The organism is Paracoccus sp. UBA5162 (genome assembly GCF_002413585.1).
GTDB lineage: Bacteria > Pseudomonadota > Alphaproteobacteria > Rhodobacterales > Rhodobacteraceae > Paracoccus.
Window position 1 is genome coordinate 61,486 of sequence record NZ_DHXG01000056.1, and the last position, 49,214, is coordinate 110,699.

General features: G+C 65.3%; 50 protein-coding genes. 33 read left to right on the plus strand and 17 right to left on the minus strand.

From position 1 onward, the window contains the following. The coding region (locus B4A72_RS08435; RefSeq protein ID WP_292978330.1) for a vWA domain-containing protein at positions 1 to 911 on the minus strand (911 nt) is incomplete at its 3' end. Next, entirely contained in the window at positions 911 to 1,075 is a 165-nt protein-coding gene (locus B4A72_RS08440; protein ID WP_292955409.1) for a hypothetical protein, read from the minus strand. The genes B4A72_RS08435 and B4A72_RS08440, both read right to left, overlap by 1 nt. A gap of 206 nt (positions 1,076 to 1,281) precedes the next feature. Between B4A72_RS08440 and B4A72_RS08445 the strand changes: the two genes are divergently transcribed. From B4A72_RS08445 to cysE, 20 genes are all read left to right on the plus strand, one after another. Further along, positions 1,282 to 1,719, plus strand: a complete 438-nt coding sequence (locus B4A72_RS08445) for a hypothetical protein (protein WP_292955406.1) — start codon at positions 1,282 to 1,284, stop codon at positions 1,717 to 1,719. A gap of 288 nt (positions 1,720 to 2,007) precedes the next feature. Further along, positions 2,008 to 2,427: a permease gene (locus B4A72_RS08450; protein WP_292955403.1), complete on the plus strand. Its 420-nt coding sequence runs from the start codon at positions 2,008 to 2,010 to the stop codon at positions 2,425 to 2,427. Then, positions 2,378 to 3,724, plus strand: coding sequence for a DNA-packaging protein (locus B4A72_RS08455; protein ID WP_292955615.1), 1,347 nt, complete (start codon positions 2,378 to 2,380; stop codon positions 3,722 to 3,724). The genes B4A72_RS08450 and B4A72_RS08455 overlap by 50 nt, the downstream gene beginning before the upstream one ends. A gap of 114 nt (positions 3,725 to 3,838) precedes the next feature. Continuing rightward, entirely contained in the window at positions 3,839 to 5,023 is a 1,185-nt protein-coding gene (locus tag B4A72_RS08460) for a phage portal protein (RefSeq protein ID WP_292955400.1), read from the plus strand. A gap of 4 nt (positions 5,024 to 5,027) precedes the next feature. Further along, positions 5,028 to 5,258: a GTA head formation protein, RCAP_rcc01685 family gene (locus tag B4A72_RS08465; RefSeq protein WP_292955397.1), complete on the plus strand. Its 231-nt coding sequence runs from the start codon at positions 5,028 to 5,030 to the stop codon at positions 5,256 to 5,258. A 3-nt stretch (positions 5,259 to 5,261) separates the two neighbouring features. Further along, entirely contained in the window at positions 5,262 to 5,792 is a 531-nt protein-coding gene (locus tag B4A72_RS08470) for an HK97 family phage prohead protease (protein ID WP_292955394.1), read from the plus strand. A 128-nt stretch (positions 5,793 to 5,920) separates the two neighbouring features. Continuing rightward, positions 5,921 to 7,084, plus strand: a complete 1,164-nt coding sequence (locus B4A72_RS08475) for a phage major capsid protein (RefSeq protein WP_292955391.1) — start codon at positions 5,921 to 5,923, stop codon at positions 7,082 to 7,084. Positions 7,085 to 7,277: 193 nt separating this feature from the next. Beyond that, the gene (locus B4A72_RS08480; RefSeq protein WP_292955388.1) at positions 7,278 to 7,892 is read left to right on the plus strand and encodes a head-tail connector protein; all 615 of its coding nucleotides are present in this window, start codon (positions 7,278 to 7,280) and stop codon (positions 7,890 to 7,892) included. Further along, entirely contained in the window at positions 7,892 to 8,230 is a 339-nt protein-coding gene (locus B4A72_RS08485) for a head-tail adaptor protein (protein ID WP_292955385.1), read from the plus strand. Before B4A72_RS08480 ends, B4A72_RS08485 begins: the two co-directional genes overlap by 1 nt. Further along, the gene (locus B4A72_RS08490; RefSeq protein ID WP_292955382.1) at positions 8,227 to 8,646 is read left to right on the plus strand and encodes a DUF3168 domain-containing protein; all 420 of its coding nucleotides are present in this window, start codon (positions 8,227 to 8,229) and stop codon (positions 8,644 to 8,646) included. The genes B4A72_RS08485 and B4A72_RS08490 overlap by 4 nt, the downstream gene beginning before the upstream one ends. An 11-nt stretch (positions 8,647 to 8,657) precedes the next feature. Then, the gene (locus B4A72_RS08495) at positions 8,658 to 9,071 is read left to right on the plus strand and encodes a phage major tail protein, TP901-1 family (protein WP_292955379.1); all 414 of its coding nucleotides are present in this window, start codon (positions 8,658 to 8,660) and stop codon (positions 9,069 to 9,071) included. Beyond that, positions 9,071 to 9,385 (plus strand): gene transfer agent family protein, encoded by a 315-nt coding sequence (locus tag B4A72_RS08500; RefSeq protein WP_292955376.1) that lies wholly within the window; start codon positions 9,071 to 9,073, stop codon positions 9,383 to 9,385. Before B4A72_RS08495 ends, B4A72_RS08500 begins: the two co-directional genes overlap by 1 nt. Beyond that, positions 9,382 to 9,603, plus strand: a complete 222-nt coding sequence (locus B4A72_RS08505) for a rcc01693 family protein (RefSeq protein ID WP_292955373.1) — start codon at positions 9,382 to 9,384, stop codon at positions 9,601 to 9,603. The genes B4A72_RS08500 and B4A72_RS08505 overlap by 4 nt, the downstream gene beginning before the upstream one ends. A 14-nt stretch (positions 9,604 to 9,617) precedes the next feature. Continuing rightward, entirely contained in the window at positions 9,618 to 10,274 is a 657-nt protein-coding gene (locus B4A72_RS08510) for a phage tail tape measure protein (RefSeq protein WP_292955370.1), read from the plus strand. Positions 10,275 to 10,287: 13 nt separating this feature from the next. Next, complete coding sequence (locus tag B4A72_RS08515; protein WP_292955367.1) at positions 10,288 to 10,920, plus strand: DUF2460 domain-containing protein; 633 nt, start codon at positions 10,288 to 10,290, stop codon at positions 10,918 to 10,920. Then, the gene (locus B4A72_RS08520; RefSeq protein ID WP_292955364.1) at positions 10,917 to 11,747 is read left to right on the plus strand and encodes a DUF2163 domain-containing protein; all 831 of its coding nucleotides are present in this window, start codon (positions 10,917 to 10,919) and stop codon (positions 11,745 to 11,747) included. The genes B4A72_RS08515 and B4A72_RS08520 overlap by 4 nt, the downstream gene beginning before the upstream one ends. Further along, a complete protein-coding gene (locus tag B4A72_RS08525; protein WP_292955361.1) occupies positions 11,744 to 12,172 on the plus strand; it encodes a peptidase in 429 nt (142 codons plus the stop codon). The genes B4A72_RS08520 and B4A72_RS08525 overlap by 4 nt, the downstream gene beginning before the upstream one ends. A 22-nt stretch (positions 12,173 to 12,194) precedes the next feature. After that, a complete protein-coding gene (locus B4A72_RS08530; protein WP_292978332.1) occupies positions 12,195 to 16,082 on the plus strand; it encodes a baseplate multidomain protein megatron in 3,888 nt (1,295 codons plus the stop codon). Further along, the gene (locus B4A72_RS08535) at positions 16,069 to 16,782 is read left to right on the plus strand and encodes a DUF2793 domain-containing protein (RefSeq protein WP_292955355.1); all 714 of its coding nucleotides are present in this window, start codon (positions 16,069 to 16,071) and stop codon (positions 16,780 to 16,782) included. The genes B4A72_RS08530 and B4A72_RS08535 overlap by 14 nt, the downstream gene beginning before the upstream one ends. A gap of 80 nt (positions 16,783 to 16,862) precedes the next feature. Next, positions 16,863 to 17,690 (plus strand): serine O-acetyltransferase, encoded by an 828-nt coding sequence (gene cysE, locus B4A72_RS08540; RefSeq protein ID WP_292955352.1) that lies wholly within the window; start codon positions 16,863 to 16,865, stop codon positions 17,688 to 17,690. Here the strand turns inward: cysE and B4A72_RS08545 are convergent. Together B4A72_RS08545 and B4A72_RS08550 are read right to left on the minus strand one after the other, a co-directional pair. Continuing rightward, a complete protein-coding gene (locus tag B4A72_RS08545) occupies positions 17,687 to 18,733 on the minus strand; it encodes a quinone-dependent dihydroorotate dehydrogenase (RefSeq protein WP_292955349.1) in 1,047 nt (348 codons plus the stop codon). The genes cysE and B4A72_RS08545 overlap by 4 nt on opposite strands. Beyond that, positions 18,730 to 19,065: a DUF952 domain-containing protein gene (locus tag B4A72_RS08550; protein ID WP_292978334.1), complete on the minus strand. Its 336-nt coding sequence runs from the start codon at positions 19,063 to 19,065 to the stop codon at positions 18,730 to 18,732. The genes B4A72_RS08545 and B4A72_RS08550 overlap by 4 nt, the downstream gene beginning before the upstream one ends. 162 nt (positions 19,066 to 19,227) lie before the next feature. Here B4A72_RS08550 and B4A72_RS08555 point away from each other — a divergent pair, with 162 nt between their 5' ends. From B4A72_RS08555 to B4A72_RS08570, 4 genes are all read left to right on the plus strand, one after another. Further along, a complete protein-coding gene (locus tag B4A72_RS08555) occupies positions 19,228 to 20,835 on the plus strand; it encodes a bifunctional metallophosphatase/5'-nucleotidase (RefSeq protein WP_292955343.1) in 1,608 nt (535 codons plus the stop codon). Positions 20,836 to 21,066: 231 nt separating this feature from the next. After that, the gene (locus B4A72_RS08560) at positions 21,067 to 21,621 is read left to right on the plus strand and encodes a thioredoxin family protein (protein WP_292955340.1); all 555 of its coding nucleotides are present in this window, start codon (positions 21,067 to 21,069) and stop codon (positions 21,619 to 21,621) included. Beyond that, positions 21,594 to 22,298, plus strand: coding sequence for a phosphoglycolate phosphatase (gph, locus tag B4A72_RS08565; protein WP_292955337.1), 705 nt, complete (start codon positions 21,594 to 21,596; stop codon positions 22,296 to 22,298). Before B4A72_RS08560 ends, gph begins: the two co-directional genes overlap by 28 nt. A 75-nt stretch (positions 22,299 to 22,373) precedes the next feature. After that, on the plus strand, positions 22,374 to 22,802 hold the full coding sequence (locus B4A72_RS08570; protein WP_292955334.1) for a TIGR01244 family sulfur transferase: 429 nt from the start codon (positions 22,374 to 22,376) through the stop codon (positions 22,800 to 22,802). Positions 22,803 to 22,816: 14 nt separating this feature from the next. Here B4A72_RS08570 and B4A72_RS08575 read toward each other — a convergent pair whose 3' ends face one another. The 6 genes from B4A72_RS08575 to B4A72_RS08600 all read right to left on the minus strand — a co-directional run bounded on the left by B4A72_RS08575 (position 22,817) and on the right by B4A72_RS08600 (position 30,220). After that, positions 22,817 to 23,161, minus strand: coding sequence for an arsenate reductase family protein (locus B4A72_RS08575; protein WP_292955331.1), 345 nt, complete (start codon positions 23,159 to 23,161; stop codon positions 22,817 to 22,819). 131 nt (positions 23,162 to 23,292) lie between these two features. Continuing rightward, a complete protein-coding gene (locus tag B4A72_RS08580; RefSeq protein WP_292978336.1) occupies positions 23,293 to 24,600 on the minus strand; it encodes a DUF3422 family protein in 1,308 nt (435 codons plus the stop codon). A gap of 11 nt (positions 24,601 to 24,611) precedes the next feature. Continuing rightward, on the minus strand, positions 24,612 to 26,054 hold the full coding sequence (locus B4A72_RS08585) for an NCS1 family nucleobase:cation symporter-1 (RefSeq protein ID WP_292955325.1): 1,443 nt from the start codon (positions 26,052 to 26,054) through the stop codon (positions 24,612 to 24,614). 211 nt (positions 26,055 to 26,265) lie between these two features. Next, the gene (locus tag B4A72_RS08590; RefSeq protein ID WP_292955322.1) at positions 26,266 to 27,708 is read right to left on the minus strand and encodes an NAD(P)(+) transhydrogenase (Re/Si-specific) subunit beta; all 1,443 of its coding nucleotides are present in this window, start codon (positions 27,706 to 27,708) and stop codon (positions 26,266 to 26,268) included. Positions 27,709 to 27,720: 12 nt separating this feature from the next. Further along, positions 27,721 to 29,295 carry a Re/Si-specific NAD(P)(+) transhydrogenase subunit alpha gene (locus B4A72_RS08595; protein WP_292978338.1) on the minus strand — a complete coding sequence of 525 codons (1,575 nt, stop codon included), beginning with the start codon at positions 29,293 to 29,295 and terminating at the stop codon, positions 27,721 to 27,723. Between the two features lie 211 nt (positions 29,296 to 29,506). Next, a complete protein-coding gene (locus B4A72_RS08600; RefSeq protein ID WP_292955316.1) occupies positions 29,507 to 30,220 on the minus strand; it encodes a hypothetical protein in 714 nt (237 codons plus the stop codon). 185 nt (positions 30,221 to 30,405) lie between these two features. Between B4A72_RS08600 and pepN the strand changes: the two genes are divergently transcribed. Both pepN and B4A72_RS08610 read left to right on the plus strand, forming a co-directional pair. Continuing rightward, positions 30,406 to 32,991 (plus strand): aminopeptidase N, encoded by a 2,586-nt coding sequence (gene pepN / locus B4A72_RS08605; RefSeq protein WP_292955313.1) that lies wholly within the window; start codon positions 30,406 to 30,408, stop codon positions 32,989 to 32,991. Between the two features lie 42 nt (positions 32,992 to 33,033). After that, positions 33,034 to 33,948: a 1-acyl-sn-glycerol-3-phosphate acyltransferase gene (locus tag B4A72_RS08610; protein WP_292955310.1), complete on the plus strand. Its 915-nt coding sequence runs from the start codon at positions 33,034 to 33,036 to the stop codon at positions 33,946 to 33,948. Positions 33,949 to 33,972: 24 nt separating this feature from the next. Here B4A72_RS08610 and B4A72_RS08615 read toward each other — a convergent pair whose 3' ends face one another. From B4A72_RS08615 to obgE, 3 genes are read right to left on the minus strand one after another with little or no spacing between them, the layout of a single operon-like run. Next, a complete protein-coding gene (locus tag B4A72_RS08615) occupies positions 33,973 to 34,272 on the minus strand; it encodes a SelT/SelW/SelH family protein (RefSeq protein WP_292978340.1) in 300 nt (99 codons plus the stop codon). After that, entirely contained in the window at positions 34,272 to 35,384 is a 1,113-nt protein-coding gene (gene proB, locus B4A72_RS08620) for a glutamate 5-kinase (RefSeq protein WP_292955304.1), read from the minus strand. Before proB ends, B4A72_RS08615 begins: the two co-directional genes overlap by 1 nt. After that, entirely contained in the window at positions 35,372 to 36,406 is a 1,035-nt protein-coding gene (gene obgE / locus B4A72_RS08625; RefSeq protein WP_292955301.1) for a GTPase ObgE, read from the minus strand. The genes proB and obgE overlap by 13 nt, the downstream gene beginning before the upstream one ends. A 103-nt stretch (positions 36,407 to 36,509) precedes the next feature. Here obgE and B4A72_RS08630 point away from each other — a divergent pair, with 103 nt between their 5' ends. The 4 genes from B4A72_RS08630 to B4A72_RS08645 all read left to right on the plus strand — a co-directional run bounded on the left by B4A72_RS08630 (position 36,510) and on the right by B4A72_RS08645 (position 41,367). Further along, entirely contained in the window at positions 36,510 to 37,910 is a 1,401-nt protein-coding gene (locus tag B4A72_RS08630; protein ID WP_292955298.1) for a protein adenylyltransferase SelO, read from the plus strand. Between the two features lie 84 nt (positions 37,911 to 37,994). Then, positions 37,995 to 38,678: an endonuclease/exonuclease/phosphatase family protein gene (locus B4A72_RS08635; protein WP_348670548.1), complete on the plus strand. Its 684-nt coding sequence runs from the start codon at positions 37,995 to 37,997 to the stop codon at positions 38,676 to 38,678. Positions 38,679 to 38,745: 67 nt separating this feature from the next. Continuing rightward, complete coding sequence (gene eno / locus B4A72_RS08640; protein WP_292955295.1) at positions 38,746 to 40,020, plus strand: phosphopyruvate hydratase; 1,275 nt, start codon at positions 38,746 to 38,748, stop codon at positions 40,018 to 40,020. A gap of 222 nt (positions 40,021 to 40,242) precedes the next feature. Next, complete coding sequence (locus B4A72_RS08645; protein ID WP_292955611.1) at positions 40,243 to 41,367, plus strand: TRAP transporter substrate-binding protein; 1,125 nt, start codon at positions 40,243 to 40,245, stop codon at positions 41,365 to 41,367. Positions 41,368 to 41,520: 153 nt separating this feature from the next. Here B4A72_RS08645 and B4A72_RS08650 read toward each other — a convergent pair whose 3' ends face one another. Together B4A72_RS08650 and B4A72_RS08655 are read right to left on the minus strand one after the other, a co-directional pair. Beyond that, on the minus strand, positions 41,521 to 41,889 hold the full coding sequence (locus B4A72_RS08650; RefSeq protein ID WP_292955292.1) for a YigZ family protein: 369 nt from the start codon (positions 41,887 to 41,889) through the stop codon (positions 41,521 to 41,523). Positions 41,890 to 41,944: 55 nt separating this feature from the next. Next, complete coding sequence (locus B4A72_RS08655; RefSeq protein WP_292955289.1) at positions 41,945 to 42,370, minus strand: Fur family transcriptional regulator; 426 nt, start codon at positions 42,368 to 42,370, stop codon at positions 41,945 to 41,947. 148 nt (positions 42,371 to 42,518) lie between these two features. On the opposite strand from B4A72_RS08655, the gene B4A72_RS08660 reads away from it, so the two are divergent. Continuing rightward, the gene (locus B4A72_RS08660; RefSeq protein ID WP_292955286.1) at positions 42,519 to 43,838 is read left to right on the plus strand and encodes a GH1 family beta-glucosidase; all 1,320 of its coding nucleotides are present in this window, start codon (positions 42,519 to 42,521) and stop codon (positions 43,836 to 43,838) included. On the opposite strand, the gene B4A72_RS08665 is transcribed toward B4A72_RS08660, so the two are convergent. Together B4A72_RS08665 and B4A72_RS08670 are read right to left on the minus strand one after the other, a co-directional pair. Beyond that, positions 43,835 to 45,550, minus strand: coding sequence for an amidohydrolase family protein (locus B4A72_RS08665; protein ID WP_292978342.1), 1,716 nt, complete (start codon positions 45,548 to 45,550; stop codon positions 43,835 to 43,837). The two genes, B4A72_RS08660 and B4A72_RS08665, sit on opposite strands and share 4 nt — an antisense overlap. A gap of 58 nt (positions 45,551 to 45,608) precedes the next feature. Beyond that, a complete protein-coding gene (locus B4A72_RS08670; RefSeq protein ID WP_292978344.1) occupies positions 45,609 to 47,210 on the minus strand; it encodes a GMC family oxidoreductase in 1,602 nt (533 codons plus the stop codon). 184 nt (positions 47,211 to 47,394) lie between these two features. Between B4A72_RS08670 and B4A72_RS08675 the strand changes: the two genes are divergently transcribed. Both B4A72_RS08675 and trmFO read left to right on the plus strand, forming a co-directional pair. Beyond that, positions 47,395 to 48,042, plus strand: a complete 648-nt coding sequence (locus B4A72_RS08675; protein ID WP_292955277.1) for a 50S ribosomal protein L25/general stress protein Ctc — start codon at positions 47,395 to 47,397, stop codon at positions 48,040 to 48,042. A gap of 120 nt (positions 48,043 to 48,162) precedes the next feature. Beyond that, on the plus strand, positions 48,163 to 49,214 hold a 1,052-nt coding region (gene trmFO, locus B4A72_RS08680; protein WP_292978346.1), incomplete at its 3' end, for a methylenetetrahydrofolate--tRNA-(uracil(54)-C(5))-methyltransferase (FADH(2)-oxidizing) TrmFO.

Sequence of the window (49,214 nt, forward strand, 5' to 3'; positions counted from 1 at the left end):
TCGCGGCCGTAGCGGTGCAGCAGATCCCAGGTCGGGATCTGTTCCGTCCAGCGGCGGCGATTGTCGCGCCAGACGCCCTCGTAGAGGCAGTTGTGGAAATAGAAGTGCTGCATCTGACGGAATTCCGACCGTGCGGCCGAGAACAATTCGTCCACGATGCGGATATGGTCGTCCATGCTGCCGCCCACGTCCAGAAACAGCAGCACCTTGACGGCATTGCGCCGTTCGGGCCGGGTCTGCACGTCGATATAGCCGTGATTGGCAGTGGCGCGGATCGTGGCGGGCAGGTCCAGTTCATCGGCGGCGCCGTGCCGGGCCCATTGCCGCAGCCGTTTCAGCGCCACCTTGATATTGCGCGTGCCCAGAGCGACCGAATCGTCGAAATCGCGGAATTCGCGCCGGTCCCAGACCTTGACCGCCCGTCTGTGGCGGCTTGCGTCCTGACCGATTCGCACGCCTTCGGGATTGTAGCCATGCGCGCCGAAGGGCGAGGTTCCGGCCGTGCCGATCCATTTGTTGCCACCCTGATGACGCGATTGCTGTTCGGCCAGCCTGTCGCGCAGCCTGCGCATCAGGGTGTCGAAACTGCCACCGGCTTCGATCTGGGCCTTTTCGGCGTCGCTCAGCAGCTTTTCGGCCAGTTTCCGAAGCCAGTCCTGCGGAATCGCCTGTTCGTGGACCAGCATCTCGACCGGGACCCGATCCAGGCCCGAGAAACTTTCGGAAAAGGCGCGGTCGAATCGGTCCAGATGGCGTTCATCCTTGACCAGCGCGAGACGGGCGAAATGGTAGAAATCCTCGACCCGGCCCGCGGCGATCCCGGCCTGCATCCCGGCCATCAGGTCCAGCCATTCGCGCAGCGAAACCGGAACCCCTTGCCTGCGCAGCGCGTCGAGGAAGGGGATGAACATCAGATCATGCGGTCGATGAAGATCGTCAGGAAAAGGCCGAGGGCGGCGAAGGCCAGCGCGAAGGCAGCCGCATATTGCGCCTTGTCGCGTCCCTTGCCGCCCAACTGGCTGGCGCGGCGCCAGCCCAGAAAGGCGCCCAGAAGCATGGCTGCGATCACGATCATGGCTTATCCCGGAACAATGCTGCCCTGCGCAGATAGCCCCTTGCGCGGGCCCGTGCAACCGGACGGGCCGTCGCAGGCGGGACGCGCGCAGGTCAACGGCTTTGACAAAATTCGCCCGGCACCGCAGGCTGTTGGCGAGGGGGCTGGCGCTTCGCAGATCTTGCCGGGCGGCCGTCCCCATGCGCCTTGTGCAAAGGAGAGCCTTGATGATGAAATTTTCCGACATGTTCGCGACGCTGGCCGACAATGCCCGCCGGATGGAAGAGCGGGCGGCCGAGTGGCAAAACCAGATGAACGTCAAGAATGACGAGATGATGGCCAGCACCCGCAAATGGCAGGAAACCGCCTTGCAGCGCCAGGACGAGATGAACGCGCAGATGCGCAGCTATTTCGAAGAGGCGGGCGAGAATGTCCGCGGCCAGCTGCAGGTGATGCAATCAGCCTGGGAAGAGCAGTTCCAGAAGATGCGCGAGAAGAGCGAGGAGATGCGCGAACAGGCGATGAAGGGCGGTCATTTCCCTGACTGGGCCGAGGCCTATGCCGCGCAGATGGTGTCCTTTGCGCAACGGATGCAGGACGAGGCCAGCAACGCCATCGCGGCCGCGACCGAGGCGCGCGCCAAGGACGGCAAGAAGAAGGGCTGAGGGCAGCCTCTTTCCCGTGCGATCGCGGCCTTCCGGCCTTGGCTTTGCGTGATGTCACGCGCGGTGTTGCGCTGCGAACGCATGGGTGTTGCCTGTCTTAAGGCATTGTTTTCGATGCATAAGACTTGGTAAAGTGATCGCGCTATGGTTTAGCGATTGACTTACCGGACGCCCTGAAGTAGAAGTTTTCCATGCTGGGAGAAATGGGCAAGCGGCCGGGGGGCGACCCCAGGGCCGCTTTTTCGTTTCTTGGCTCGTGCGGACAGGACACGAGGCGGGACAGTTTGCATGAACGATATGGAATGGAGCGGGATCGGTGATCCTGAAGGGCCAGTCACGGCCGATGCGCATGTCACCGATCGCGCTGCGGACCAGGCCGAAGAAGACCGGCGGACCGCGGATCTGGAAGATCTGCTGGCCGAAGCACAGGGACAGCTTGCGTCCTGCATCAGGGACCTGCGGCGCCATACGGACGCGCTGGAGGAACGCGAGCGGGGTGCTGTCGATCCTGGTGAACTGAAGACCGCGATCCACAGCGCACGGGCGGTGCGCGATGCGGTCAATCATATGTTGTCGGAAAGGAGCCGCGTTGACAAACTTCGCAAGGACATCGCCGGCGGGGTCGGAGGAGGCTGCCTCGACCTTGACGCGGCAAGAACTGAGATCGGGCGCCGCCTGGCTTGCCTCCGCCGAGCCGGAGGAGGTTGACGAATTTCTTGAAGGGCTGGGCGAAAACGCACTGATGGCGCTGCCCTGGCTGTTCGAGTTCTGGGCCCTGCCGCATCAGTTGCCGCCCGAGGGCGATTGGAAAAGCTGGGTCATCATGGGCGGGCGCGGCGCGGGCAAGACCCGCGCCGGCTCGGAATGGGTCCGCCGCATGGTCGAGGGTCCGACCGCCACCGCGCCCGGTCAGTGTCAGCGGGTGGCACTGGTCGGCGAGACCTTCGATCAGGCCCGCGAAGTGATGGTCATGGGCGAGAGCGGGATCCTGGCCTGTTCGCCCCCCGACCGCAGGCCGGTCTGGGAAACCGGGCGGCGGCGGCTGGTCTGGGCCAATGGAGCGACGGCGACGGTCTATTCCGCGCATGAGCCCGAGGCTTTGCGCGGCCCGCAATTCGATGCGGCCTGGGTGGATGAACTGGCCAAGTGGAAGAAGGCCGACGACACGTGGGACATGCTGCAATTCGCGTTGCGCCTGGGCAGCCATCCGCAGCAGGTCGTGACCACGACGCCGCGCAATGTGGCCGTGCTGAAGCGCATTCTGGGCAATGCCAGCACCGTCACGACGCATGCGCCGACCGATGCCAACCGGGCCTATCTGGCCGAGAGCTTTCTGGCCGAGGTCGAGGCCCGCTATGGCGGGACCCGGATGGGTCGGCAGGAGCTGGAGGGCGTGCTGCTGGACGATATCGAGGGCGCACTTTGGACGACGGCGATGCTGGAGGGCGCGCGTATCGAGCAGGCGCCGAAACTGAGCCGCGTCGTGGTTGCCGTCGATCCGGCGGTGACGGCCGGCCGGGCCAGCGACGAATGCGGCATCGTCGTCGCCGGTGTCGTCTGCGACGGCGAGCCGAAGGATTGGCGGGCCTATCTGCTGGAGGATGCGACGCTGCGGGGCAGCCCGGTGGACTGGGCGCGTGCCGCGATTGCCGCGATGGACCGGCACGGGGCCGAAAAGCTGGTGGCCGAAGTCAATCAGGGCGGTGATCTGGTCGAAAGCGTGATCCGGCAGGTCGATCCCCTGGTGCCGTTCAAGGCGCTGCGCGCCGGCCGCGGCAAGGGCCTGCGTGCCGAACCGGTCGCCGCGCTGTATGAACAGGGGCGCATCAGGCATGTCCGGTCCGGCAATCTGGGCGCGCTGGAGGACCAGATGTGCCAGATGACGGTTCGCGGCTATGAGGGACGCGGCTCTCCGGATCGGCTGGATGCGATGGTCTGGGCGATTCACGAGCTGATGATCGAGCCGGCGGCGGGCTGGCGGCGGCCGCAGATGCGGCGATTGTGAGAAAAGGCGGGGGTTTCACACGCACGAACCGGCGTCCCCCGGGGTATTTGGACAACGAAGAAGGGGCTGGCCTGCGGGCCGGCCCTTTTTCATGGCCGAGGCATGGAGGCGAGCATGGCGTTTCGATTGTTTTCGCGGGAGGAGACATCCATTCCCGCACCGGAGAGGAAGGCCAGCGCGACGGGCCGGGTGGTGGCCTTTGCGTCCGGAGCGGGACGGCCGATCTGGTCGGCACGTGATACCGGGTCGCTGACGCGCGGCGGTTTCATGGGCAATCCGGTCGGGTTCCGGTCGGTCAAGCTGATCGCCGAGGCGGCGGCGGCGGTGCCGCTGGTCTGCGAGGATCGCGAGCGGCGATATGACGTGCATCCGGTGCTGGATCTGCTGCGACGTCCCAACCCGGGCCAGGGACGGGCGGAATTGTTCGAAGCCCTCTTCGGGCAATTGCTGCTGTCGGGCAACGGCTATGTCGAGGCGGTCGGATTGTCCGGGGCGGGGCTGCCGGAAGAACTGCATGTTCTGCGTTCGGACCGGATGAGCATCGTTCCCGGCACGGATGGCTGGCCGGTGGCGTTCGAATATTCCGTTGGCGGGCGCAAGCATCGTTTCGACATGACCGGCAGCCCCGATCCGATCTGCCACATCAAGAGCTTTCATCCGCAGGACGATCACTACGGATTGTCGCCGATGCAGGCAGCGGCGGTGGCGCTGGATGTGCATAACAGCGCCAGCGCCTGGTCCAAGGCGCTGCTGGACAACGCCGCGAGGCCAAGTGGCGCCATCGTCTACAAGGGCGTCGACGGGCAGGGGGTTCTGAGCCCCGAACAATATGACCGCTTGGTCGGCGAGATCGAGATGAACCATCAGGGCGCACGCAATGCCGGGCGACCGATGCTGCTGGAAGGCGGGCTGGACTGGAAGCCGATGGGATTCAGCCCCAGCGACATGGAGTTTCATGAAACCAAGCTGTCGGCGGCGCGCGAGATCGCGCTGGCCTTTGGCGTTCCGCCCATGCTGCTGGGGATCCCCGGGGATGCGACCTATGCAAACTATGCCGAGGCGCACCGGGCCTTCTATCGGCTGACCGTTCTGCCGCTGGCGACGCGGGTGTCCGCGTCAGTGGCCTGGTGGCTCTCTGAGCATATGGGCACCGAGGTCGATCTGCGTCCCGATCCCGACCGAATTCCGGCCCTGGCAGAAGAGCGGGATCAGCAATGGGCCCGGATCGGCGGGGCGAGTTTTCTCAGCGATGCCGAAAAGCGGGCGCTGCTGGGGCTGCCTCCGCTGACCGATGGGTGAGCCGATGGAAGGATCGCGTTTCATCGAGGCGGGCTTGTGGCGCGACCAGCGATTTGAGGCGCAGGAGCGGATCATGGCGCTGCAATTCGGCACCGTCGAGAAGCGGCTGGAGCGCATCGAGGCGCTGATGGAGGGCCTGGAGCGGCGGCTGTGGATGACGGTTTACGGCGTCGTCGCCGTCATCCTGACCCAGGCCATTCAGGGAATAATCGACTACGTGCCCAAAGGAGGCTGAGGGATGGTTCCGGGACTTGAGGTGAAATTCGCGGGCGGGGCTCCGGTCCTGAGCGAAGGCCATGTAATCGAAGGCTATGCCAGCCTGTTCGGGATGACGGATCAGGGCGGCGACGCGGTTCTTCCGGGCGCCTTCGCAGCCTCGCTGAAGAAGCTGGCGGGCAAGGGCGACAAGGTTCGGATGCTGTGGCAGCACGATCCGACACGGCCCATCGGTGTCTGGGACGAGATCCGCGAGGATCAGACAGGGCTGTGGGTCAAGGGTCGCCTGCTGCGCGAGGTCGCGCAGGCCCGCGAAGCGGCGGCGCTGATTCAGGCCGGTGCGATCGATGGCCTGTCCATCGGCTATCGCACGATCCGCGCCGAGCGCGATCAGAAAGGGCGCCGCGCCCTGGCCGAGGTCGAATTGTGGGAAGTGTCGCTGGTGACCTTTCCGATGCTGCCCGAGGCCAAGGTCGGCCGCAAGGAAACGGACGATCTGCGCGAGATCGCGGCGCTGTTTTCGGCGGCCGTCGAGGCGCTGCGGGCAGACTGAAATCCGGGGTCGCGCCGCATCGGCGCGGCCGCGGCAAGATGCGCCGGGACGCATCATTCGGGTTCGGGTCGTTCCTGACCCGGCAGCAGGGGCGGATCGGCCCCGATCATCGCGATGAGGAGAAGATTATGACCGAGGTGAAGGCCGCGGGCGGCGGTGACGCGTCCGCCGATCTGAAAGGGGCCATGACAGGGTTCGTGAGCGAACTCAGAGGGTTCCGAGACGACATTCAGAAGAAGCTCAATGCACAGGAAGAGCGTATGAACATGCTTGATCGCAAGACCGCCATTCGGGGCCGCGCGCCTCTTTCGACCGTGGCCGAGACCGAGGTTCCGCATCAGAAGGCATTCAACGCCTATCTGCGCAGCGGCGATGACGACGGTCTGCGCGGCCTTGCGGTCGAGGAAAAGGGGCTGAGCGTGGCCAGCGACGGTGGTTTCCTGGCGGCCCCCCAGGTCGCCGACAGCGTGCAATCGGTGCTCTCCACCGGTGCGTCGCTGCGCAAGCTGGCCAATGTCGTGACCGTCGAATCCTCGGCCTACGAGGTTCTGGTGGACAAGGGTGACATGGGTGCGGGCTGGGCCGACGAGGCCGAGCCGGTCGAGTCCGGCGCCGGCGGTGTCGAACGGATCTCGATCCCGGTTCACGAATTGTCGGCGATGCCGAAGGCCAGTCAGCGCCTGCTGGACGATGCCGCCTTCGACGTCGAGGCATGGCTGGCCGAGCGGATCGCCGACAAGTTCGCGCGTTCGGAAGCAGCAGCCTTCATTTCGGGCGATGGTGTATCGAAGCCGAAGGGCATTCTGGCCTATCCGACGGCGCCGAACGACAGCGCCGGCGCGGGCGAGATCGGCGTTATCGGCACGGGCGCGATCGGCGAGTTCAACTCGGCCGCGCCGGCCGATCCGCTGATCGACCTGATCTATGCCCTGCCTGCGGAATATCGCGCCAATGCCAGCTTCGTGATGAATTCGAAGACGGCAGCGCAGGTTCGCAAGATGAAGGATGCCGATGGGCGCTTTCTGTGGAGCGACGCCCTGGCTGCCGGTCAGGTGCCGCAGCTTCTGGGCTATCCGGTTCTGATCAGCGAGGACATGCCGGATATCGGTTTTGACGCCCTGGCCATCGCCTTCGGCGATTTCCATGCCGCCTACACCATTGTCGAGCGTCCCGACCTGCGCGTGTTGCGCGATCCGTTCAGCGCCAAGCCGCATGTTCTGTTCTATGCGACCAAGCGCGTCGGCGGCGGCGTCACCGACTTCCGCGCGGTCAAGTTCCTGCAGTTCGCCTGATCCTTCGGGGTCGGGCGAGGGAAGGGGCCGCGCGCGGGTCGCGCGCCGGTCATGCTGGCTTTGCAACTGTCCGCGCGTGCTGATGGCTGGCGCGCGGGCGCGGTCCTTTCCCGCCTGAAGCAATGGCGGGGCCCATGGTCGGGCCCCGCCTCGGTGGAACGAATGGCGGACGGCAGGACGGGAGGTTCGCAAGATGATGCTGATTGAGGAAACGGCGCCCGCGGCGGAGGCGCTGCCTGTCGCCTCCTTGCGCGAGCATTTGCGCCTCGGCTCGGGTTTCGAGATTGCCGAGGATAATGCGGAAACGGCGGCGCTGACGGGCTATCTGCGCGCCGCGATCGCCGCGATCGAGGCGCGCACGGGCAAGGTCCTGCTGACGCGGCGTTTTCGGATGCAACTGGACGATTGGCGCGACCGGCTGGGACAGACGCTGCCGCTGGCGCCCGTGGTCACGGTCGACAGGATCGAGATCGATGACGGGGCCGGCACGGTAACGACGCTGCAACCCGACGGCTGGCGGCTGCTGCCCGACATGCAGCGCCCGACCATTCTGCCGGCGGGTGTCATTCTGCCCAACGTGCCGCGCCGGGGCTTTCTGACGATTACCTTCACGGCAGGGTTCGGCGATACCTGGGCTTCGGTGCCGGCCGATCTGTCGCAGGCGGTTCTGATGCTGGCCACGCGATATTACGAGGATCGCAGCTTCGAGGGATCGGCGAATGCGATGCCCTTCGGGGTCAGCGCACTGATCGAACGCTGGCGCCAGATCCGCACCCTGGCGGGGCGCGGTCAGCGCGAGGTGCGTTGATGGGCGCGCCGAGGCTGAACGTGCGCCTGGCGCTGGAAGCGCCAGAGCGTCAGAGCGACGGGCTGGGCGGTTATCGCGTGGTCTGGCGGCAACTGGGATTTCTGTGGGCCGAACTGGATTCGGGTTCGGGGCGGCGGCGGTCGGCAGAGGTGGGCGCGGAAAGCGTCGTATCCTGGAAGATCACGGTGCGGTCTGCGGCGACGGGCGATCCAAGGCGGCCGGCACCCGGACAGAGGTTGCGGCTGGATCGCCGGTTCTTCCGGATCGATGCGGTCGCCGAGCGGGACCGTGACGGCCTGTGGCTGACATGTTTTGCGCGCGAGGAGGATCAGGCATGAGTTATGCGGCTTCCGTCGCCCTTCAGGGCGCGGTCTATCAGCGACTGCGGGCCGACGCAGTGTTGTCCGAACTGGTCGGAGACGCGATTTATGACGCGATGCCGGTCGATGCGCCCAGCGGGGTCTTCGTCTCGCTGGGTCCCGAAGAGGTGCGCGATGCCGGCGATTTCGATCGCGCCGGATCCCAGCACGATTTCATCGTCTCGGTTCTGTCGGGCACGGATGAAAGCGCGGGATTCGCCGCCGTGAAAACGGCTGCCGTTGCTGTCGCGGAGGCTTTGGAACGTGCCGAACTGACGCTGGATCGCGGCGATCTGGCCGGAATGTGGTTCCTGCGCGCCAAGGCGCGGCGGGTGGAAAATGGTGCGGCGCGGCGGGTCGATCTGACCTTCCGTGCCCGCATCGATCTGGACTGAGGAGAAAACCCATGGCGGTACAGAACGGACGCGACCTGCTGATCAAGATGGACATGACGGGCGATGGCTCTTTCGAGACGGTGGCCGGACTGCGGGCCTCGCGCCTGTCGTTCAACGCCGAGACGGTGGATGTGACCACGATCGAAAGCGAAGGCGGCTGGCGCGAATTGCTGGGTGGGGCGGGAATGCGCAGCGCCTCGATCTCGGGGTCGGGAGTGTTTCGCGATGCCGATACGGACGGTCGTGCGCGGCAGATCTTTTTCGACGGCGAGGTTCCGCGCTTTCAGGTCGTCATCCCGGATTTCGGCACGGTCGAGGGGCCTTTCCAGATCTCCGCGTTGGAATACGCGGGTAGCTACAACGGGGAGGCGACCTACGAGATGACGATGGCGTCGGCGGGCGCGCTGAGCTTCGTGGCCCTGTGATGGTGAACCCGATGCGGGGCGAGGTCGAGGTGGTTCTGGACGGCCGCGCGCATGTCGCACGGCTGACCCTGGGAGCCTTGGCAGAGCTGGAACATCAGTTGGGCGCGGCCTCGTTGATGGATCTTGCCGGGCGGTTCGAGGCCGGGCGCTTCAGCAGCCGCGATGTGTTGGCCGTGCTTGTCGCCGGCCTGCGCGGCGGAGGTTGGCAGGGTCGCGCCGAAGACCTGCTGTCGGTCGAGATCGATGGCGGCCCGGTGGGGGCCGGCCGCGCGGCGGCAGAATTGCTGGCGCGGGCTTTTCGGATCGCGGCATGAGCGAGGCCGACAAGGGACTGGATTGGCCGGGACTGATGCGCGCCGGCCTGCATGGGCTGGGCCTGAGGCCGGACCAGTTCTGGACGCTGACCCCGGCGGAGCTGGCGCTGATGCTGGGCATCGAAGCAGGCCGCCCTGCAATGACGCGGGGCAGACTGGCCGAACTGGCGGCGCGATATCCCGACCGGGACGCGGCGCCTGATGACGGGAATGCATGATCGGGGATCAGAGGATGGCGAACAAGGATGGTTTCGGGTCCGGTCTGGACCAGCTTGACGAGAATATGGGACAGACGAGCCGGATGACGGCCGAGTTCGAGGCGGAATTGGCGCGGCTGCGTCAGTCGATGTCGTTCACGTCGCGCGAGGTCGGAACGCTGAGTTCCGGGATCGAAAGCGGATTGCGCCGCGCCTTCGACGGGTTGATCTTTGACGGCGACAAGTTGTCCGAGGCACTGAAGGGGATCGGGCGGACGATCGCAGATACCGTCTTCTCGATCGCGATGAAGCCGGTCGAGAGCGCATTGGCCGGATCGGTGGCGAACGGCATGGCCGGAATGGTATCGGGCGCAATGCCATTCGCCCAGGGCGGTGCATTCGTGCAGGGCAGGGTGATGCCCTTCGCCAAGGGCGGGGTCGTCTCGGAACCGACCCGGTTCCCGATGCGTGGCGCGACGGGACTGATGGGCGAAGCCGGCCCCGAGGCGATCATGCCGCTGCGACGCGGTGCCGATGGCAGACTGGGTGTCGCCGCAGGCGGAAGCGGCGGCAGGGCAGTGAACGTCACGGTCAATGTCACGACGCCGGATGTCGCCGGCTTCAAGCGCAGCCAATCGCAGATCGCGGCACAGCTTGGCCGCGCCCTGGCGCGCGGCGAACGAAATTCCTGAGCAGGAGGCGAGGATGGCATTTCACGAGGTGAGGTTTCCTGCAAGCCTGTCCTTCGGCTCGATCGGTGGACCAGAGCGCAGGACGGAAATCGTCGCGTTGTCCAGCGGATTTGAGGAACGCAATACACCTTGGGCCGACGCGCGCAGGCGCTATGATGCCGGAATGGGTTTGCGTTCGCTGGACGATCTGTCGGCGCTGGTCGCGTTCTTCGAGGCGAGGGCGGGGCAATTGCACGGCTTCCGCTGGAAGGATTGGTCGGACTACAAAAGCTGTCTGCCGTCACGCGATCCGGCCTTCGACGATCAGGAAATCGCCGTGGGTGACGGCGTCAGCGTGACCTTTCAACTGACCAAGGCCTATGCATCAGGGCCGGCCCGCTATCAGCGTCCCATCAACAAGCCGGTGAAAGACAGCGTCCGCGCCGGTGTGGGGGGAAGTGAACTGTTTCCGGACACGCATTTCACAGTAGATCATCAGACGGGCCAGATCACCTTCAGCGCCGCACCCGAACCCGGCGCGACGATCTCGGCGGGATATGAATTCGACGTCCCTGTCCGGTTTGATACCGATCGGATCGCGGTATCGGTTTCTTCCTTTCAGGCGGGCGAGATGCCGCAGATTCCGGTCGTGGAGGTTCGCGTATGACCAGCACCACCATCGCGCGTGCGTGGTTGATCCGACGCCGAGACGGCCTGCGAGTGGGCTTTACCGATCACGACCGCGATTTGTCATTCGATGGCCTGCGCTTTCGTCCCGACCATGGAATGACTGCACGCGCTTTGGTTCAGGCTTCGGGACTGTCGGTGGACAATTCCGAAGCAGAAGGAGCCCTGTCGGATGAGGCGATCACCGAAGGGGACATTCTGGCCGGACGCTGGGATGAAGCCGGTCTCAGCATGTGGGAGGTCGATTGGCGCGATGTCTCGAAGCGACGGCTGGTCTTTGCCGGCAGTCTGGGCGAGGTGTCGCGTTCGGGCGGGGCCTTCCGCGCCGAGTTGCGCGGCTTGGCAGAGCCGCTGAACCAGGCGCGGGGCCGTGTGTTTCATCCGCGCTGCTCCGCCCGGCTGGGAGACAAGTTCTGCAAGATCGACCTGACTGACGATACCTTGTGGACCGAGCGCGCGATCGAGGCGCTAGACGACGACCACATCCTTCGTTTCGCGGCGTTTCCGGCATTTGACGCGGGATGGTTCGAGCGCGGCAGGATCGAGGTTCTCACGGGGCGGGCGGAAGGGCTTTCGGCTGCGATCAAGAACGATCTGGCACTGCCCGGAGCGCGTCGCGAGATCGGGTTGTGGAAGGCATTCGGAATGACCCCTGCCGTCGGGGATCGCGTTCGGCTGGTCGCCGGGTGTGACAAACGCGCCCAGACCTGCCGACTGAAGTTCCGCAATTTTGTCAATTTCCGTGGTTTTCCGCATCTGCCGACCGAGGACTGGCTGATTGCGCCCGGGACGGCAGGGCGGTCATGACCGATAGAGCCGTTTCCGTCGCACGCGACTGGCTGGGAACACCCTATATCCATCAGGCCAGCCAGAAGGGCGTCGCGTCGGACTGCCTTGGCCTGATCCGCGGCATCTGGCGTGAACTCTACGGCGAAGAGCCAGAGGCCGCACCCGATTATACGCCCGACTGGGGCGAGTTCGGCAGCCATGAACTGCTGATGGATGGTGCCATGAGGCACATGCTGGCGGTTGAACGGGCAGCGGCGCTGGCGCCAGGTCAGGTGCTGCTGTTCCGCATGCGGGCGGGCGCTGTCGCCAAACATCTAGGCATCGTCTCGGCTGCCGGCGACGCGCCGCGATTTATTCATGCCTATACCCATCATGGGGTGATCGACAGTCCGTTGACCGCCCCTTGGCGAAACCGGATCGCAGCCCGGTTCCGCTTTCCCTGATCTTTGACTTAAGGAGGCCGCGATGGCCACGATTGTGCTGTCCGCAGTGGGTGCATCCATCGGCGGCGGGTTCGGCGGCGCGTTTCTGGGCATGTCGGGCGCCGTGGTCGGCCGGGCGATCGGAGCGACGGTTGGCCGCGCCCTGGACCAGCGCCTGCTGGGCGGTGGCTCGAAAGCAGTTGAAACGGGTCGGATCGACCGGCTGCGATTGCAGACTGCGGGCGAGGGCGCACCGATCCCGCGGATCTGGGGCCAGATGCGGGTGCCTGGTCATGTCATATGGGCGTCGCCGCTGGATGAGATCAGCACGACGGAAAGCGCAGGCGGGGGCAAAGGCGCGCCGCAGGCAAAGGTCACGCAGATCAGCTATCGGCTTTCTGTCGCTCTGGCCCTGTGCGAGGGGCGGATCCTGGGCGTCGGCCGGGTCTGGGCCGATGGAGAAGAAATTGCGGCTTCGGATCTGAACATGCGGGTCTATCGCGGCAGCGAAACGCAGATGCCCGATCCGGCGATCGAGGCACATGAAGGCGCGGACACGCCGGCCTATCGCGGCGTGGCCTATGTGGTTCTGGAAGATCTGGTCCTGGAACGCTGGGGCAACAGAATGCCGCAGCTGAGCTTCGAGGTGACCTGCGCGGCGCAGGACGGCTCGGGTCTTTGCCGCGACGTCCGGGCTGTCGCCCTGATACCGGGAACCGGCGAATATTCTTTGGCGACAAGTCACGTTACGCAGGATCTGGGGCTGGGCGAGGTTCGTTCGGTCAATACGAACACGCCCATGGGGGGCACTGATTTCAGTGTCTCGATGGATATTCTGGGCCGGGAATTGCCGAAGGTCGGTTCGGTCTCGCTTGTTGTTTCATGGTTCGGAAACGACCTGCGGATCGACCGCTGCAAGATTCAGCCTAAGGTCGAGCAGCGCGAGATTGACGGGTCCGAGATGCCTTGGCGTGCCGGCGGAATCGACAGGACATCGGCAGCCGAGGTCGCGCAAGTCGACGGTCGGCCGATCTATGGCGGCACTCCGTCGGATCAATCTGTGACCGAGGCGCTGGTGGCCATAGAGAATTCCGGAAGAAAGGCGGTCTTCTATCCGTTCATCCTGATGGAGCAGCTTGGCGGAAACGAACTGCCCGACCCCCATGGCGCGGTTGAGCAACCGGTCATGCCGTGGCGCGGGCGGATCACCACATCGATCGCACCGGGACGGGCCGACACGACGGATTCGACCGAAGCGGCAGTCGATGAAGTCGCGACCTTCTTTGGTCAAGCCGACGGGGCCGATTTTACCGCAGACGGGCAGAAGATTACCTACCACGGTCCGGCCGAATGGTCCTACCGCCGGTTCATACTGCATTACGCGCATCTCTGTGCGGCTGCCGGCGGGATCGACGCCTTTCTGATCGGTTCCGAAATGATCGGAATGACTCAGATCCGGGGACCGCAGAACATCTATCCCGCGGTCGCGCAATTGCGACGTCTCGCGGCTGATGTGCGTCAAATCTTGGGGCCCGATGTGAAGATCGGTTATGCTGCGGATTGGTCGGAATATTTTGGCCATCATCCCGGCAACGGCGAGCTGTTCTTCCATCTCGATCCGCTGTGGGCCGATGACAATATCGACTTTATCGGTATCGACAACTACATGCCCCTCAGTGATTGGCGCGACGGCGAGGATCATCTGGACGCGCATTGGGGCCGCATCGGCAACCCTGAGTATCTGGAAGCAAATGTTTGCGGCGGCGAGGGATATGACTGGTATTACGCCAGTGAGGCCGATCGCGATGCACAAATCCGCACGCCGATTACCGACGGACAATATGACGAAGCCTGGGTCTGGCGCTACAAGGATCTGCGTAGCTGGTGGCAGAATTTGCATTTCGATCGGCCGGACGGTGTGCGTTCAAGGCAGGCGACGAACTGGGTTCCGGGATCGAAGCCGATCTGGTTCACCGAATACGGCTGCGCTGCATTGGACAAAGCGACGAACCAGCCGAACAAGTTTCTTGATGCGATGAGTTCTGAGAGCACGTTGCCTTATTATTCCGACGGGCGGCGCGATGATGCGATCCAGGCGGCTTATCTGGCGGCGGTAAGGTCTTATTGGTCAAAGCCTGGCAACAATCCTGAACGGCAGGATGGGGGCATAATGCTGGATCTGGATCGGGCGCATGTCTGGTGCTGGGACGCCCGGCCCTATCCAGCCTTTCCGGGCCGGGACGATCTTTGGTCGGACGGGCCGGCCTGGGAACGTGGACACTGGCTGAACGGCCGCGCGGGAGCGGTGGCGCTGGAAGCCGTTGTGGGCGACATTTGCCGCGAGGCTGGCGTGGAAGCCTTCGATACAAGCGGGCTGTTTGGTGTGGTGCGCGGCTTTTCGGTCTTGGGCGGCGAAACCGGCCGGGCCGCATTGCAGCCGCTGATGCTTGCGCACGGCTTTGACGCGCTGGAGCGTGACGGTATGCTGGGCTTTCGACGTCGAGACGGGCTGGCCCGGGCCGCGCTCGGGCCAGAGGACCTGGCAGTGGCGGAGGATGTCGCGGATTTCGAGACGACGCGGGCAGCGGCACCTCAGGTTGCCGGGCGGCTTCGCCTGACGCATGTCGAGGCCGGAACCGACTACGCCACGGCGACTGCCGAGACGAGTCTGCCCGACGGCGACGCCGAAACCGTGACCGACAGCGAATTCACCATGGCGATGACCCGCGGCGAGGGTCGCGCCATTGCCGAGCGATGGCTGGCCGAGGCGGAAATCGGGCGAGATACGGCGCGCTTCGCGCTGGCGCCGTCGAAGGCGGATCTGGGGCCCGGTGATGTGATCCTGATGAGATCGAATGTGGCAGAGATGCGGCGTTGGCGGATTGACCGGGTCGAGAGGGCAGGGGCGATTACCTTTGATGCCGTGAGGGTCGAGCCCAGCGTATATCGGCCTGCCCTTTCCAGCGAAGATGACCATGCCATACGGCGCTATGTGCCGCCGATTCCGGTCTTTCCGGTTTTCTTGGATCTGCCGCTCTTGCGTGGTGACGAGACGCCCCATGCACCGTATCTGGCTGCGTCCGCGCGACCTTGGCCAGGCACGGTTGCGGCCTACATATCGGTCGAAGAGGAGGGCGGGTTCGACCTGAACCTGACCTTGCCGCGCAAGGCGGTCATCGGGCGGACGCTTGGTACATTGCAACGAGCCCGGCCCGGTGTGATCGACCGGGGCGCGCCGCTACGCTTGCGATTGAAGGCGGACACGCTGCGTTCCGTGACCGAGAAAGCCCTTCTGTCGGGAGCCAACGTTCTTGCGATCGGCGATGGCTCGACCGACAGGTGGGAGGTCTTGCAATTTCGCAAGGCCGCGCCCGTTGGCGATGGGATCTGGGAAATCAGCGAACGGTTGCGCGGCCAAGCCGGAACAGATGCGATCATGCCGGCAAGCTGGCCCGAGGGCAGTCTTGTCGTGATCATGGATGGGGCGCCGCGTCAGGTCGCGCTTCCGCCCTCGGCGCGCGGACAAGAGAGGTTTTGGCGTATCGGTCCAGCATTGCGGGCACCCGATGATGCCAGCTACCGGCTTCTGACCACGGAGGTCAAGGGTGTCGGACTGCGGCCCTATGCACCTTGCCACATGCGAGCCGAGGGTCGCCAACTGTCATGGGTGCGGCGCACGCGGGTCGATGGCGATAGCTGGGACGGAACGGATGTCCCGTTGGGCGAAAGCCTCGAATCGTATCGTCTGCGCATCACGAAGGACGATATCGTGATCCACCAGATCGATCTCGACCGGCCCGAATACCTGATCCCCGAAGCGGTCTTTTCCGAAGCCGCGCAGAACGGCGGTTTCACGGTCGCCGTAGCGCAATTGTCGGACCTTTTTGGTGCCGGCCCCTATCTCAGGAGAACTTTCGATGGTGACCAGTGAAACGATGCGACTGGCGATGCCCTTGCTGCAACCCTCCCAGGCGCAGAAGCATGTGACCGTCAACGAGGCACTGATGCGACTCGACGGTCTGGTGAACCTGGTTTTGCAAAGTGTCAGCACCTTGTTGCCTCCGGCTACCGTGATCGACGGGCAGTGCTGGGGTGTGCCTCTCGCGGCGCAGGGCGCCTGGGCCGGCAAGGATGGATTGATCGCGCTTGGCTCGAACGGCGGGTGGATGTTCGTCGCGCCGTCGGCAGGGATGCGGGCTTTCGTCGCGGATCGGGGCTGCGAGGCGATCCATGATGGTCGGGGTTGGGCCCTTGGAGCCCTGTCGCTGGGAGTTTTCGGGTCCGGGCTGGTCGCCGGCTTCGCCGAGGCCGAGGTGATGGTCGGTACGGGCGCGGATTTCGACACCGGCCTTGCGATCCCCGCGAATGTATCGGTCATCGGAGCGGTCGCGCGGGTCACGGAGACCCTGACAGGTGGCCTGACTTCCTGGCGTCTGGGCCATGGCGGCGCGACGAATCGCTTTGGGCAGGGGCTTGGCACATCGGCCGGGTCATGGGCACGCGGTCTGCTGGGCACGCCCACGGCATATTACAGCCCCGAGACGATGGTGATGACGGCCGAGGGCGGTAATTTCAGCGGGGGTGCGGTCAGGCTGTCGGTTCACTGGCTGGAACTGCGGCTGCCGTTTTGACGTGATGGAGGTCCCGCGCGCTTTTCCCGCGTTTCCATCTGGGCTAAGAAGGTGAGGAACAGCAAGCGCGGACCGAGCCGATGAATGTGCAAAACAAATCCAGCAACACGCTGGTCATGGATCGCGACGCCGTCTGGGCGCAGCTTCGCGACGAAGCCTCGGCGGCCATTCGCAACGAGCCGCTCTTGGGTGCCCTGATCCATGCCGGATTGTTGCACCATTCCAGTCTGGAGGCAGCGCTGGCCTACCGGCTATCGCTCAAGCTGGCCTCGGGTGAAATGAGCGAACAGATCCTGCGCGAACTGGCGGACGAGGCCTATCACGCGGGAGCCGAACTGGGCGACGCCGCGCGCGCCGATCTGCTGGCTGTCTACGATCGGGATCCTGCGACGCACCGCCTTTTGCAGCCGGTGCTGTTCTTCAAGGGTTTTCAGGCCTTGCAGGCCTATCGTCTGGCGCATTGGCTGTGGCGGCGCGATCGGCGCGACATGGCCTATTTCGTGCAGATGCGTTGCTCGGAATATTTTGGTGTCGATATTCACCCAGCAGCCAGGATCGGCACCGGGGTGATGATCGACCATGCCCATTCCATAGTCATCGGCGAGACGGCGACCGTCGGAAACGACGTTTCCATGCTGCATTCAGTCACCTTGGGTGGGACCGGCAAGGAGGACGGTGACCGGCATCCCAAGATCGGCGATGGCGTGATGATCGGAGCGGGTGCGAAGGTGCTGGGCAACATCAAGGTCGGGCATCATTCGCGGATCGCGGCGGGATCGGTCGTGCTGCACGATGTCCCATCGTGCAAAACCGTGGCGGGCGTTCCCGCACGCGTGGTGGGCGATGCGGGTTGTTCTGAACCGTCGCACAGCATGAACCAGCTTTTGGGAATTGACGATTATTTCTAGATGCCGCTGCCGGTCAGTTCCGGCAGTGTCATCTTCTCGCGCCGCAGGCGCAGGTCAAGCTCTTCTGCCATCCGTCCTGCCAGAGAAAATCCCTGAAAGATCAAAGCGGAATAGAGTTGCACCGCCGTTGCACCTGCGCGCAGCTTGGCCCATGCGTCGTCGGCGGAAAATATGCCGCCGACGCCGATCAGCGGCAACTCTCGGTGAGTTTCCCGATAGAGCTGTGCCAGGACTTCGGTCGATCGCGCGAGAAGGGGCTTTCCCGACAAACCGCCGGCCTCCCCGGCCTGGCGGCTGCGCAAACCTTCGCGAGACAGAGTCGTGTTGGTGGCGATGATCGCATCGACCCGCAGGTTCCGTGCCACGTGGGCGATGTCCGAAAGCGCCGTTCGATCCAGATCCGGCGCGATCTTGACGAAGACGGGCCGTCGCACGGTCAGGGCATCGCGGGCCCGCATCACTCCGTCCAGCAACGCCTCCAGCGCCCTGGGGCCTTGCAATTCGCGAAGACGTTCCGTGTTTGGCGATGAGACATTGACGGTCAGGAAGTCGGCGGTCCCGCCCGCGATGCGGACCACTTCTGCGAAATCCGCAGCGCGATCGGTGCTATCCTTGTTCGCTCCGATATTCAATCCCGCTGGAATGCCCCGTGGTCTGGCTTCCAGTCGCGCGGCGATGGCCGCTGCGCCGTCGTTGTTGAACCCGAACCGGTTGATGATCGCGCGATCTTCGGCAAGGCGAAACAGCCGCGGCCTGCGATTCCCGGGTTGCGCGCGCGGCGTGGCGGCGCCAAGTTCAATGAAGCCGAAACCAGCTTTCATCAGCGCTGACACTGCGCGGGCATTCTTGTCGAAACCTGCCGCCAGACCGATCGGATTGGCAAGATCCAGACCCGCCATTTCAAGCCTCAACCTGTCCGACGTGACAGGCCGGCCGGGCAGGGGCGCCAATCCGGTCGCCAGCGCCCGGATCGAAAGGTCATGTGCGCGTTCCGGATCCAGCCGGTGCAGGAAGGCAAGACCCAGCTTCTCGACCATGCTCATTCCAGAATTCCGACGTCATGACCATCCGTGCCCGGCAGGATCAGACGTGTCCAGATCACGTCCGACAACAACAGGTCCCGGTAGAGATGCGGGAACATGTCGCCGCCGCGTGCAGGCTCCCACCGCAGGCAATCGCCCATCGCATCCGATTCACATGCCAGAAGCATCAGCTCGCTATCTTTGCGGAAATGTTTATTCAGCGTCGCCTTGACCTGGTCCGAAGCGGAAAAATGCACGAAGCCATCCAACACATCAACGGAAGCGCCGGCGCTGCGTCCGGACGTTCTAAGCGTGGCCCATTCTTCCAGCCTCAGTACCTTGTAGATCCGCATGGCGGCATTTGCGGCACCTCTCCGCACAAGGTCAAGCCCGGCCGCGTTCTGCAACCTGCTTGACAACTTTTCCTGCGATGGCAGCGTCGGGAAGATTTGACCCCGCGCGGACGCTGCGCCACTCTGGCGCAGTCAGACCAACAGGGCCGGAAGGGGAATCACATGGCGCTTCGTTTGTTTACCGCCGCATCGATCGCCGCGCTGATGGCGGGATCGGCGCAGGCTGAAATGGTGCTGCATGTGCTGCATACCAACGATCTGCACAATCGGATCGAACCGATCAACAAATATGACAGCACCTGTGACCAAGAGACGCAAGATGCGGGCGAGTGTTTCGGCGGGGTCGCGCGCGTGGCGGCAAAAGTCAGGGAACTGCGTGACAAGATCACCTCGGAGGGTGGCAATGTGGTCGTGCTGGATGCGGGCGATCAGTATCAGGGCAGCCTGTTTTACACGACCTACAAGGGCACGGACGTGGCAGAGTTCATGACCGATATCGGCTATGACGCGATGTCCGTCGGCAATCATGAATTCGATGACGGTCCCGAAGGGCTGGCAGTCCTGGCCGATGGCGTGGAATTTCCGATTTCCTCCGGCAACCTGGACCTTTCGCAGTCAAATGTGTTGAAAAGCAGGATCGACGACACGGTGACGCTGGATGTGGGTGGCCAGAAGATCGGTATTGTCTCGGCGCTGGCGACCGATACGCCAGAAATTTCGTCGCCCGGTCCCGATGTTATCGTCACTGACGATATCGAGGCGTTGAAAGCCGATGTGAAGACGCTGACCGACCAGGGTGTGAACAAGATCATCGCGCTGACCCATGTCGGTTATCTGCGCGATCAGGAAATTGCCAGAGAGGTGCCGGGCATCGATGCCATCATCGGCGGTCATTCCCACACCCTACTGGGCGAGGGGGAGGACGCAGCCGGACCCTATCCGACCATGGTCTCGGGCCCCGATGGCGTCGAGGTTCCTGTTGCGACTGCCGCCTCGTATTCCAGATATCTTGGCCATCTTATTCTGACGTTCGATGACGAAGGCAAGTTGATCAAGGCCGAGGGCAAGCCGATCCTTCTGGATAGTTCCGTTCCCGAGGACGAGACGATCGTCGCTCGCGTCAAGGAAATGGCCGCGCCGATCGAGGAACTGCGCCAGAAGGTCGTCGCCGAGACCGCGGCGCCCATCGACGGAGACCGCATCAATTGTCGGGCGCGGGAATGCGAAATGGGCGATCTGGTGGCTGATGCGATGCTGGATCGGGTCAAGAATCAGGGCATGAGCATCGCGATCGCCAATGGCGGCGGCCTGCGTGCCTCGATCGCCCAAGGGCAGGTGACGATGGGCGACGTCTATTCCGTACTGCCTTTCCAGAATACGCTGGCAACATTTCGTCTGAAGGGTGCCGACGTGGTCTCTGCCTTGGAAAACGGCGCCAGCAAATATGAGGAAGGCGCCGGTCGCTTTGCACAGGTCGCCGGTCTCAAATATACTGTTGATCCATCGGCCGAGGCGGGTAGTCGGATCAGCGAAGTGATGGTCCGCAAAGATGGCGGATGGAGCCCAATCGATCCCGCCGCGACCTATGGCGTGGTATCGAACAACTACATGCGCGCAGGCGGGGATGGGTATTCGGTCTTCGCGGCGAACGCGACCGATGCCTATGATTTCGGTCCTGATCTGGCACAGGTCCTGGCTGACTATCTTGCGGCCCAAGGTGCGGAATACAAGCCCGCCATGGACGGCCGCATCACCGTCAAGGGGGAATGAGCGGTGCGAAACGCAAACGACCTCAAACGAGGGCCATTCTCGGCACGAGGACGAGATGGTTGGAAAATTCCGTGACTCCAACAACCGGAGCACACTTCGTCCCGATAATCGGTATTATGGAACAATTTGGTATTGATACCGGACACTGCGGATGGTCGCTGGCAGTTTGAACCGGCTTGCTTGCCGGTCGCCGATCCGCGACATTCGCCATAAAAAAGCAAGGAGACTTCAATGGCGGTTTCCCCTCCGGTTTGCGATTTCGGTGCGCCGTGGCATGATTTCACGCTACCCGATCCCGATGGCAAGGCTGTTTCCCTGGCTGATATCGAGGGCTCGAAGGGCACGCTGGTCATGTTCATCTGCAACCATTGCCCCTATGTGCAGGCGGTTCTCGATCGCATCGTGCGCGACGCGAAAGAGATGCAGGCGGCCGGTATTGGCGTTGTCGCGATCTCGGCCAATGATGTGGTCGAGTATCCCGGCGACGGTCCCAAGCAGATGAAGGCAGAGGCCGAAAAACACGGTTTCAGCTTTCCCTATCTTTACGACAAGAGCCAGGATACGGCCCGCGCCTATGGTGCGGAATGCACTCCGGATTTCTTCGGCTACAACGCGGATGGCAGGTTGCAGTATCGGGGCCGGCTGGATTCCTCGACACGGCAGGCTGGTCCCGCGGATGCGAAACGCGAATTGCGGGACGCGATGATGATGATTGCCAAGACAGGAAAAGGACCGGTAAATCAGGTGCCTTCGATGGGATGTTCGATCAAGTGGAAATCCGCATGAACGTCTGCATGGCGCCATGCCCGATCGTTTTCGACCTTGACGGCACGCTGATCGACAGCGCTCCGGACATCCATGCATGCGTCAATGCGGTCCTGCGTCAAAATCGGTTGGCGCCGCTGGGCCAGGATCGGGTGCGCAGTTTCATCGGCGGTGGTGTGGACCTTCTTTGGACCAGGATCATCGCCGCGCTGAGGATCGATCCGGCGTACAGATCAGATCTGATCGCATCCTTCATGACCCGCTATCACGACGCGACCGCGCTGACGCGGCTGTTTCCCGGGGTGGTTGAGGCGCTTGGCACGCTGGCCGACCGCGGGCATCCTCTGGGGATCTGCACCAACAAGCCGATGGGGCCGACGCGCGCGATTCTTGATCATTTTGGAATTGCGGGGTCCTTCGCCCATGTCACCAGCGGCGATTGCCTGCCCCAGAAGAAGCCCGATCCCGCGCCGCTGCGGGCCGCGCTTGCCGCGCTTGGGGCCGATCCGGCTCAGCCGCGCGCAATCTATGTCGGTGACAGCGAATTCGACGCCAGATGCGCCGCGGCGATACAGGTGCCGTTCCTGATCTACACCAAAGGTTATCGCCTGAAGCCGGTCGCAGATTTGCCCCACGATGCTGCCTTCGACGATTTCGCTGCCCTCCCCGCCCTGATCGAGACGCGCGTGATGGTCTGAGCCGGCACGAGCCGGGCGCTTGACAAAAGCCGTTCCGTCGCGCCATGTCTCGGCATTCCCAGCAAGAGGCAGTTCATGGACCTGCGCCAACTCAGCCACAGCATCGCGGTCTCGCCGCAGATCACGCCCGAGGATGTGCCGCAACTGGCCGAGGCCGGATTTCGCGTGCTGATCAACAATCGGCCCGACGCCGAGGTGGACTCGTCCCTTGACCACGAGGTCATGGCAGCGGCAGCAGAGAAGGAGGGAATGGAATACCACTACCTTCCCTTCTCACCCGGCCAGATCACACCGGAACTGATCACCGATTTCGCGCAGGCAACCGCAGGCCGCGGCCCGATCATCGCCTATTGCCGGTCCGGCCACAGATGCACCGTGCTATGGGCGCTGAGCCAGGCCGGAAAGCGCCCTCGGGCTGAAATCATCGATGTGGCCCGCGACGCGGGCTATGACCTGACGCCGGTTCTTCCGCTGATCGATTCGCTGGCAAGCAGGCGCGGCTGATCCGCGATCCTGGCTCAGGCGGGCACGTCCAGCGCGCGCTTGACGTTCGCCGTCCAGCCCAGTAGCCGCTTGTCGCCCGCAAGGATGGCCGGACGCTTCATCACGGCGGGTCTGGCTTCCATCATCGCAACCGGATCGGCGGCGCGTTCTTCCTCGGACATGCCGCGCCATGTCAGGCTGGCGCGATTCACGATCCGATCGCCGAAATCCTTGACCAGACCGGCCCTTTCAGCTTCGGATAAAGGTTCTTTCTGCACGTCGCGGAAGTTTACTCGCCAGCCATGATCTTCCAGTGCGGCAATTGCTTTCTGGCAGGTCGAACAATGGCCCAGCCCATACATTTGCAGTGTTTTCGACATGGCGGAAACCTCGGCTCAGGGAACGAACGGATAGTCGCAGGCCGAAAGCATCGTGATCACGGCGGCAAGACGCATGAAAACCTTCGGAAAACGACGGTCCGATTATCGTCACGCCCTGCCCTGTCGGCAAGTCACAAATCCTCTTCCGGCGGGTGCTGGTGCAAGCTGCGGCGGACCCGCCGCATCGCCCACCAGACGAACAGCACCGCAAGCGGCGTCAGTCCGGCGATCAGATAGGCCTTGTCGATGCCTGTCGCGTTGGCCAGTGGATACAATGCATAGGACAGAAGTCCGACCGCGTAATAGCTGATGGCGACGACGGACAGGCCCTCGACGGTATGTTGCAGGCGCAATTGCAGATCGGCGCGGCGATCCATCCGTTTCATCAGCGCCTGGTTCTGGGCCGAACGTTCCACATCGACCCGCGTCCGCAGCAGATCCCCGGCCCGTCTGGCGCGTTCCACCATGGTCTTCAACCGTTCTTCATTCGACACCACGGTGCGCATCGCGGGCTGATAGCGGCGGCGCATGAATTCGGTCAGCATCTGCCGGCTCATGAAGCGCGTCTCGCGCAGGGCGCTGACGCGGTCCATCACGATCGCCTCATAGGCCTTTGTTGCGCCGAAGCGAAAGGAATGCTGCACCGCCTGAGCCTCGAGCTCGGCCGAGACGGCCAGAAGATCGTGCAGCACCGCGTCGGCTGCGCGGTCGTCATCGGTCATCCCCTCGACAATGGCCGACAGGCGCGGTTCCAGTTCGTTAAGGCGGCGCGACAGGCCGCGGGCGCGCCCCAGGGCCAGCATGGACATGGCGCGATAGGTTTCCAGCTCGACCAGGCGGTGCACGATGCGCCCGATCCTGCCCTCGCCCACGTCAGGACGCACGAAAATGGCAAAGCGCATCCAGCCATCCGCGTCGATACGGAAATCGCCCGCGATCATCGCGGCTTCCTCGAGCACCCAGACGGCGGTCAGGCTGTCACGCGCGAACCAGTCCGAAATCCTGTCCAGCGCCTCTTGCGGATGCGCGGGCAGCGTGTCGATCTGAACCATCACCGCCGCGACCCGCCTGCCCGGCGCGCCCTTCTGCCATTCCTCGGAAAAGATGGCGGCGGCCGACGGATCGAAGGGACGGATCGGCAGGCCCGGCGTCGTGGCCATGTAGGTCACGAATTCGGTGTGGCTTTCCCATTTCAGGTCATGCCGGCCCAACCGGCCCTGATAGTGACTCTCGTCGGGATCGGGTCGCGGACCGCCATGGCGATCCACCAGTTCCGACAGATGCGCCATGTCGCGCGCGAGATCGCGATTGGCGGCGTCGCGCGGCTCCTTGAAGGCCACGAAGACACAGGTGGACGGCGCCTTCAGACGAGGCGAGGGACGGGCATGAAGTTCGTTCACCAGCGCATAGCGCAACGGATGTTCGGTTGCCGGGCCCACGCCGTTCTCCTTTAGCTGCGGCTGCCGCAGAACAGGATATACAACACCCCGCCGACGCCGGCGCCGATCAGCCAGCCAAACCCCGACAGCGATTGCAAGGCAGGCAGCCACACTGTCCCGATCGAGAACAGCGCCGCCAGGCCGACCGCCATGATCGCGCGCATGTTCCAACCGCGATCATAATAGTAGCGGCCGGTGGGATCCTCGGTGAACAGATCCTGCACGACCAGATGCCGCTTCTGCACGACATAATAATCCGCGATCAGGATTCCGTAGAGCGGAGCCAGGATCGCGCCCAGCGTATCGACAAAGCCCGCGATGCCGATGGTCGAGATCAGCGACAGCCACAGCGCGCCGATAACAAAGGCGATCAGCGCCGCGATGACGCCGCCGGTCTTTGCGCTGATGCTGGCAGGGGCCATGTTGGCGATGTCATAGGCGGCCGGGATGAAGTTCGCTACAAGGTTGATGCCGACAGTCGCCGCGAAGAAGGTGACCGCCGCGATCAGCGTCAGCGCCAGGCTGTCCACCCGCTCGACGATGGCGGTCGGATCGGTCAGCCTTTCACCAAACAGCACGACCGATCCCGCGGTGATGAAAAGCGCGATGAAACTGAAGAAGGCCATCGAGACAGGCAGGCCCCAGAAATTGCCGCGGCGCATCTGTCCCTCTGTCTTCACGAAGCGCGAGAAATCGCCGAAATTGATCACCACGGCGGCGAAATAGGCAACCATCGTGCCGACCACCGCGATGAAACCCACGACCGGACTGCGCGTGCTTTCGGCATCGGCCTGGAAAATGACGCCGATTTCCGAAAAGATTCCGTTGCCGGCCTTCCACCAGATCATCAGCGCCAGCGCGATCATGACAAGATAGACGAACGGCCCGGCCCAGTTCAGAAACTTGCCAACCCATTCGATTCCCATCAGGAACAATCCGATCTGGAATCCGGCGACGATGACATAGGCGATCCAGTCGATGCCGCTCAGGCCCAGAAACCCGCCACCTACGCCGTCGACCGCGAACACTGCGCTGATCGCCAGAGCCACCGCCGTCGAGGCGAAATAGGTCTGCACCCCATACCAGAAGATCGCGACGATTCCGCGCACCAGCGCCGGAAACCGTGCGCCCCTGACCCCCATCGCGGCACGCGCCATCACCGCATAGGGAATGCCGTAGCGCACGGAGGGCCGGCCCGACAGGTTCACCAGCCACATCACCAGAAGCCCGGCCACGACGATGGCCGCGAAGGTCAGCCAGCCGTTCAGCCCGTATGACAGGAACAGCGACGCCGCCAGCGTGTAGCCGAACAGGCTCTGGATGTCGTTGTTCCAGACGTTGAAGATCTCGAACGCGCCCCAGTTGCGCCGCTGATGCGGAACCGGTGCGAGGTCCTCGTTATAAAGCGACGGATCGCCGCCGCCGACATGGATATAGTCCGGGTGATCCGTCATCACTGTCCCTCATCTTCTCTGGGCGCCATCACAGCCCGGTGAGGCTCCGCCGCGCAAGTGGCTGTGTCGCACGGAAAGGGTTTCAGGGCGCCTTGTCACGGATTTCGGGATCGGATCCCGGCGCAGGCTGCCCGAAAAACAGGCATCCAGCGCGGCCGGGAGGCTCTGGGGCGACGCCGTCCTTCGGGTCGCCCCCTACGGCCCTGACCGATCACTCCAGCAGCGGCAGCAGCTTGTTCACCGAATCCTTGGCATCGCCATAGAACATGCGCGTGTTTTCCTTGTAGAACAGCGGATTCTCGATGCCGGAATAGCCGGTGCCCTGCCCGCGCTTGCTGACGAAGACCTGTTTCGCCTTCCAGACCTCCAGAACCGGCATCCCGGCGATGGGGCTGTTGGGATCCTCTTCGGCGGCCGGGTTCACGATGTCGTTCGAGCCGATGACGATCGCCACGTCCGTGGACGGGAAATCCTCGTTGATCTCGTCCATCTCCATCACGATGTCATAGGGCACCCTGGCCTCGGCCAGCAGCACGTTCATGTGGCCCGGCAGACGGCCCGCAACGGGGTGGATGGCAAAGCGCACCTCCTTGCCGGCCGCGCGCAGCTTGCGGGTCAGTTCGCTGACCGCGCCCTGCGCCTGTGCCACCGCCATGCCATAGCCGGGCACGATGATGACGCTGTCGGCATCGTTCAGCGCCGCCGCCACACCATCGGCGTCGATCGGGATCTGCTCGCCCTCGATCTCGGCCGCGGGGCCGGTCTGACCGCCAAAGCCGCCCAGGATCACGCTGACGAAGTTCCGGTTCATCGCCTTGCACATGATATAGCTGAGGATCGCGCCCGACGATCCGACCAGAGCGCCGGTCACGATCAGCAGATCGTTGGACAGCGTGAAGCCGATCATCGCCGCGGCCCAGCCCGAATAGCTGTTCAGCATCGACACGACGACCGGCATGTCCGCGCCGCCGATGCCCATGATCAGGTGGTAGCCGATGAAGAAGGCCAGAGCCGCGACCAGGATCAGCCAGAACATCCCCGGTCCGACCCCGGTGAAATACAGCAGACCCAGGATCAGCGCCAGAATCAGGGCGCCGGCGTTCAGCATATGGCCGCCCGGCAGCTTCTTGGGCTTGCCGTCGACCTTACCGGCCAGCTTGCCGAAGGCGACGACCGATCCGGTAAAGGTCACCGCGCCGATGAAGACGCCAAGGAAAACCTCGATCTTCAGCATCGCGATCTCGGCCGGGCTCTTGTCCGCCAGAACGGCGGCAAAACCCTGGAATTCGTAGGCAAGGCCCTCGGCCTTGAGGCGCAGAACGCGCGCCATCTCGATCTGGGCGTTGAAGCCGACGAAGACGGCCGCCAGACCGACCAGTGAATGCATCGCCGCGACAAGCTGGGGCATTTCGGTCATCTGCACGCGCTTGGCGACGACCCAGCCGACGCCGCCGCCGATGGCGATCATGATCAGCGACAGGAACCAGTTGCCGGCGCCGGGACCGAACAGGGTCGCCAGGACCGCAAGGGCCATGCCGACGATGCCATACCAGATCGCGCGCTTGGCGCTTTCCTGTCCCGAAAGCCCCCCCAGCGACAGGATGAAGAGGATGGCGGCGACGACGTAGGCCGCGGTGGTGAATCCGTAATCCATGCCTGCGCCCCCTTACGATTTCTGGAACATGGCCAGCATCCGGCGCGTGACCAGAAAGCCGCCGACGATATTGACCGAGGCCATCAGCACGGCCAGGGTCGCGAGGATCAGCACCCAGGCCGAGCCCGATCCGATCTGCAGCAGCGCGCCCAGGATGATGATCGAGGAAATCGCGTTGGTGATCGCCATCAGCGGCGTATGCAGCGAATGGGCCACGTTCCAGATGACCCGGAAACCGACGAAACAGGCCAGCACGAAGACGATGAAGTGCGACATGAAGCTGGCAGGCGCGACAAGGCCGATCAGCAGCAGCAGGATCGCGCCGCCCGCAAGCAGCGTGACCTGGGACCGGGTTTCGGCCTTGAAGGCGGCGACCTCTGTTGCGCGACGCTCTTCCGGGGTCAGTTCCTTTTTCTTTTCCTTGGGCTTCTGGACCGCGATCGCGGCCACCTTGGGCTTGGGCGGCGGATAGGTGATGTCGTGGTCATGGACCACCGTCGCGCCGCGGATCACATCATCTTCCATGTTGTGGACGACAACGCCGTCTTTTCCGGGGGTCAGATCGGTCATGAAGTGACGGATGTTGTTTCCGTAAAGTTCCGAGGACTGGGTCGCCATTCGGCTGGCGAAATCGGTATAGCCGATGATCACCACGCCATTCTCGGTCACGATGCGTTCGTCCGCGACGGTCAGTTCGCAATTGCCGCCCTTTTCGGCCGCGAGATCCACGATGACGCTGCCGGGCTTCATTGCCTCGACCATGTCGCGGGTCCACAGGACCGGCGCATTCCGGCCCGGAATCAGCGCCGTGGTGATGACCACGTCCATGTCGGGGGCCAGTTCGCGGAACTTCTTCAGCTGCGCCTCGCGGAATTCGGGGCTGGAGGGCGCGGCATAGCCGCCGGTCTCGGCGCCGTCCCTGGTCTGCTCCTCGAAATCCAGATAGACGAATTCCGCGCCCATCGATTCGATCTGCTCGGCCACTTCGGGACGCACGTCGAAGGCATAGACGCGCGCGCCAAGGCTGGTCGCGGTCCCGATGGCGGCCAGTCCGGCGACGCCCGCGCCCACGATCAGGACCTTCGCCGGCGGCACCTTGCCCGCGGCCGTCACCTGGCCCGTGAAGAAGCGGCCGAAATTGTTCGCCGCCTCGATGACCGAACGATAGCCGGCGATATTGGCCATCGAGGACAGCGCATCCATCTTCTGCGCGCGGCTGATGCGCGGCACCATGTCCATGGCGATGGCGGTGATGCCCTGTTGCCTGGCCTTGTCCAGCAGATCGGCGTTCTGCGCGGGATAGAGGAACGAGATCAGCGTCTGCCCCTCGCGCATCTGCCCGATCTCGGATTCCGAGGGGGGGCGCACCTTGGCCACGATATCGACCGCGCCGATCAGCGCCGCGGCGTCCGGTTCCACGCCGACGCCGGCAGCGCGGTAATCGTCATCGGAAAACCCGGCTGCCGCACCTGCACCGCTTTCGACAAATGCCTCGTGCCCCAGCTTGCGAAGATGCGTCGCCGAAGACGGCGTGATCGCAACTCGCGCCTCCCCGGCGAAGCCTTCCTTCAAAGCGCCAATCTTCATGGCCTCGATGCCCCCTCGCTGAATTCCAAATTCTGTCGCTGAACCCATAGCATTGCGCAACAATCTTTCACAAGACCGTGGTTGCGGCCCAGCCATTCCGCGGCACCTCTCGCCTGACGCGGACAAACTGCGGGTCGGTCGCCACGAAAAATGCCGCGCGGCACCCGTCCGCGCGGCATTCCATCGCTTTTCCTTGAACTGCCCGCGAGGGTCAGTTCGCCGGCGCGGTCTGGGTCGTGCTGTCCGCTCCGGCGCTGCCCTGCGTGCCCGAGGTGCCGGCCGACCCGTCCGTGGCGGTGCCGGTCTCGGGGGCGGGAGTGGTCGTGGTCGAAGGCTGGGTCGTGGCCGGTTGATCGGTGACCGCCTCATCGACTGCATTGGCCGCATCCGACGCCGCCTCGGCCGCCGAATCGGCTGCGTTCTGGGCCGCATCGGCGGCGGACTGGACCGCCTGCCCCACGCTGTCGCCGGTCGCCTGGGCCGCGTTCTCGGCCGCAGTGGCCGCATCGCTTGCTGCATTTTCAGCCGCGGTCGCAGCGTCGCTGGCAGCGTTCTCGGCGGCAGTGGCGGCCTCGTTCGCAGCCGCCTCGGCATCGGCGGCGGCGTTGTCGGCTGCCGATTGCGTCTCGGTGCCCGCCGTCTGGTCTGCCGGCGCCGCGACCGGATCGGTCGCCGTGGTGGTATCGGCCGCGGGAACATCGGTTGTCGTGGTCACGGTCGTGGTGTCGCCTTCGACCGCCACGGTGTCATCGGTCATGAACCGTTGCAGCACGAAATAGGCCAAGGCCAGCGCCAGAAGAACACCGATGATCAGCGGCAGTGCCGAGGACCGGCGCTCGACCGGCTCGACATAGGTTTCCTTGGGCGCGGCAGGGTCGCGATCGACGGGATCGGTGCGCTTCGGGTCATTCGGGTCATAGGTCATGTGCTGCCCTCCAATTTGTGCTGACAAGACGCGCGCTTAGCGCCCCTTTCTCTGTCTTCTGCCCGCGACGCTGTCAATCGGGCCCCAGCGGGATGCCGGCTTGCGACCGGGCCCTCAGGCGAATAACACCAGTGGAAAGATCAGGTTCCCCCTGAACCGACAGGTTTTTTTGACCGGAGCACGCGATGACACGGCAGCCTCAGCAGACGACGCAATTTCTTGCCGACTACCGGCCGTTTCCCTTCCTGCTGTCCGAAACCCGGCTGGATTTCGAACTCGGCCCGCACGCGACGCTGGTGCGCGCCGATCTTTCGCTGACCCCGCGCGATGTCTCGAAGGTCGAGGATCTGGTGCTGGACGGTGGCAAGGAGGTTGCGCTTCGCTCGCTCAGAATCGACGGGACCGAACCCGACCCCGTCCATGTCAGCCGCGACGATGAGACCCTGCGCATCGCCGCCGCCGCCCTGCCCCGGACCGCCTTCACGCTGAGCACCGAGGTCAGCATCGATCCTGCCGCCAATACCGCGTTCGAGGGATTGTACATGTCGGGCGGCATGTATTGCACCCAGTGCGAGGCCGAAGGATTCCGCCACATCACCTTCTATCCCGACCGGCCCGACGTGATGGCGACATTTCGGGTCAGCATCCGTTCGGACATGCCGGTGCTTCTGTCGAACGGCAATCCTGTCGAAAACCGTGACGGAATGGCCGAATGGCACGATCCCTGGCCCAAGCCCAGCTATCTGTTCGCGCTGGTCGCGGGCAAACTGGTCGCGGTCTCCGACCGTTTCACGACGTGTTCGGGCCGCGAGGTGGCGCTGAATGTCTGGGTCCGTCCGGGCGACCAGGACCGCGCGGGCTTTGCCATGGAATCGCTTATCAAATCAATGAGATGGGACGAACAGGTCTATGGCCGCGAATACGATCTGGACGTGTTCAACATCGTCGCCGTCGATGATTTCAACATGGGCGCGATGGAAAACAAGGGCCTGAACATCTTCAACTCGAAGCTGGTCCTGGCCAGCCCGGAGACCGCGACCGACGCCGATTACGAACGTATCGAGGCGGTGATCGCGCATGAATATTTCCACAACTGGACCGGCAACCGCATCACTTGCCGCGACTGGTTCCAGCTTTGCCTCAAGGAGGGTCTGACGGTCTTTCGCGACCAGCAGTTCACCAGCGACATGCGCAGCGCGCCGGTCAAGCGGATCGAGGACGTGCGCGCCCTGCGCGCCCGCCAGTTCCGCGAGGATCAGGGTCCGCTGGCCCATCCGCCGCGGCCCGATCACTATGAGGAAATCAACAATTTCTACACCGCGACCGTCTATGAAAAGGGCGCCGAGGTGATCGGCATGTTGAAGCGTCTGGTCGGCGACGACGGCTATGCCAGGGCGCTGGATCTGTATTTCGACCGCCATGACGGCCAGGCGGCGACGATCGAGGACTGGCTGAAGGTCTTCGAGGATGCGACGGGCCGCGACCTGGCGCAGTTCAAGCATTGGTATACCGATGCCGGCACGCCGCGCCTGACCATGGCCGAGGATTGGGACGCCGATGCCAATCGTCTGACCCTGACCTTCACGCAGGACACGCCGCCCACGCCCGGCCAGGCCGACAAGCCCGCCCGTGTCATTCCCATCGCGGTCGGGCTGATCGGTCGCAATGGCGACGAGGTTCTGCCGACCCGGATGCTGGAGATGACCGAGGCGCGGCAAAGTTTCGATTTCGACGGGCTGGGCGCGCGGCCGGTCGTCTCGGCGCTGCGCGGCTTCTCGGCGCCGGTGATGCTGGATCGACCGCTGGACGACGCCACCCGCGCCTTCCTGCTGGCCCACGACACCGATCCCTTCGCCCGCTGGGAGGCCGGTCGCGATCTGGCCCTGTCGGCGCTGACCGCCCTGTCGCAGGGGCGCGAGGCGGGGGCCGATTTCGTCGATGCGATCGGCCGGCTGGCGGGCGACGACAGCGCCGATCCGGCCTTTCGCGCCCTGTGCCTGACCCTGCCCGGAGACGAGGATGTCGCCACCCGCCTGACAGCCCAGGGCGTGACGCCGGACCCGGATGCGATCCATGCCGCACGCGAGGGTCTTGCCCGCCGCGTGGCCGAGGCCCATGGCGATCTGCTGGCGGCGATCCATGACCGGATGCGGGTCGATGGCCCCTACTCGCCCGATGCGGCGGCGGCCAGGCGCCGCTCGCTCAGGATCGCGGCGCTCGGGCTGCTGAACCGCATCGACGGCGGCGACCGGGCCAGCGTGCTGTTCGGCAGCGCCGGCAACATGACCGAGCGGATGGCAGCGCTGATCTGTCTGATCCGGCGCGGCCGGGCGGCATCCGCGCTTTCGGCGCTGGAGGACGAATTCGGCGACAACCGGCTGGTGATGGACAAGTGGTTCTCGGTCCAGGTCATGGCCGCGCCGCCCGCCGAGGCGGTCGCGACCGCCCGCAGCCTGTCCGAACGCCAGGATTTCGACTGGAAGAACCCCAACCGCTTTCGTGCGCTGCTGGGCGGGCTTGCGGGCAACCACGCGGGTTTCCACGCGGCGGACGGATCGGGCTATGATTTCACCGCCGACTGGCTGATGCGGATGGATCGCGCCAATCCCCAGATCGCCGCCCGGATGTCCACCGCGTTCGAGACCTGGCCCCGGTATGACGCCACCCGCCGCGCCCGGGCGCTGGCGGCATTGCAGCGGATCGCCGCGATGGAAGGGATCAGCCGCAACCTGCGCGAGATGGTTTCGCGGATGATCGCCGCCGGAGCCTGAGGGCGCTTGTGGCGGCTCTTGTGGCGGGGCAGAATGGTGCAAATGAATGAATCGTCCGCCGATGCCAGGGCCGATATGCAGGCCCGACTCGATCCGCTGATTGCCGAGCGGGCACCGTGGCTCTATTCGGGAAAGGCGCACCACCGCATCGCCCGGCGGGTGATGATGCGGCTTCTGCGCTATCCGCGCACGATCCGGCTGGCGGCCGAACTGCGCGATCTGCCCACGCCCGAGATCATGCGCCGGATGACCGACCTGATCGTCCGCGACGTTCGTGTCTCGGGGATGGAAAATCTGCCGGCCAGCGGTCCCGCGCTGATCGTGTCGAACCATCCCACCGGCATCGCCGACGGAATTGTCATGCACGCGGTCCTGCAATCGCTGCGAGACGATCTTTTCATCTATGCCAATCACGACATGATCCGGGTCATGCCCCAGGTCGAGGATCTGATCGCGGGGGTGGAATGGCGCCAGGAAAAGCGCAGCCACGCCAAGACCAAGGCCACGATGGATTACACGCGCGATGCGCTTGGCGCGGGCCGGATCGGGCTGATCTTCCCTTCGGGCCGACTGGCCAAGCGGCAGGGCCTGACCCTGCACGAACGCCCCTGGATGGCCAGCGCCGCGATGATCGCGCGCAAGTTCGGCGTTCCGGTCATCCCGCTTCGCATCCGCGCCCGCAATTCGGTCCTGTTCTACCTGCTGGACGCGATCCATCCGACGCTGCGCGACGTGACCCTGTTCAACGAGGTGCTGAACAAGGCGCGCCAGAGCTATCGCATCACCGTCGGCGCGCCGATCGATCCGGCCACGCTGCCCAGGGGCAGCGACGAGGCCATCGCGATCCTGCGCGACGCGGCGCTGTCGCTGCCGCCGCCGGGCGAGGATGCGGCACGGCTGGCGCGGGGCGGCGGGGCGGTCGTGCGCCCGCGCCGGGCGAAAAGCCGCATCGCCTGAGCCCGGCCCCGGCCGGCACCCGGCTCAGATCGGCCGGTCCAGGTGTCCCAATGCGCGGCCGGGGTCGATCCGGTCGCGGATCGCCTGTTTCAGGGTCCGGATGTCGGGAAATCCGCCATCGCGCCTACGCTCCCAGATGTCGCCGCCGTCCAGCGTGATGCGGAAGACACCGCCACTGTCGTCGGGAATGATCGTGACCTGCAAATCAGGGCCGAAGGTCGACAGACATTCCTGCGCGTACCAGCCCGCCCGAAGCAGCCAGTTGCAGCCGGTGCAATAGGTGATCTCCAGATGCGCGCGTCGGGCGGCGGTCGGGTCCGTCATCACAGGGCCATGTCGTCGCGATGAATCAGGGCGGCACGGCCGGGATAGCCCAGCAGCGATTCGATCTCGGCCGAGCGGTGGCCGGCGATCCGGCGGGCCTCGTCGGCGGTATAGCGGGCAAGGCCGGTGCCCAGCGTCTGGCCCTGCGGACCCGCGATCGCGACCGGATCGCCGCGCCCGAAATCGCCCGCGACGGCGCGCACGCCGGCGGGCAACAGGGATTTGCCGCGGCGCAACGCCTCGGCGGCGCCCTGATCGACGGTCAGAACGCCCTTGGGTTTCATCGCCGCGATCCAGCGTTTGCGCGCGGCCTGGGGATCGCCCTCGGGCAGGAACCAGCTGCACCGCGCGCCGCCCGCCACCGCCGAAAGCGGCCGCATGACCGACCCTTCGGCGATCACCATCGCGCAGCCCCCGGCCACGGCGGTGCGCGCCGCCATCAGCTTGGTTTTCATGCCGCCCCTGGACAGGCCGGAGACCGGATCGCCGCCCATTGCCTCGATCGCGGGTGTCAGCTGCGCGATGATCGGCAGATGGCGCGCCTGCGGATCGGTCTTGGGATTGGCGGTATACAGCCCGTCCACATCCGACAGCAGCAGCAGCTGGTCGGCCCCGCAGGTCACGGCGATCTGCGCGGCAAGGCGGTCATTGTCGCCATAGCGGATCTCGTCCGTGGCCACGGTGTCATTCTCGTTCACGATCGGCACCACGCCCAAGCCCAGCAAGGTCTGCATCGTCGCGCGGCTGTTCAGGTATCGGCGGCGCTCGGCGCTGTCTTCCAGCGTCAGCAGGACCTGCGCGGTCTTGACCCCGTGCGGGGCCAGCGCCTCCTCATAGGCGCGGGCCAGCCGGATCTGGCCCACCGCCGCCGCTGCCTGCGCCTGTTCCAGCGGCAGCGCGCCGGAAGGCAGTTCCAGCACCCGCCGGCCAAGCGCGATCGACCCGGACGAGACCAGAACCACATCGGTGCCGCGCGCGCGCCATCGCGCCACGTCGTCGCACAGCCCGCGCAGCCAATCGCCGCGCAGCCCCTCGGGGCCGACCAGCAAGGCCGAGCCGATCTTGACGACCAGCCGGCGCGCCTGTTGCAGCGACGGGGCTAGGGCCGCCATGGCGCCTCGGGTTGATCTTCCGCCCCGGTCCCGCGCGATGGCGCGATCTCGGACCACAGGGCGCGCAGCACCTGCGGCACGCCCTGTTTCGAGACGCCCGACATCAGGTGGACCGGGCCGCCGGTCAGCGATTCCAGCACCGCCTGGCGTTCGGCGATGGTGTCATCGTCCAGCGCATCGATCTTGTTCAGCGCGGTGACGCGGGGCTTGGCCATCAGCACCGGCGAATAGGCGGCCAGTTCGTCAAGGATGGTGCGCGCATCCGCGCCCACATCCCCGGACGTGCCATCGATCAGATGCAGCAGCACGTTGCTGCGTTCGACATGGCCCAGGAACTGATCGCCCAGGCCCCGGCCCTCGCTGGCCCCTTCGATCAGGCCCGGAATGTCGGCCATGACGAATTCGCGCCCGTCGATGCCGACCACGCCGAGGTTGGGATGCAGCGTCGTGAAGGGGTAGTCCGCGATCTTCGGCCGCGCGTTCGACACCGCGGCCAGAAAGGTCGATTTGCCGGCATTGGGCAGGCCGACCAGACCCGCATCCGCGATCAGCTTCAGGCGCAGCCAGATAGTGCGTTCCACCCCCGGCTGGCCGGGATTGGCGGTGCGCGGCGCGCGGTTGGTCGAGGTCTTGAAATGCAGGTTGCCCCAGCCGCCATTGCCGCCGCGCGCCAGCAGCACGCGGCTGCCCGGTTCCGTCAGATCCGCGATCACCGTTTCCCCGTCCTCGTCCAGGATCTCGGTGCCGGCCGGCACCCTCAGCACGATATCCTCGCCCGACCGGCCGGTCATCTGGCTGCCCATGCCGTGCTGACCGGACCGGGCGAAGAAATGTTGCTGATAGCGAAAGTCGATCAGCGTGTTCAGCCCGGGCGCGGCCTCGGCCCAGACATCGCCGCCCCTGCCGCCATCGCCGCCGTCGGGACCGCCATATTCGATGAATTTCTCGCGCCGGAACGACACGCAGCCCGCGCCCCCCCCGCCCGAGCGGATATGAACCTTGGCGAGATCGAGAAACTTCATGGCTCGGGCTCCTTTGCGCCCACGCGATACGCGGATGCGGACCGGCGCGCAAGGGATGGCAAAAGGCCCCGCGCTGCCTATGTAGAGGTCGAAGGAGCCAGCCATGATCCACTTCGACAACAGCTATGCCCGCCTGCCCGATGGGTTCTTCGCGCGTGTCGATCCGACCCCGGTGCCCGCGCCGCGCCTGCTGGCGCTGAACCAGCCGCTGGCGGATCGGCTGGGCCTGGACGCGGATTGGCTGCGCGGGCCGGAGGGCGTGGCGATGCTGTCGGGCAATGCCATGCCGGAGGGGGCCGAGCCCATCGCCCAGGCCTATGCGGGCCATCAGTTCGGCGGCTTCGTGCCCCAGTTGGGCGACGGCCGGGCGGTGCTGCTGGGCGAGGTGGTCGGGCCGGACGGCGCGCGGTTCGACATCCAGCTGAAAGGCTCGGGCCGGACGCCGTTCTCGCGTCAGGGCGACGGGCGGGCCTGGATCGGGCCGGTCCTGCGCGAATATGCGGTCAGCGAATTCATGGCGGCGATGGGCGTGCCGACGACGCGGGCGCTGGCGGCCGTGGCGACCGGCGAAACGGTCTGGCGCGAGAACGGCTTTCCGGGTGGTGTGCTGACCCGCGTCGCGGCCAGCCATATCCGTGTCGGCACCTTCCAGTTCTTCGCCGTCAGGGGTGATGAGGCGCGGCTGGCGGCGCTGACCGACCACGTCATCGCGCGGCATTATCCGCAGGCGACCGGTCCCCTGTCGCTGCTGGATCACATCGTGGCCCGGCAGGCCGAAACCATCGCCGCCTGGATGGCCCTGGGCTTCATCCACGGCGTGATGAACACCGACAACATGGCGGTGTCGGGCGAGACCATCGATTACGGTCCCTGCGCCTTCATGGACGGCTATCATCCCGACACGGTCTTTTCCTCGATCGATCACGCAGGCCGCTATGCCTGGGCGCAGCAGCCCCAGATCGCGGTCTGGAATCTGGCGCAGCTGGCCAGTTGCCTGATCCCGCTGATGGGCGAACGCGATGCCGCGATCGAGGCCGCGACCCGATCGGTCCATGCCTTCGCGCCGCTCTACGAGGCGGCGTGGCTGCGGCGTTTCGGAGAAAAGCTGGGACTGACGGGCGTCGCGCCGGTCAAGGACCTGGCCGAAGGGCTGCTGACGCTGATGGCGCGGGAACGGGCGGATTTCACGCGCGTCTTCGCCGGGCTGGCCGATGGCGGCGCCCGCGACGAATTCACCGATCCGACGGCCTTCGATGCCTGGGCAGAGGGCTGGCGAAGGAGCGATCCCGACCCGGCGCTGATGGCCCATGCCAATCCGCGGCGCATTCCGCGCAACCACCGGATCGAGGCGGCCATCGCCTCGGCCGTGGCCGGCGACATGGCGCCCTTCGAACATCTCTTCCTGGCCGTGACCCACCCCCGCGAGGATCGCGCCGACTGGGCCGACCTGGCCCGGGCGCCGCTGCCGGAACAGGCAGTCAGACAGACTTTTTGCGGAACCTGATGGCGGCGGGGGGGCGTTGCCCCCCATCCTCTTGCAGAGGATTCCCCCCAAGGTATTTTGAAAGAGTGCGAGGGGACGGGCCGGGTGCTGAAACTGGCAAGCTACAATCTTCACAAGTGCCGGGGCGTGACCGGACCCCACGCGCCCGAGCGCAATCTGGCGGTCATCGCCGCGCTGCGGCCCGACATCATCGCCCTGCAGGAGGTGGATTTCCGCTTCGGTGCCCGCCCCGAGGCGCTGCCGCGCGGATTGATCCGCGACGCCACGGGGCTGGTCGCGGTCGAGATCACCGGTCGGACCGGCGAGCAGTCGCTGGGCTGGCATGGGCAGACCATCCTCATGCGCCCGGATCTTGCCGCGGCCGCGACCGTCCGGCGTCTGCCCCTGCCGGGGCTGGAGCCGCGCGGCGCCGTGGCGGTGCGGCTGCCGGGGTTGACGGTGATCGGAATGCATCTGGGTCTGGCGCGATCCTCGCGCCGGGCCCAGTTGCAGCGCATCACCGCGCAGGCGGCGCGGATCGCGGGTGATCATGTGGTGATGATGGGCGATTTCAACGAATGGCGCGACGATCGCGGCCTGGAATCGCTGGCCGGATTCCGGGTGATCGCGCCGGGCCCCTCGTATCCCGCCCCCCTGCCCCGGCTGGCTCTGGACCGGATCGCCATGTCACGGCACCTGCACCTGCTGGACAGCGGCGTCTTCGCGGGCGCACGGGCGCGCGACGCCTCGGACCACCTTCCGATCTGGGCCGAGATCGCCCTGCCCTGACGAAAGCGGCTTTCGGCCTGCCGCCTTCGCGGGTATGCAGGCGCCGACACAGCAACGGAGGGGCTTCATGTCTGCCATCATCGATATCTTCGCCCGCGAGATCCTGGACAGCCGCGGCAATCCGACCGTCGAGGTCGATGTGACGCTGGAGGACGGCACCATGGGCCGCGCCGCCGTGCCCTCGGGCGCATCGACCGGGGCGCATGAGGCGGTCGAGAAGCGCGACGGCGACAAGGCGCGCTACATGGGCAAGGGCGTGCTGGAGGCCGTGGCCGCCGTCAATGGCGAGATTGCCGAAAACCTGATCGGCGAGGACGCATCCGAACAACGCGCCATCGACGCGATGATGTGCGACCTGGACGGCACCCCCAACAAGGGCCGGCTGGGCGCGAATGCGATCCTGGGCGTCAGCCTGGCAGTGGCCAAGGTCGCGGCCGAGGATTCCATGCAGCCGCTGTATCGCTATGTCGGCGGCACCTCGGCGCGGATCCTGCCGGTGCCGATGATGAACATCATCAATGGCGGCGAACATGCCGATAACCCGATCGACATCCAGGAATTCATGATCATGCCGGTCAGCGCAAGCTCGATCCGGGATGCCGTGCGCATGGGATCAGAGATTTTTCACACGCTGAAGAAGGAATTGTCCGCGGCGGGCCTGTCCACGGGGATCGGCGACGAGGGCGGCTTTGCGCCGAACCTTTCCAGCACCCGCGATGCGCTGGATTTCATCCTGAAAGCGGTCGAGAAGGCCGGCTACAAGCCCGGCGACGACATCATGCTGGCGCTGGACTGCGCCTCGACCGAATATTTCAAGGGCGGCAAATACGAGATGAAGGGCGAGGGCAAGTCGCTGTCGCCGCAGGAAAACGTCGATTACCTCGCCGCCCTGTGCGACGCCTATCCGATCCTCTCGATCGAGGATGGCTGTTCCGAGGATGATTGGGACGGCTGGAAGCTGCTGACCGATCGCCTGGGCGAACGCGTGCAACTGGTCGGCGACGACCTGTTCGTGACCAATCCCGAACGGCTGGCCGAGGGCATCGAAAAGGGCTGCGCCAATTCGCTGCTGGTCAAGGTCAACCAGATCGGCACGCTGTCGGAAACGCTGGACGCCGTGCGCATGGCCGACCGCGCAGGCTATACCAGCGTCATGTCGCACCGTTCCGGCGAGACCGAGGACGCGACCATCGCCGATCTGGCCGTGGCCACCAATTGCGGCCAGATCAAGACCGGCAGCCTCGCCCGATCCGACCGGCTGGCGAAATACAACCAGTTGATCCGGATCGAAGAAATGCTGGGGGCGACGGCGGAATATGCCGGCCGCTCGATCCTGCGCTGACAGGCGCGGCACGGCCGCCCCGCCGCCCGTTTTCCGATGTCGCGGGCGGCGGCAGCAGCCTTGACGCAAGGGCAGTCGAAAATACCGGAAACATCATCCTCCTGCCCCCTCGACAGACGCCGATCCAGGGCTAAACTGCGGCGCCATGCAGGGCGGGAAAATCCCGGGGCGCAAGGCTCCACCCGTCCCAGCGGAGGAGAATGCATGAAAGAATCCAAGTCACTGGACCGCCGTTCCTTTCTGACGCGGGCCTCGGTCGGCGGGGCTGCGGCCGCCGCGGGCACTGCGCTGGCGGCACCCGCCATCGCGCAGGAAATGCCGACGATCAACTGGCGCCTCGCCTCGTCCTTTCCGAAGTCGCTGGACACGATCTATGGCGGCGCGGAAGAATTGTCGACACGGCTGAAAGAAGCCACGGACGGCAAGTTCACCATCCAGGTCTTTGCGGCCGGCGAGATCGTTCCCGGCCTTGACGCGATCAATGCAGCGACCGACGGCACCGTCGAATCCGCCCATTCGGTCGGCTATTACAACTGGGGCAAGGATCCGGCCTTCGCTTGCGGCGCCGAGTTGCCCTTCACCTTTTCCGCCCGGGCCAAGACGGCCTACCAGTATCAGGGCGGCGGGATCGAAAACTACAATGAGTTCCTTCAGAAATACGGGCTGATCGGCTTCCCGGGCGGCAATACCGGCGTCCAGTTCGGCGGCTGGTATCGAAAGGAAATCAAGACCCTGGCCGATCTTCAGGGGCTGAAGATGCGCATCGCCGGCCTGGCCGGGCGCGTGGTCGAGAAACTGGGCGTGGTGCCGCAGCAGATCGCCGGCGGCGACATCTATCCGTCGCTGGAGAAGGGCACGATCGACGCGGCCGAATGGGTCGGTCCCTATGACGACAGCAAGCTGGGTTTCCAGAAGGTCGCGCCGTATTATTACTATCCGGGCTACTGGGAGGGCGGGCCCACCGTCAGCTTCTTCTTCAACAAGGCCAAATGGGATGAATTGCCGGACGGCTACAAGTCTCTGGTGCGGACCTGCGCGCAGGCCACCGACCAGAACATGCTGGCGAAATACGACATGAAGAACCCGACCGCGCTGAAGGAACTGGTCGGTTCGGGCGCGCAGTTGCGGTCTTTCAGCGAGGAGATCCTGACGGCGGCGTTCGAGGCCGCGGGCGAGGTCTATGCCGAGATTTCGGCCGAGAACGAGTCCTTCAAGAAACAGTATGAGGCCATGCTGCAATTCCGCGATGACTGGTATCTCTATGCCCAGACCGCCGAATATACCTTTGACACCTTCATGATGATCCAGCAGCGCAACGGCAAGCTGGCCCCGCAGCAGGGCGGCTGATCCCGCCCTCGGATCGCGACTGAACGGCGCCGCCGCGGGGAAACCCGCGGCGGTTCTTCCGGCTCTGCCGCGCGCCTGCCCGCGACCATCGGCCGGGGCCGAAGCCGAAGCATCCCGCAAGGTGAACCCTTCGGTCCCGCCTCAGGCCTTGTCTCAGGCTTGCGGATCGCCCAGTCCCGTTTCGCGCAGATAGAGCCGAACCGCATCCGCGACATGGCGAAACCTGTCGCCGCCCAGTTGCTTGCCGCCATACCAGCGCGTAACCACCACGACATGGTTTTCCAGCCCGGCCCGGTCCAGCATCTGCAGGATCAGCGCCCCCGCGCCCGCCTCGCCATCGTCGTCCTTTACCGGTTCGCCATCCAGGATCGCGGCCCAGGTGTTATGGGTGGCCTTCGCAAATTTCTTCTGCCGTTTCAGACCGGCCAGCAGCGCCCGGACCTCGGCCCGGCTGGCCGCCCGCCCCCCCGAGACCGCGTATCGCGACCCGCGATCGACGATGATCCTGTCGAAAACCTGCATCCTCGTTTTCTTTCCGGTTGTCCCGCCCGGTCGCGGCGCACGCGCGCCTGCCCGACTAGACCGCACCCCTGCGCCGCACATAGAGTTCCAGCCGGTGATGCACGATGTCATATCCCATCTCGGCCGCGATCTCGGCCTGCAACCGCTCGATCCGGTCGCTGGTGAATTCGGTCACGGCCCCGGTCTCGACATCGATCATGTGATGGTGGTGGCGCAGGTCGGCGGCCTCCCACCGCGCCGGCTGATCTTGGAATTCCAGCTTCTCGATCACGCCCTGCGCCTGCAAACCGTTCAGCGTCCGATAGACCGTCGCCAGCGACACCGAAACCCCGGCCGCCGCGGCGCGCCGGTGCAATTCGGCCGCGTCCGGATGATCCTGGCTGGCCGCCAGCACGCGCAGCAGGGCGGCGCGCTGCCGTGTCACCCTGATGCCCGCGTCGCGCAAAGCGGCTTCCAGTTGTCTCGCGCGCCGATCGCCCATCTTCCGTTGATGCCGCATCGCGGATTCAGGTGCAACCGGTTCTCATCTTCCGGGGCCGCAGGACCGCCTGCACGCAATCGGGCCGCCTGACCCCTCTTTTCGCCGGCGCCGCGACATGGCAAAGCCGGGATCAGGAAGGAGACATCCGATGCTGCCCAAGCGATCCGACTTTCCGCCCGGTTTCCTTTTCGGGGCCGCCACCGCCGCCTATCAGATCGAGGGTTCGGCCTTCGGCGGGGCCGGACCGTCGCATTGGGACACCTTCGCGGCGACGCCGGGCAACGTCATCGACGGCAGCTGCGGTGCGCGGGCCTGCGATCACTACCACCTGTGGCAAACCGATCTCGACCTGATGCGGGATGCCGGCTTCGGGGCCTATCGCTTTTCCACATCCTGGGCGCGGGTGATGCCCGATGGCCGCGCGCCCAACCCGGAGGCGCTGGATTTCTATGATCGCCTGGTGGACGGGATGCTGGAACGCGGCCTGCAGCCCTTCGCGACGCTCTATCACTGGGATCTGCCCGCCGCGCTGGCCGACAAGGGCGGCTGGCGCAATCGCGACGTCGCCGGCTGGTTCACAGACTATGCGCGGCTGGTCCATGCCCGGCTGGGTGACCGGCTTGCCGCGACCGCCACCCTGAACGAGCCCTGGTGCATCGCCTGGCTGTCGCATTTCCTGGGCCACCACGCTCCGGGCCTGCGCGACATCCGCGCCGCCAGCCGCGCCATGCATCACGTTCTTCTGGCCCATGGCACGGCGTCCCGCGCGCTGCGGGCCGACGGCGCGGGCAATCTGGGCATCGTGCTGAACTTCGAGACCGCGCAGCCGCGCGACGACAGCGCCCAGGCCGCAGCCTCGGCCGCGACGCAGGACGCGATTTATAACCAATGGTTCATCCGCGCCGTCACCGGCCAGCCCTATCCCGAGGCTGCGATGGCCGGAATCGGCCCTCATCTGCCCGAGGGCTGGCAGCAGGACATGGATCTCGTCGCAGCGCCGCTGGACTGGCTGGGCGTCAATTACTACACCCGCAAGTTGCATGGTCACGCCCCGGGCCACTGGCCCAACAACGCGGACAGCGACGGGCCCCTGCCCAAGACGCAGATGGGCTGGGAAATCCGTCCCGAGGGATTGACCGAATTCCTGATCCGCCTGTCGCGCGACCATGTGGGGGATCTGCCGGTCTACGTCACCGAAAACGGCATGTCGCTGGCGGCCGGGCCGGACGTGACCGACGACATGCCGCGCGTGGCCTTTATCGGCGATCATCTGCGCGCCGCCCGCGCGGCGATGGATCAGGGCGTCAACCTGCGCGGTTTCTTCTACTGGTCGCTGCTGGACAATTATGAATGGGCCTTCGGCTATGGTCCCCGTTTCGGCCTTGTCCATGTCGACTACACGACCATGGCGCGCACGCCCAAGGCAAGCTGGCACGCCTTTCGCCGAATGCTGGGACCGGACCGCTAGGCCAGCCGCCGCCAGACAGGATGGTCGCCATGGAACCGCGCCAGCCGCGCCTTTTGCAGGCCGTCGCGATCCAGGCCCAGCCAGCGTCGTGCATTGTCGCCCATGATCGCGCGGGCGGGCGCACCGCCGCCGGTCAATTCCTCCGCGAAACTGCCGAGCCCGGCCAGATAGGCCGGATGGGCCGGCATCCGGGCGATCATCGACCAGTCGCTGCCGTATAGCATCCGTTCGCCCGCCAGCGGCTCGGCCTCGAACAGGTGCCGGGTCGTGGCCAGCGCGGCCGGCCGTGTGGCGGCGCCGGCCATTGCCTCGGTCCAGAAGCCGGTATCGAAGAACAGGTTCGGGAAATCGTCCAGCATCCCGATCAGTTCGGTCTCCCATTGCGGATTGCCGTGACCGCCGAAGCCGCCGAAATGCGCCAGGCTGACCCTCAGATCGGGGAATTCGCGCAAGGCAGGTGCCCAGAGCCAGGGTGCGGAATAGGCTGCGGTGCCCGGCCCGGCGCCCATACTGGCCGAGGCATGGGCCGCGATCGAGACATCATTGGCCTGGCACCAGCCATAAAGCCGGCGCAGTTCGCGATCGAGGGCCGCGCCGCCGCCGGCGGGCCGGGCGCGGGCATGGCCGAAACCGATGCCGGCATTCTCCAGCGGCTTGAAGCCCATCGGCGGATACAGTTTCACGCCGGCAAAGCCGTGTTCGGCGACGGCGCGACGAACCCGTTCATGGGCGACATCGCCCTCGATCGCGGCGCGAAGCGGGCAGAAGCCCACGAAATTCAGGATCAGCACATCGCTGCGGCGGGCCGAGATTTCCGCGAACAGCCGGATCAGCGCATCGGGATCGGATTGCTTCACCTCGCGTGCCTTCAGCCAGTAAGCCAGATCCAGCAGCTGATTGGCAAAGACCTGCACCTCGCCCGGACGGCCATAGAGATTGATCGCCTGCGCCACGATCCGTGCGCGGTCGCGCGTCATCAGTTCGGCCCATTGCATCATTCCCGCAAGCGTCTGTTTCAGCGGATCGCCAGCCTGATTGCGCGGATCATAAAGCCCTTCCGCGATCTGGCGTGCCTGACGGCGCGCGAGACCCGGCAGGGCCGTGCCGCCGGCGACGGGCGGGGCCGCCGCGGGACGGCTGGTCCGGGCCGCTGCCGGGGGCGCCTGCTCGATCACCGGCTGCGGCGGGATTGCGGGCTCGTCAAGACCGGCGGCGGCGGCGAGGTCGGCGAACAGCGCCTCGTCCTGGGCAAGCCTTTCGCGATCCGTCGCCGGCAGCAGTGCCATCGCCGCCGATGGCCCGGCCACGGCGGCCGTTTCGGCGCGATAGGCAGCCAGAAACCCGGCCAGCCGATCCACGCCCTCGTCGCGCATCCTGTCGGTCGAGGGCGTGGGCAGCCGGGCGGGCAGATCGGCCAGTTCATCTTCGGCGGTGCGGGTGGTGCTGGCCAGGAAGCTGACGATCAGCCGGATCAGCGGCGATTTCGTGACATCGGGCAGGCTGCCTCCGGATTCGGCGGTGAAATCGACCTGATCCAGCCAGCCCAGAACCGGAACATCCGCGCCGTTGAACAGATGCAGATGGGCGTCGATCGGGATCCCCGGCAGCGTCGTGACCGGCCCCGGCCGGATCACGCCCGAAATGCCGCAACCGGCCAGCGCGGTCGTGGACAGGACAAGGCGCAAAAGCTGTCGGCGGCTGGGCACGGGCATCTCGGCAAAGGCTGCTGGAGCCAGATTAGCATGGATCACAAGCGCGTGATACCGTGCATCATGGGGAAGGCAGGATCATCCGGGCGGCCTTTTCGGCGATCATCGTCACCGGGGCATGGGTATTGCCCGAGACGATCGTCGGCATGATCCCCGCATCGACCACCCGCAGACCGCCGATCCCGTGGACGCGCAGTTCCGGATCGACCACGGCCATCGGATCGGTGCCCATCTTCGTCGTACCGACCGGATGGAAGATGGTCGTTCCGACATCGCCGGCCGCGCGGATCAGGTCGGCATCGCTGGTCAGGTCCGGACCGGGCTTCAGTTCCTGCGGCTGGAAGGCGGACATGCGGGCGGTGGCCATCAGCCGCCGGGCATGGCGCAAGCTGTCGACGGCCACCTGCCGGTCGGCCGGGGCGGAAAGATAGCGCGGCGCGATGGCGGGCGCCGCCCCCGGATCGTTGCTGGTGACGTGAACCGCGCCCGCGCTTTCGGGCCTGAGATTGCAGACCGAGACGGTCAGCCCCGGAAAATCGTGCAGCGGCTCGCCAAAACGGTCCAGCGACAGCGGCTGCACATGATATTCGATATTCGCGGTCTCGAACGCCTCGGAGGATTTCGCGAAGATGCCCAACTGGCTGGGCGCCATCGACATCGGCCCGCTTCGCCGCAAGGCGTATTCCAACGCGATCCCGGCCTTGCCCAGCAGACCGCGCGCGCAGTCGTTCAGCGTCTTCGCGCCGCTGATCCGGAACACCATCCGCAATTGCAGATGGTCCTGAAGGTTCTCGCCCACGCCGGGCAGATCGTGGATCGGCGCGATTCCCAGACCCGCCAGCCGTCCGGCCTGACCGATGCCGCTGAGTTCCAGCAGCGCGGGCGAATTGATCGCGCCTGCCGCCAGCACGATCTCGGACCTGACCCGGGCAAGGCGCTGCCGGCCGCCCTGGGTGAAGATCACGCCCGCCGCGCGGCGGCCCGCGAAGGTCAGGCGCCGCACCTGGGCGTCGGTCTCGATCCGCAGGTTGGGCCGGCCCCGCACCGGGTCCAGAAACGCCTTGCGTGCGTTCCATCGCAGGCCGCGCCTCTGGGTGACGGGGAAATAACCCACGCCTTCGTTGTCGCCACGATTGAAATCCGCGCAGGCGGGCAGCCCCATCTCTTGCGCGGCCTCGGCCACGGCTTCCAGGATCGGCCATCGCAGCCGCTGCTGCGCGACCCGCATCTCGCCCCGGTCGCCGTGATGGTCGTCGGCGGGGCCGTAGTGACGTTCGCTGCGGCGAAAACAGGGCAACACGTCGTCCCAGCCCCAGCCGGGGTTGCCCGCCTGCCGCCAGCGGTCGTAATCGGTGGCCTGCCCGCGCATGTAGATCATGCCGTTGATCGAGGAACAGCCGCCCAGAACCCGACCGCGCGGATAGTTCAGGCGGCGGCCGTTCAGTCCCGGCTCGGGTTCGGTCCGGTAGCACCAGTCGAGACCCGGATTGCCCATCGCATGAAGATAGCCCATCGGCACATGGACCCAGAAGCGGTTGTCATGACCGCCCGCCTCCAGCAGCAGGACGCGGTTTCGCGGATTGGCGGACAGGCGGTTGGCCAGCACGCAGCCCGCAGATCCCGCGCCGATGACGATGAAATCGTAGTCGCCGAAATCCTGCATCCCCTCGTCCTTCCGCCGCAACGCTAGCGGCCGGCCGGCCAGCCGGCAAGCAAACCGCGAGGCCCGCGCGCGCAGCGGCGATTGCCCCCTTCACATCCCGGCCGGCCTGCGCTATAGGCCCGGCTCTGTCGCCATGCACCCTTGGAGGATGGCGGCGTCAACAACTGTTACAGGAATGGATATCATGGCCAAAGAGATCCCGGATCTGGTGGCCGAGGCACGCGCGGGGACAGGCAAGGGGGCCGCCCGCCAAGCTCGCCGCGAAGGCAAGGTGCCCGGCATCGTGTATGGAGACCACAAGGAACCGGTCGCCGTCGCGTTCGAATTCAACAATCTGCTGACCAAGCTGCGTGCCGGTCGCTTCATGTCCACGCTGTGGAACCTGAAGGTCGATGGTCAGGACGACGTGCGCGTCATCTGCCGCGCCGTGCAGAAGGACATCGTGAAGGATCTGCCGATCCATATCGACTTCATGCGCCTGCGCCGCACCTCGAAGGTGAACCTGTTCATCCCGGTCGAATTCGTCGGCCACGAGAACTGCCCCGGCCTGCGCAAGGGCGGCACGCTGGTGACGGTGCGCCCCGAGGTCGAACTGGTCGTGACCGCGGGTGATATCCCCGATCACATCACCGTCGATCTGTCGGGTCTGGAAGTCGGTGACGGCATCCATATCCACGATGTCACGCTGCCGGCCGGCGCGACGCCGACGATCGAACGCAACTTCGCCATCGCCAACATCGCCGCGCCGTCGGCACTGCGTTCCAGCGATGATGCGGACGAGAAAGCCGACGAGGCCGAAAGCACTGAAGAGACGGCCGAAGCCGAAGAATGATCGCCCGGCCTCTTTCGGGGCCCGGTTGATGCAGGGGGGCGGTGCCGCTGGCGCCGCCCTTTTCTTTTCGGCCATCCGCTGCTAGCAGATGCGCCATTCCGCCCGACCCAGAGGTGCCTCATGCAGCCCGTTCACATCATCGGCGCCGGCCTGGCCGGATCCGAGGCCGCCTGGCAGGCGGCCCGCGCCGGCGTGCCGGTGATCCTGCACGAGATGCGCCCCCGCGTCGCCACCTTCGCCCACAAGACCGGCGATTGCGCCGAGATGGTCTGTTCGAACAGCTTCCGGTCCGATGACGACGTGATGAATGCGGTGGGTCAGCTGCATTGGGAAATGCGCGCGGCCGGCGGGCTGATCATGGCCATGGCCGACCGCCACCGCCTGCCCGCCGGCGGCGCGCTGGCCGTGGACCGCGAGGCGTTCTCGCAAGCCGTCACCGCCGCGCTGCGCGCCGATCCGCTGATCGAGATCCGCGAGGACGAGATCACCGAACTGCCCCGGGACGGCAACTGGATCGTGGCAACCGGCCCGCTGACCTCGGAGGCGCTGGCGGGCGCCATCCGGGCCGTCACCGGGACCGAGGCGCTGGCCTTTTTCGACGCCATCGCCCCGATCGTGCACGCCGACACGATCGACATGTCCGTGGCCTGGGAACAGAGCCGCTATGACAAGGGCGAAACCGAGGCCGAGCGTCGCGCCTATATCAATTGCCCGATGACCCGGCCGGAATACGAAGCCTTCATCGACGCGCTGCTGGCCGCCGAGAAGACCGAATTCCACGAGGGTGAAACGGCCGGCTATTTCGACGGCTGCCTGCCGATCGAGGTGATGGCCGAACGCGGACGCGAAACCCTGCGCCATGGCCCGATGAAGCCCGTGGGACTGACGAATGCGCACAAGCCGCAGGAAAAGGCTTATGCGGTCGTCCAGCTTCGTCGTGATAACGCATTGGGAACGCTTTATAATATCGTCGGCTTTCAGACCAAGATGAAATACGGCGAACAGACCCGGGTCTTGCGCATGATCCCCGGCCTCGAAAATGCCGGTTTCGCGAGGCTGGGCGGAATCCACCGCAATTCCTTTCTCAATTCGCCCACGCTGCTGGACGACCGGATGCGCCTGCGGACACGCCCGAACCTGCGTTTTGCCGGACAGGTCACCGGCGTCGAAGG

What these genes read in the sequence shown, in the direction of transcription:
- B4A72_RS08600 (WP_292955316.1), bottom strand. Translation starts at nt 30,220, where the DNA reads ATGACCTATGACCCGAATGACCCGAAGCGCACCGATCCCGTCGATCGC.
- B4A72_RS08475 (WP_292955391.1), top strand. Translation starts at nt 5,921, where the DNA reads ATGACCGAGGTGAAGGCCGCGGGCGGCGGTGACGCGTCCGCCGATCTG.
- B4A72_RS08575 (WP_292955331.1), bottom strand. Translation starts at nt 23,161, where the DNA reads ATGTCGAAAACACTGCAAATGTATGGGCTGGGCCATTGTTCGACCTGC.
- eno (WP_292955295.1), top strand. Translation starts at nt 38,746, where the DNA reads ATGTCTGCCATCATCGATATCTTCGCCCGCGAGATCCTGGACAGCCGC.
- B4A72_RS08560 (WP_292955340.1), top strand. Translation starts at nt 21,067, where the DNA reads ATGGCGGTTTCCCCTCCGGTTTGCGATTTCGGTGCGCCGTGGCATGAT.
- B4A72_RS08535 (WP_292955355.1), top strand. Translation starts at nt 16,069, where the DNA reads ATGGTGACCAGTGAAACGATGCGACTGGCGATGCCCTTGCTGCAACCC.
- B4A72_RS08665 (WP_292978342.1), bottom strand. Translation starts at nt 45,550, where the DNA reads ATGCCCGTGCCCAGCCGCCGACAGCTTTTGCGCCTTGTCCTGTCCACG.
- B4A72_RS08460 (WP_292955400.1), top strand. Translation starts at nt 3,839, where the DNA reads ATGGCGTTTCGATTGTTTTCGCGGGAGGAGACATCCATTCCCGCACCG.
- B4A72_RS08480 (WP_292955388.1), top strand. Translation starts at nt 7,278, where the DNA reads ATGATGCTGATTGAGGAAACGGCGCCCGCGGCGGAGGCGCTGCCTGTC.
- B4A72_RS08630 (WP_292955298.1), top strand. Translation starts at nt 36,510, where the DNA reads ATGATCCACTTCGACAACAGCTATGCCCGCCTGCCCGATGGGTTCTTC.
- B4A72_RS08590 (WP_292955322.1), bottom strand. Translation starts at nt 27,708, where the DNA reads ATGGATTACGGATTCACCACCGCGGCCTACGTCGTCGCCGCCATCCTC.
- B4A72_RS08500 (WP_292955376.1), top strand. Translation starts at nt 9,071, where the DNA reads ATGGTGAACCCGATGCGGGGCGAGGTCGAGGTGGTTCTGGACGGCCGC.
- gph (WP_292955337.1), top strand. Translation starts at nt 21,594, where the DNA reads ATGTTCGATCAAGTGGAAATCCGCATGAACGTCTGCATGGCGCCATGC.
- obgE (WP_292955301.1), bottom strand. Translation starts at nt 36,406, where the DNA reads ATGAAGTTTCTCGATCTCGCCAAGGTTCATATCCGCTCGGGCGGGGGG.
- B4A72_RS08555 (WP_292955343.1), top strand. Translation starts at nt 19,228, where the DNA reads ATGGCGCTTCGTTTGTTTACCGCCGCATCGATCGCCGCGCTGATGGCG.
- B4A72_RS08465 (WP_292955397.1), top strand. Translation starts at nt 5,028, where the DNA reads ATGGAAGGATCGCGTTTCATCGAGGCGGGCTTGTGGCGCGACCAGCGA.
- pepN (WP_292955313.1), top strand. Translation starts at nt 30,406, where the DNA reads ATGACACGGCAGCCTCAGCAGACGACGCAATTTCTTGCCGACTACCGG.
- B4A72_RS08525 (WP_292955361.1), top strand. Translation starts at nt 11,744, where the DNA reads ATGACCGATAGAGCCGTTTCCGTCGCACGCGACTGGCTGGGAACACCC.
- cysE (WP_292955352.1), top strand. Translation starts at nt 16,863, where the DNA reads ATGAATGTGCAAAACAAATCCAGCAACACGCTGGTCATGGATCGCGAC.
- B4A72_RS08505 (WP_292955373.1), top strand. Translation starts at nt 9,382, where the DNA reads ATGAGCGAGGCCGACAAGGGACTGGATTGGCCGGGACTGATGCGCGCC.
- B4A72_RS08545 (WP_292955349.1), bottom strand. Translation starts at nt 18,733, where the DNA reads ATGAGCATGGTCGAGAAGCTGGGTCTTGCCTTCCTGCACCGGCTGGAT.
- B4A72_RS08610 (WP_292955310.1), top strand. Translation starts at nt 33,034, where the DNA reads ATGAATGAATCGTCCGCCGATGCCAGGGCCGATATGCAGGCCCGACTC.
- B4A72_RS08585 (WP_292955325.1), bottom strand. Translation starts at nt 26,054, where the DNA reads ATGACGGATCACCCGGACTATATCCATGTCGGCGGCGGCGATCCGTCG.
- B4A72_RS08655 (WP_292955289.1), bottom strand. Translation starts at nt 42,370, where the DNA reads ATGGGCGATCGGCGCGCGAGACAACTGGAAGCCGCTTTGCGCGACGCG.
- B4A72_RS08530 (WP_292978332.1), top strand. Translation starts at nt 12,195, where the DNA reads ATGGCCACGATTGTGCTGTCCGCAGTGGGTGCATCCATCGGCGGCGGG.
- B4A72_RS08515 (WP_292955367.1), top strand. Translation starts at nt 10,288, where the DNA reads ATGGCATTTCACGAGGTGAGGTTTCCTGCAAGCCTGTCCTTCGGCTCG.
- B4A72_RS08490 (WP_292955382.1), top strand. Translation starts at nt 8,227, where the DNA reads ATGAGTTATGCGGCTTCCGTCGCCCTTCAGGGCGCGGTCTATCAGCGA.
- B4A72_RS08660 (WP_292955286.1), top strand. Translation starts at nt 42,519, where the DNA reads ATGCTGCCCAAGCGATCCGACTTTCCGCCCGGTTTCCTTTTCGGGGCC.
- B4A72_RS08510 (WP_292955370.1), top strand. Translation starts at nt 9,618, where the DNA reads ATGGCGAACAAGGATGGTTTCGGGTCCGGTCTGGACCAGCTTGACGAG.
- B4A72_RS08550 (WP_292978334.1), bottom strand. Translation starts at nt 19,065, where the DNA reads ATGCGGATCTACAAGGTACTGAGGCTGGAAGAATGGGCCACGCTTAGA.
- B4A72_RS08445 (WP_292955406.1), top strand. Translation starts at nt 1,282, where the DNA reads ATGATGAAATTTTCCGACATGTTCGCGACGCTGGCCGACAATGCCCGC.
- B4A72_RS08440 (WP_292955409.1), bottom strand. Translation starts at nt 1,075, where the DNA reads ATGATCGTGATCGCAGCCATGCTTCTGGGCGCCTTTCTGGGCTGGCGC.
- B4A72_RS08650 (WP_292955292.1), bottom strand. Translation starts at nt 41,889, where the DNA reads ATGCAGGTTTTCGACAGGATCATCGTCGATCGCGGGTCGCGATACGCG.
- proB (WP_292955304.1), bottom strand. Translation starts at nt 35,384, where the DNA reads ATGGCGGCCCTAGCCCCGTCGCTGCAACAGGCGCGCCGGCTGGTCGTC.
- B4A72_RS08615 (WP_292978340.1), bottom strand. Translation starts at nt 34,272, where the DNA reads ATGACGGACCCGACCGCCGCCCGACGCGCGCATCTGGAGATCACCTAT.
- B4A72_RS08470 (WP_292955394.1), top strand. Translation starts at nt 5,262, where the DNA reads ATGGTTCCGGGACTTGAGGTGAAATTCGCGGGCGGGGCTCCGGTCCTG.
- B4A72_RS08675 (WP_292955277.1), top strand. Translation starts at nt 47,395, where the DNA reads ATGGCCAAAGAGATCCCGGATCTGGTGGCCGAGGCACGCGCGGGGACA.
- B4A72_RS08495 (WP_292955379.1), top strand. Translation starts at nt 8,658, where the DNA reads ATGGCGGTACAGAACGGACGCGACCTGCTGATCAAGATGGACATGACG.
- B4A72_RS08670 (WP_292978344.1), bottom strand. Translation starts at nt 47,210, where the DNA reads ATGCAGGATTTCGGCGACTACGATTTCATCGTCATCGGCGCGGGATCT.
- B4A72_RS08520 (WP_292955364.1), top strand. Translation starts at nt 10,917, where the DNA reads ATGACCAGCACCACCATCGCGCGTGCGTGGTTGATCCGACGCCGAGAC.
- B4A72_RS08595 (WP_292978338.1), bottom strand. Translation starts at nt 29,295, where the DNA reads ATGAAGATTGGCGCTTTGAAGGAAGGCTTCGCCGGGGAGGCGCGAGTT.
- B4A72_RS08485 (WP_292955385.1), top strand. Translation starts at nt 7,892, where the DNA reads ATGGGCGCGCCGAGGCTGAACGTGCGCCTGGCGCTGGAAGCGCCAGAG.
- B4A72_RS08570 (WP_292955334.1), top strand. Translation starts at nt 22,374, where the DNA reads ATGGACCTGCGCCAACTCAGCCACAGCATCGCGGTCTCGCCGCAGATC.
- B4A72_RS08450 (WP_292955403.1), top strand. Translation starts at nt 2,008, where the DNA reads ATGAACGATATGGAATGGAGCGGGATCGGTGATCCTGAAGGGCCAGTC.